54 protein-coding genes (1 of these 54 only partly in view) are annotated in these 57,171 nt (G+C 54.2%); 29 read left to right on the top strand and 25 right to left on the bottom strand.

The genetic code is table 11. The annotated features are described in order from the left end of the window. Positions 1 to 209: 209 nt before the first annotated feature. The 5 genes from KP814_RS25365 to KP814_RS25385 all read left to right on the top strand — a co-directional run bounded on the left by KP814_RS25365 (position 210) and on the right by KP814_RS25385 (position 3,395). Positions 210 to 584 carry a hypothetical protein gene (locus tag KP814_RS25365; protein ID WP_216739402.1) on the top strand — a complete coding sequence of 125 codons (375 nt, stop codon included), beginning with the start codon at positions 210 to 212 and terminating at the stop codon, positions 582 to 584. A gap of 25 nt (positions 585 to 609) precedes the next feature. Continuing rightward, a complete protein-coding gene (locus KP814_RS25370; RefSeq protein WP_216739403.1) occupies positions 610 to 1,488 on the top strand; it encodes a hypothetical protein in 879 nt (292 codons plus the stop codon). A 96-nt stretch (positions 1,489 to 1,584) separates the two neighbouring features. Next, positions 1,585 to 2,562, top strand: a complete 978-nt coding sequence (locus tag KP814_RS25375) for a hypothetical protein (RefSeq protein WP_216739404.1) — start codon at positions 1,585 to 1,587, stop codon at positions 2,560 to 2,562. A gap of 336 nt (positions 2,563 to 2,898) precedes the next feature. Beyond that, positions 2,899 to 3,141 carry a hypothetical protein gene (locus KP814_RS25380; RefSeq protein ID WP_216739405.1) on the top strand — a complete coding sequence of 81 codons (243 nt, stop codon included), beginning with the start codon at positions 2,899 to 2,901 and terminating at the stop codon, positions 3,139 to 3,141. 65 nt (positions 3,142 to 3,206) lie between these two features. After that, the gene (locus tag KP814_RS25385) at positions 3,207 to 3,395 is read left to right on the top strand and encodes a hypothetical protein (protein ID WP_216739406.1); all 189 of its coding nucleotides are present in this window, start codon (positions 3,207 to 3,209) and stop codon (positions 3,393 to 3,395) included. A 140-nt stretch (positions 3,396 to 3,535) separates the two neighbouring features. Here KP814_RS25385 and KP814_RS25390 read toward each other — a convergent pair whose 3' ends face one another. The 3 genes from KP814_RS25390 to KP814_RS25400 all read right to left on the bottom strand — a co-directional run bounded on the left by KP814_RS25390 (position 3,536) and on the right by KP814_RS25400 (position 6,660). Beyond that, on the bottom strand, positions 3,536 to 4,822 hold the full coding sequence (locus KP814_RS25390; RefSeq protein WP_216739407.1) for a cell wall metabolism sensor histidine kinase WalK: 1,287 nt from the start codon (positions 4,820 to 4,822) through the stop codon (positions 3,536 to 3,538). Positions 4,823 to 5,001: 179 nt separating this feature from the next. Continuing rightward, positions 5,002 to 5,436, bottom strand: a complete 435-nt coding sequence (locus KP814_RS25395; RefSeq protein WP_216739408.1) for a group III truncated hemoglobin — start codon at positions 5,434 to 5,436, stop codon at positions 5,002 to 5,004. A 27-nt stretch (positions 5,437 to 5,463) separates the two neighbouring features. Beyond that, complete coding sequence (locus KP814_RS25400; RefSeq protein ID WP_216739409.1) at positions 5,464 to 6,660, bottom strand: multidrug effflux MFS transporter; 1,197 nt, start codon at positions 6,658 to 6,660, stop codon at positions 5,464 to 5,466. A 253-nt stretch (positions 6,661 to 6,913) separates the two neighbouring features. Between KP814_RS25400 and KP814_RS25405 the strand changes: the two genes are divergently transcribed. Both KP814_RS25405 and KP814_RS25410 read left to right on the top strand, forming a co-directional pair. Then, complete coding sequence (locus tag KP814_RS25405; protein WP_216739410.1) at positions 6,914 to 7,384, top strand: hypothetical protein; 471 nt, start codon at positions 6,914 to 6,916, stop codon at positions 7,382 to 7,384. A gap of 63 nt (positions 7,385 to 7,447) precedes the next feature. Next, on the top strand, positions 7,448 to 8,089 hold the full coding sequence (locus tag KP814_RS25410) for a glutaredoxin domain-containing protein (protein WP_216739411.1): 642 nt from the start codon (positions 7,448 to 7,450) through the stop codon (positions 8,087 to 8,089). Between the two features lie 48 nt (positions 8,090 to 8,137). Here KP814_RS25410 and KP814_RS25415 read toward each other — a convergent pair whose 3' ends face one another. After that, entirely contained in the window at positions 8,138 to 8,695 is a 558-nt protein-coding gene (locus KP814_RS25415) for an exonuclease (protein ID WP_216739412.1), read from the bottom strand. 41 nt (positions 8,696 to 8,736) lie between these two features. Next, a complete protein-coding gene (locus KP814_RS25420) occupies positions 8,737 to 11,541 on the bottom strand; it encodes a hypothetical protein (protein WP_216739413.1) in 2,805 nt (934 codons plus the stop codon). A gap of 288 nt (positions 11,542 to 11,829) precedes the next feature. Between KP814_RS25420 and KP814_RS25425 the strand changes: the two genes are divergently transcribed. The 3 genes from KP814_RS25425 (at position 11,830) to KP814_RS25435 (ending at position 15,731) form a co-directional block, all read left to right on the top strand. Then, positions 11,830 to 12,495: a class I SAM-dependent methyltransferase gene (locus KP814_RS25425; RefSeq protein ID WP_216739414.1), complete on the top strand. Its 666-nt coding sequence runs from the start codon at positions 11,830 to 11,832 to the stop codon at positions 12,493 to 12,495. A gap of 46 nt (positions 12,496 to 12,541) precedes the next feature. After that, positions 12,542 to 13,750 carry a hypothetical protein gene (locus KP814_RS25430; RefSeq protein ID WP_216739415.1) on the top strand — a complete coding sequence of 403 codons (1,209 nt, stop codon included), beginning with the start codon at positions 12,542 to 12,544 and terminating at the stop codon, positions 13,748 to 13,750. A gap of 124 nt (positions 13,751 to 13,874) precedes the next feature. Further along, positions 13,875 to 15,731, top strand: a complete 1,857-nt coding sequence (locus tag KP814_RS25435; protein ID WP_216739416.1) for a di-heme-cytochrome C peroxidase — start codon at positions 13,875 to 13,877, stop codon at positions 15,729 to 15,731. A gap of 76 nt (positions 15,732 to 15,807) precedes the next feature. Here the strand turns inward: KP814_RS25435 and KP814_RS25440 are convergent, their stop codons facing one another. Then, positions 15,808 to 16,065, bottom strand: coding sequence for a hypothetical protein (locus KP814_RS25440; protein ID WP_216739417.1), 258 nt, complete (start codon positions 16,063 to 16,065; stop codon positions 15,808 to 15,810). 127 nt (positions 16,066 to 16,192) lie between these two features. On the opposite strand from KP814_RS25440, the gene KP814_RS25445 reads away from it, so the two are divergent. From KP814_RS25445 to KP814_RS25470, 6 genes are all read left to right on the top strand, one after another. Further along, positions 16,193 to 16,960: a helix-turn-helix domain-containing protein gene (locus KP814_RS25445; RefSeq protein WP_216739418.1), complete on the top strand. Its 768-nt coding sequence runs from the start codon at positions 16,193 to 16,195 to the stop codon at positions 16,958 to 16,960. Between the two features lie 143 nt (positions 16,961 to 17,103). After that, a complete protein-coding gene (locus KP814_RS25450) occupies positions 17,104 to 18,195 on the top strand; it encodes a YHYH protein (protein ID WP_216739419.1) in 1,092 nt (363 codons plus the stop codon). Between the two features lie 13 nt (positions 18,196 to 18,208). Then, complete coding sequence (locus KP814_RS25455) at positions 18,209 to 19,309, top strand: HupE/UreJ family protein (protein ID WP_216739420.1); 1,101 nt, start codon at positions 18,209 to 18,211, stop codon at positions 19,307 to 19,309. A gap of 137 nt (positions 19,310 to 19,446) precedes the next feature. After that, positions 19,447 to 20,028, top strand: coding sequence for a hypothetical protein (locus KP814_RS25460; RefSeq protein WP_253938634.1), 582 nt, complete (start codon positions 19,447 to 19,449; stop codon positions 20,026 to 20,028). Between the two features lie 163 nt (positions 20,029 to 20,191). Then, positions 20,192 to 20,806: a LysE family translocator gene (locus tag KP814_RS25465; RefSeq protein ID WP_216739421.1), complete on the top strand. Its 615-nt coding sequence runs from the start codon at positions 20,192 to 20,194 to the stop codon at positions 20,804 to 20,806. 38 nt (positions 20,807 to 20,844) lie between these two features. Beyond that, positions 20,845 to 21,636 carry a suppressor of fused domain protein gene (locus KP814_RS25470; protein WP_216739422.1) on the top strand — a complete coding sequence of 264 codons (792 nt, stop codon included), beginning with the start codon at positions 20,845 to 20,847 and terminating at the stop codon, positions 21,634 to 21,636. Positions 21,637 to 21,644: 8 nt separating this feature from the next. Here KP814_RS25470 and KP814_RS25475 read toward each other — a convergent pair whose 3' ends face one another. Further along, positions 21,645 to 22,148, bottom strand: coding sequence for a GNAT family N-acetyltransferase (locus KP814_RS25475; RefSeq protein ID WP_216739423.1), 504 nt, complete (start codon positions 22,146 to 22,148; stop codon positions 21,645 to 21,647). A 358-nt stretch (positions 22,149 to 22,506) separates the two neighbouring features. Here KP814_RS25475 and KP814_RS25480 point away from each other — a divergent pair, with 358 nt between their 5' ends. Next, positions 22,507 to 24,159, top strand: coding sequence for an ABC transporter substrate-binding protein (locus tag KP814_RS25480; protein ID WP_253938639.1), 1,653 nt, complete (start codon positions 22,507 to 22,509; stop codon positions 24,157 to 24,159). Between the two features lie 22 nt (positions 24,160 to 24,181). Here KP814_RS25480 and KP814_RS25485 read toward each other — a convergent pair whose 3' ends face one another. After that, on the bottom strand, positions 24,182 to 24,610 hold the full coding sequence (locus tag KP814_RS25485; RefSeq protein ID WP_216739424.1) for a hypothetical protein: 429 nt from the start codon (positions 24,608 to 24,610) through the stop codon (positions 24,182 to 24,184). Between the two features lie 174 nt (positions 24,611 to 24,784). Between KP814_RS25485 and KP814_RS25490 the strand changes: the two genes are divergently transcribed. Further along, a complete protein-coding gene (locus tag KP814_RS25490) occupies positions 24,785 to 25,381 on the top strand; it encodes a hypothetical protein (protein WP_216739425.1) in 597 nt (198 codons plus the stop codon). Between the two features lie 23 nt (positions 25,382 to 25,404). Here KP814_RS25490 and KP814_RS25495 read toward each other — a convergent pair whose 3' ends face one another. The 3 genes from KP814_RS25495 to KP814_RS25505 form a co-directional block, all read right to left on the bottom strand. Beyond that, positions 25,405 to 25,731, bottom strand: coding sequence for a beta-lactamase hydrolase domain-containing protein (locus KP814_RS25495; protein WP_216739426.1), 327 nt, complete (start codon positions 25,729 to 25,731; stop codon positions 25,405 to 25,407). Between the two features lie 103 nt (positions 25,732 to 25,834). Next, positions 25,835 to 27,235 carry a DUF5666 domain-containing protein gene (locus KP814_RS25500; protein ID WP_216739427.1) on the bottom strand — a complete coding sequence of 467 codons (1,401 nt, stop codon included), beginning with the start codon at positions 27,233 to 27,235 and terminating at the stop codon, positions 25,835 to 25,837. Further along, positions 27,232 to 28,077, bottom strand: a complete 846-nt coding sequence (locus KP814_RS25505; protein ID WP_216739428.1) for a DUF6502 family protein — start codon at positions 28,075 to 28,077, stop codon at positions 27,232 to 27,234. Before KP814_RS25505 ends, KP814_RS25500 begins: the two co-directional genes overlap by 4 nt. A gap of 116 nt (positions 28,078 to 28,193) precedes the next feature. Here KP814_RS25505 and KP814_RS25510 point away from each other — a divergent pair, with 116 nt between their 5' ends. Then, positions 28,194 to 29,732, top strand: a complete 1,539-nt coding sequence (locus KP814_RS25510) for a DUF4382 domain-containing protein (RefSeq protein ID WP_216739429.1) — start codon at positions 28,194 to 28,196, stop codon at positions 29,730 to 29,732. 94 nt (positions 29,733 to 29,826) lie between these two features. On the opposite strand, the gene KP814_RS25515 is transcribed toward KP814_RS25510, so the two are convergent. The 4 genes from KP814_RS25515 to KP814_RS25530 form a co-directional block, all read right to left on the bottom strand. Further along, complete coding sequence (locus KP814_RS25515; RefSeq protein WP_216739430.1) at positions 29,827 to 30,576, bottom strand: MBL fold metallo-hydrolase; 750 nt, start codon at positions 30,574 to 30,576, stop codon at positions 29,827 to 29,829. Positions 30,577 to 30,817: 241 nt separating this feature from the next. Further along, entirely contained in the window at positions 30,818 to 32,038 is a 1,221-nt protein-coding gene (locus KP814_RS25520) for a 1-acyl-sn-glycerol-3-phosphate acyltransferase (RefSeq protein WP_216739431.1), read from the bottom strand. A 100-nt stretch (positions 32,039 to 32,138) separates the two neighbouring features. Next, entirely contained in the window at positions 32,139 to 33,749 is a 1,611-nt protein-coding gene (locus KP814_RS25525; protein ID WP_216739432.1) for a glycerol-3-phosphate dehydrogenase/oxidase, read from the bottom strand. Positions 33,750 to 33,838: 89 nt separating this feature from the next. Next, a complete protein-coding gene (locus KP814_RS25530) occupies positions 33,839 to 34,741 on the bottom strand; it encodes a LysR family transcriptional regulator (RefSeq protein ID WP_216739433.1) in 903 nt (300 codons plus the stop codon). Between the two features lie 129 nt (positions 34,742 to 34,870). Between KP814_RS25530 and KP814_RS25535 the strand changes: the two genes are divergently transcribed. Then, positions 34,871 to 35,863, top strand: coding sequence for an NADP-dependent oxidoreductase (locus KP814_RS25535; RefSeq protein ID WP_216739434.1), 993 nt, complete (start codon positions 34,871 to 34,873; stop codon positions 35,861 to 35,863). Positions 35,864 to 36,043: 180 nt separating this feature from the next. Next, positions 36,044 to 37,285, top strand: a complete 1,242-nt coding sequence (locus KP814_RS25540; protein WP_216739435.1) for a VWA domain-containing protein — start codon at positions 36,044 to 36,046, stop codon at positions 37,283 to 37,285. Positions 37,286 to 37,360: 75 nt separating this feature from the next. Here the strand turns inward: KP814_RS25540 and KP814_RS25545 are convergent, their stop codons facing one another. After that, positions 37,361 to 39,046: an autotransporter domain-containing protein gene (locus tag KP814_RS25545; RefSeq protein WP_216739436.1), complete on the bottom strand. Its 1,686-nt coding sequence runs from the start codon at positions 39,044 to 39,046 to the stop codon at positions 37,361 to 37,363. Positions 39,047 to 39,140: 94 nt separating this feature from the next. On the opposite strand from KP814_RS25545, the gene KP814_RS25550 reads away from it, so the two are divergent. After that, entirely contained in the window at positions 39,141 to 40,340 is a 1,200-nt protein-coding gene (locus KP814_RS25550; protein WP_216739437.1) for a glycosyltransferase, read from the top strand. Continuing rightward, positions 40,337 to 41,086 carry a hypothetical protein gene (locus tag KP814_RS25555; RefSeq protein WP_216739438.1) on the top strand — a complete coding sequence of 250 codons (750 nt, stop codon included), beginning with the start codon at positions 40,337 to 40,339 and terminating at the stop codon, positions 41,084 to 41,086. Before KP814_RS25550 ends, KP814_RS25555 begins: the two co-directional genes overlap by 4 nt. 49 nt (positions 41,087 to 41,135) lie before the next feature. On the opposite strand, the gene KP814_RS25560 is transcribed toward KP814_RS25555, so the two are convergent. The 3 genes from KP814_RS25560 to KP814_RS25570 form a co-directional block, all read right to left on the bottom strand. Beyond that, the gene (locus KP814_RS25560; protein ID WP_216739439.1) at positions 41,136 to 42,626 is read right to left on the bottom strand and encodes a YdgA family protein; all 1,491 of its coding nucleotides are present in this window, start codon (positions 42,624 to 42,626) and stop codon (positions 41,136 to 41,138) included. A 141-nt stretch (positions 42,627 to 42,767) separates the two neighbouring features. Continuing rightward, positions 42,768 to 43,736: a hypothetical protein gene (locus KP814_RS25565; protein WP_216739440.1), complete on the bottom strand. Its 969-nt coding sequence runs from the start codon at positions 43,734 to 43,736 to the stop codon at positions 42,768 to 42,770. Positions 43,737 to 43,779: 43 nt separating this feature from the next. Next, entirely contained in the window at positions 43,780 to 44,610 is an 831-nt protein-coding gene (locus KP814_RS25570) for a zinc-dependent peptidase (RefSeq protein ID WP_216739441.1), read from the bottom strand. Between the two features lie 345 nt (positions 44,611 to 44,955). Here KP814_RS25570 and KP814_RS25575 point away from each other — a divergent pair, with 345 nt between their 5' ends. Beyond that, positions 44,956 to 46,053: an ADP-ribosylglycohydrolase family protein gene (locus KP814_RS25575; protein WP_216739442.1), complete on the top strand. Its 1,098-nt coding sequence runs from the start codon at positions 44,956 to 44,958 to the stop codon at positions 46,051 to 46,053. Between the two features lie 22 nt (positions 46,054 to 46,075). Here the strand turns inward: KP814_RS25575 and KP814_RS25580 are convergent, their stop codons facing one another. Continuing rightward, the gene (locus KP814_RS25580; protein WP_216739443.1) at positions 46,076 to 47,041 is read right to left on the bottom strand and encodes a GlxA family transcriptional regulator; all 966 of its coding nucleotides are present in this window, start codon (positions 47,039 to 47,041) and stop codon (positions 46,076 to 46,078) included. 208 nt (positions 47,042 to 47,249) lie between these two features. Here KP814_RS25580 and KP814_RS25585 point away from each other — a divergent pair, with 208 nt between their 5' ends. After that, positions 47,250 to 47,867 (top strand): DJ-1/PfpI family protein, encoded by a 618-nt coding sequence (locus KP814_RS25585; protein WP_216739444.1) that lies wholly within the window; start codon positions 47,250 to 47,252, stop codon positions 47,865 to 47,867. Between the two features lie 155 nt (positions 47,868 to 48,022). Further along, positions 48,023 to 50,092 carry a PKD domain-containing protein gene (locus KP814_RS25590; RefSeq protein ID WP_216739445.1) on the top strand — a complete coding sequence of 690 codons (2,070 nt, stop codon included), beginning with the start codon at positions 48,023 to 48,025 and terminating at the stop codon, positions 50,090 to 50,092. 123 nt (positions 50,093 to 50,215) lie between these two features. On the opposite strand, the gene KP814_RS25595 is transcribed toward KP814_RS25590, so the two are convergent. From KP814_RS25595 to KP814_RS25605, 3 genes are read right to left on the bottom strand one after another with little or no spacing between them, the layout of a single operon-like run. Further along, positions 50,216 to 51,046, bottom strand: a complete 831-nt coding sequence (locus KP814_RS25595) for a sulfite exporter TauE/SafE family protein (RefSeq protein WP_216739446.1) — start codon at positions 51,044 to 51,046, stop codon at positions 50,216 to 50,218. Next, a complete protein-coding gene (locus tag KP814_RS25600) occupies positions 51,040 to 51,501 on the bottom strand; it encodes a hypothetical protein (protein ID WP_216739447.1) in 462 nt (153 codons plus the stop codon). Before KP814_RS25600 ends, KP814_RS25595 begins: the two co-directional genes overlap by 7 nt. Continuing rightward, the gene (locus tag KP814_RS25605; RefSeq protein WP_216739448.1) at positions 51,491 to 51,874 is read right to left on the bottom strand and encodes a metalloregulator ArsR/SmtB family transcription factor; all 384 of its coding nucleotides are present in this window, start codon (positions 51,872 to 51,874) and stop codon (positions 51,491 to 51,493) included. Before KP814_RS25605 ends, KP814_RS25600 begins: the two co-directional genes overlap by 11 nt. A gap of 132 nt (positions 51,875 to 52,006) precedes the next feature. Between KP814_RS25605 and KP814_RS25610 the strand changes: the two genes are divergently transcribed. After that, positions 52,007 to 52,870, top strand: a complete 864-nt coding sequence (locus KP814_RS25610) for an MBL fold metallo-hydrolase (RefSeq protein WP_216739449.1) — start codon at positions 52,007 to 52,009, stop codon at positions 52,868 to 52,870. A 45-nt stretch (positions 52,871 to 52,915) separates the two neighbouring features. Here the strand turns inward: KP814_RS25610 and KP814_RS25615 are convergent, their stop codons facing one another. Together KP814_RS25615 and KP814_RS25620 are read right to left on the bottom strand one after the other, a co-directional pair. Further along, positions 52,916 to 54,766, bottom strand: coding sequence for a trypsin-like peptidase domain-containing protein (locus tag KP814_RS25615; RefSeq protein ID WP_216739450.1), 1,851 nt, complete (start codon positions 54,764 to 54,766; stop codon positions 52,916 to 52,918). Positions 54,767 to 54,954: 188 nt separating this feature from the next. Then, a complete protein-coding gene (locus KP814_RS25620) occupies positions 54,955 to 55,746 on the bottom strand; it encodes a transporter substrate-binding domain-containing protein (RefSeq protein WP_216739451.1) in 792 nt (263 codons plus the stop codon). A gap of 219 nt (positions 55,747 to 55,965) precedes the next feature. Here KP814_RS25620 and KP814_RS25625 point away from each other — a divergent pair, with 219 nt between their 5' ends. Together KP814_RS25625 and KP814_RS25630 are read left to right on the top strand one after the other, a co-directional pair. Then, positions 55,966 to 56,328, top strand: coding sequence for a GFA family protein (locus tag KP814_RS25625; protein ID WP_216739452.1), 363 nt, complete (start codon positions 55,966 to 55,968; stop codon positions 56,326 to 56,328). Positions 56,329 to 56,449: 121 nt separating this feature from the next. Continuing rightward, positions 56,450 to 57,171, top strand: partial view of a transporter substrate-binding domain-containing protein gene (locus tag KP814_RS25630; protein WP_216739453.1) — the 5' portion only. Its footprint extends 16 nt past the window's final position; 722 of the gene's 738 nt are visible here — the first part of the coding sequence; it begins with the start codon at positions 56,450 to 56,452; the stop codon falls past the right edge of the window.

A 57,171-nucleotide genomic window follows, 5' to 3' on the forward strand; every position in this document is an offset into this window, starting at 1 on the left:
TTGAACTAGCGCCAGGGCTTCCGCCTTGAACTAGCGCCAGGGCTTCCGCCTTGTACTCGTCGGAATAACGTTGGCGAGATTTGGAGTTTGATGTTTTCTGTTTGGTCATAGTTCACCTCTGTAGCGTAGTGTACTCGCTTAACAGGGTGTCTATCATTGGTGGGTAGGATCATTCCTCTCGTGCTTTGGATTTAGCGCTAGGTCTTGGGATGCAAATTGATGTTAACGAAGAGTTTTCGAAAAGCCGTGCGCTTAATCTGAATGAGCTTGTTGGAGGAAATTTGGTTGGCGCTGCACCTATCTATAACATGGTTAAGCGTTTTAGGTCTCAAGAAGGGTATGGTATCAAGCAAGCAATGTGGGAAGGAATGGCTGGTTATGGGAACGGCAAGGAAGTCTATGGCACTGGTGTTGCCGCCGCCGCCTTGGGGACCGCTATGATGTCTGGCTCTTTGAGTACAGTTTGCGAGACGATTGTCAGTTCTGCTCCAATTGCTATTGCTATTGGTATGAATATCCCCGCTTTAAGTAGATATCCAACTTTCAAGGCTGCCTTTAATAACTTAGATCGTAAACTTTGGTAGAAAAGTACCGAATGGGCAATGGAAAATGAATCTACTCGCTCTAAAACTAAGACATTTACACGAGCCGTGTATTCCTGCTGGACCTGACTTTTCCGAGGCTCAGCGGCTGGAGGTTTCCTTATCAGGCAGTATGCTGAGTATGTTGGCTCCGAAACACCAGCCTGCTAAATCGGTAGATAAGGAAATCATGTTATCATCGAATCTTAACTTGCATGATGAGTCTATTTACAAGACTGACTTGCATGGCGGATGCGATTATTTCCTGGCCATGAAGAGGTTTAGTCGGTTCCGTGGTCCTATTTTTACTGGTTATGTTGCGCAGTTAGGCATCACTCTGCTCCTGGAAAAGATATGGCCTTCTCGGCCTAATTTTTCTTTGTTTCATGCTGGTGACTTAGAGGGCGCCGTAATGTCTCTGTTAACCCAGGAATATGGGAGCGAGTCATCTAATGGGCGAAGCAGTTACGATGCTCCAGTTAATTGGAGCATTAAAGGCGACTTTCCCGTACCGTGCGCTACCTATGAGGTATTAACTGCGCCTAATCGAAGCGGTTTACGGAAGAAGTCTATGGTGTTTCCAGTGGAACATGGAGTCTTAGCGACAATTTCTTTTCACTTCCAACAGTTTGCAATTGGAACCCTTGCTGACCAAGATAAGTTGATTAATCCGCAGCCGTTATATGAATTGGCGCAGAACATAATTGATAGTGTTCAATTGCAACTCTCTCCAAACTTACTGAACGAGTATCAAGAAATTAGTTCGCAGCACCCGGATGTGGCGTTAAGCGAAGAGCTCAAGCCGCTAAAATGGACGTCTCCAGAGCAGGATAAAGAGTGGGATGAGTACTCTGCTGAACTCTCAGAACAGCGTATCGCTTCGGAGTTCTCGAAGCGACGTAGTTAAATCGCTGAGTAACTATGTTCTTTGTTAGCAAAAACGCCCTGTAAACTTACAGGGCGTTTTTATTTAACGGTCTACAAAAATAGAGGGAGGCAAGAAGTGAGCATTTGGGCAATCAAGCTCAGGAAAAAAAGACCATGCGCTCCGATAGGGCCCGACTTCGCTGGTGCAAAGCTTGTCAGTACTTCATTGTCTGGCTCTAAATTAGGGGTGAGGTTGAATCGTCATATGCCGACGGATGGCGCAGAGCACGCAATTTTTCTGGCTGAAAGCTACAACGTCTTCCATGACGAGTTATATACGGATGTTGGAAGAAAAGACGCTAAGCTGCTTAACATATTAACACGTAGCTGGAAGTTTCGAGGGCCTGCTTTTGTTGGGTATGTTGCGCATGTTAGCTTGGTTGTTACAGTCGAAAAGCGAAATCGCTCAGCTGGCGAAATATCGCTTTTTGAGCCTGCGGAGTTTGAGCGTTTTCTGCTAAGCAGGTTGACCAAGCTATATGGTAGTAAAATCTACGATGGAAGAAGTGAGTATGAAGCGCCATATCAATGGAAAGTTCATCGATCACTTTCTGTGCCTGCGGTTAGCTATGAAATTCGACCTGTAATGGGTGGGCATGATCGCTCAATGTGTTTTGCCTTCCCTCTTGATCATCAAATCTGCGTGCTTTTCTATTTCCAGCTGGTTCAATATGAGCCGGGAAATCTCAATGATAAAGACGAAATGGTTTCCCCTGATCCGCTCTATGCGTTGGTTCGGGAGGTCATTAACAGTGTGACTCTTGAACTTTCTCCTTCAGCTTTAGACGAATACAAGAAGATAAAAGCAAGCTATCCTGAATCGACGCTAAGTGAGCGTCTTCAGCCGTTAAAATGGACAACGCCGGAGCAAGACGCTCAATGGAAAGACAAGCTTAGAAAAGAGGCTGAGTATCGCAGACAAATGGAGGTCTCGGAGAGCGAGCTTGCTCTTGAGGAGAAGCTGAAAGACGCGTCAGCGGAGGAACTAACCAAATATATCGAGCAAGCGATAGAAGCGGAGAAGAAGCAAAGCGGCGATCGGGGTAAAGGCTAGTCCGTGATTACATAGAGATAGCTTGCTCTGCATTCGGGTAATTTATCTTTTTGCTTCCCATTGGCATCCATTCTTATTAAAAAGCCCCGCTTATGCGGGGTTTCTCATATCCCGAATTTGTAAACTTTGCACTCATACAGTCGGGTGATTACTTGCCCGCTTATCCGGGTGGCTATTGACCCGCTTTTTTCTTTTTCTGATATATGGGTCTCGTGTCTATCAGAGGCGTAAGCTGTGTTTCTGTGGCTTGTCCTGGCGTTGCAGGAGAGATGATCTCTCTTTGTCTGGCGCGCAACTTGCTGGAAAGGGAAGAGTTGTTGCAAAGGAGTATTGCTTATGGAAATGGAGCATGAGGACGATGTCTTGATAGTGGGCCGGAAAATTCTGGAGTACCTGCAAAGTCACCCCTCTGCGGCGGACTCGTTGCAAGGTGTGGTGCGCTGGTGGCTGGCGGGGGAGGAGGCATGCTCTTGGGACAGTGTGCAACGGGCGCTTGAGGGATTGCTGCGTCAGGGCGTTATTGGGCGGCGCATTCTGAGTGACGGCGGCGTAATCTACTATTCCCTTGAAAAGTCTTGAGATGAACGCATGTAAGAAAGTAAGACGAGCCTTAGCTCATGGTGTAGTTAAAATAGGAGTAGCCAATGAAACCCGATGAATTCATGAAGAAGTACGGTTTTGTAGAAGAGGACGAAAAAGAGCACAGTTTGCAGGAAAACGCCAAAGAACGGGCCAGGCATATACATCGACCTAATGCCGGAACACCCTTTGATTGGGAGGACTGGGAGCGTTATCGCAAAGAGCATGGCGTAGAGGAGGGCGAGGCTGACTAGTTGATTGCACTGCCAGCCCTCCAGTATCAACTGTGGCCAGGTTTAACTTGGGCATGAGGTGGGTCCCCGACGTGTAGCTTGTACTTTATGTCCTGAGCCATATCATCCTCATCTCTAACAGGCGATGCAGGTAAATTAATTCAATTAGCCCGAGGCAGTTCCAAAAAGAAGCGGCAACCTCCCTTCGGCAGGTTCTGGAAGCCGATGCGTCCCTGATGTTGTTCTATGATGGCTTTGCAGATATAGAGGCCGAGTCCTGAGCCGCCGGTGCTGCGGTTGGCGGCGGTGTCGCCTTGAGCGAAGCGGGTAAACAGGCGCTTGGCGAGTTCCGGTGTGATGCCGGGCCCTTGGTCGATGACGTCGATGTATAACCGCTCTGGGGTATCTTTGAGCGCGACTTTGATCTCCCCACCATGAGGGGAGAATTTCAGGGCGTTGGAAAGAAGATTCTGCAACACTTGTAATAAGCGATCATGGTCTCCGTTTATCAAGTCCGTATCCTGGCGTTGATAACGCAGCGTCACATTCTGGAGTGAAGCGGCTGGTGAGATAGTGTCCACGGCCTCCTGGATAAGTTCAGCCGGGTTTAAAGGCGCTATGTCCAGGGTGAGCCGGCCCGATTCGATACGTTCAATGTCCAGCACCTCATTTACCAGCTTAACCAGTCGAATCGTGTTGTTGCATGCCATCTGCAGCATATGGGCTTTTTGCTCCGGGTTGTGATCAAAGCGGCCGCTCTGCAACAGTCCTAATGATCCCTGGATTGCGGTTAAAGGCGTGCGTAATTCGTGGCTGACCACGGCGACCCATTCCCGGCGTATATGGTCGAGCCGGTCTTTTTCCATCTCGGCGCGACGCCGCGCTTCCTCATAGATGTATGCGATGATGGCGACAAAGCTCATCGATGCGACGCTGGCGGATAACCGACCTGCCAGCGAATCTTCCCAGCCTTTGCCCTGAATCAGCCCGGTGTTGTGGGCTCCAAGTATTGCGAGCAGGCCGATGGCTGCAAGCAGTACAATCCCCGGCGCACGATATTTATCGCCGACAAAGCTCGCGATCAGGGGAAGCGCGGGCAACCAGGTCAGTACGCGGGAGGTGAGGCCGCCATCGCTCCAGGCGGTGGCGAGTATGATGAAGAGCGTGGACAGCAAGAGCAGGTCCGCCGCCAAGCCGGGTCGTCCTGTCAGCCAGAGTGCAATCAAGCCGGATAACAACGACGGCGTGGCGAAGGCGACGACCAGCGTGGAGGCGGTCCAGCCGTCAGTGGCGTAGCGCACCAGCGCCATCGTGGCGGCGCTGATGAAGCCATAGAACAGCAGGCCGACGAGCACCCTCTGGCGGCTTAGTTGCGCCTCGGATAGAGACGCGCCGCCAGGAATAAGTCGGTCGAGCAGACTGACGTGCAGCTCTTTGAGTTTTCTCATCGGGCGTCGCGTTTATGGCTGGACTTTCCGGTGTTCCATCCATCGCCGGCGTATGATCGCTGCAGAGTGGGGCGGGTTGAAACCAGAGAAAGGCCAGCCCTTGGAGGCGCTGAAGTCAGTCTATTGTTTAGCTATCAGTTTAGACGAGAAATCAAGGCGGTTTAGACTAAAAATCAACGTTATAGAGCGGAGTAAAAGTTGGCGTCGTCGCCGGGAGTGGAGTTGCGAGCGGTCTCAAACGCTTTGGACATGGAGTCGGCGATGGCGGCTGCGCGGGTTTTCATCAATTCCGCTTTCGGCCCTGCGTGATGGCGATCTATTTCCTGCTGCCACAGGGTGAGCCAACGTTCGAAATGTTCTGGACGCAAAGGGGATTTTGCGTCCAGCGCCGCATGGGCTTCGTAGACTCTGCCTTGGAAACCTGCGCGCACTCCAAACAACAGGGAGTTCCAGAAGGCGACAATGCGCGGCAGGTGTGCAGGAAGGTCGATGGCCGCAACCTCTGTGAAGAAGAAACCTACTTGCTCATCATTTAACAACAGGGCGTAAAAGCGCTCGATGATATCCTGAATATCATCGACGCTGGCGATGTCCTGAGCAGGTTGAACGGTCACAGATAGACTCCCATGGGTTGCGCAGGCTTATGCGTTTGCAATCGCTTTACGCGCAGCGCCGGGAGCTCCCCAGGCGAATGCGGCGTTCAGCAGTGCGCACATAAGCATGACGGCGACGATAGGAACCAGTGTGCCGTCGGAAAGCGCGGATGACAAGGCGCTGATGGCGCCGGAAATAGTGAACTGCAGAGCGCCCATCAACGCAGACGCCGTGCCGCTGTTGCTTTTAAAAAACTGGATGAAGCAGGCGGAGCCGTTTGGCATGGCGGCGCCAAGCGATCCCACGGAAAGCATGAGCGCGGGAGCGAACAGATACAGTGATGGATACAAGAAAACGATGGCTATCAGCAGGATCACCCCGAAAGTCTGCAACCATACAGCCAGTCGCAACAGTTGAGCGGACTCCACCCAGGTCAGCAGCGCGCGGTTGGCCATGCTCATCAGGGCCATGACCGCGATATTGCCGGCGAAGAGCAGGGAAAATGCGAATTCGGATAAGCCGAACCATTCCTGATAAATAAAGGACGCGTGAGTCAGAAACGTCAGCATGACGCTGAAGCCCAGGGACTGAATGAAGATGAAGCGCAAGGCGGCGGTATTTTTCAGAATCTCCAGATAATCCGCGAGTACGTTGCGTTTAGGCGGCGGAGAGTGCGGCGGCGCATCGGCGAATAAAGAAAACCATAAGGTGACGATCACCACGCCGGTATACAGCGCCAGAAACAGGAATATCCAGCGCCAGTCAGCAAAAGCGAGAATAGTGCTGCCCAGCGTCGGAGCGATGGCTGGCGCCGCGATCATGATCAATCCGATCAGAGAAAACAGTTTAGCGGTTTCCTGCCCTTCCGTGCGGTCGCGAATGATAGCGGGCACGCTCACCGCGCACCAGCCGCCGCCAAAGGCCTGGGTAAAGCGCCAGATAAGCAGGGAGGCCAAGCTCTCGCTTTGCGACAGCATAAGGCAGGAGAACAGGAAGAGGCCCAGGCCGGTCAGCATGATCCGGCTGCGGCCTAGACGGTCCGATAACGGGCCGCCGATTAACTGTCCGATGGCCAGTCCCAGAATATACACGCTGATGCTGAGAGAAACGTCGTGAATATCTGCGCCGATTGCTGTGGCGATATCGGGAAAGGCAGGTAGATAGGTATCAATGGCGAAAGGGCCAAGGGCGACCGCCATCGCCAGAATAAAAGCGATACGTGAGTGGCTGCTGGAAGATGTCATGAGAGTCGGCTGCGCTGCGGAGCTTTGTACGAAAAAACAACAAAGCTTGGTTATAACGAAGAAAGCAGGCTAGGATGCCTAATCCTGACCGCCCGGACAAGTGGTAAATTTCGAATTCCTTATGTAATTAATTCGAATTGAAAAATTAACGAATCTACTCACCGCCATTCCGCATATTCCCTTCGGCTGATTTCATTAGTTTGGAATTGCAGTTAGATTGAACTTACCTGAAAACACAATAAAAATTGATTTTATGTTGCACGATAGATCATTTTTACTGAAAGCGAAAGACGCTCTTACTGAAGCGGATCTGCTCAATACGGAAAGCCCGTTTTACGCCAGCGTATTACTGCGTGAGGCGGGGCGCACCATGCTCATGCCGGACCGCATTGGCGCCGCCTGCTGGATTGGAAAAAGCTATTCATTGCGGGATATCCCATCTTCGCAATCGAGATATTACGCCAGATGGTTCAAGGACTTGCTGGATAGATTGCGTCAGGAACGGGTGTTTCTGGTGTATAACGATGAAGCGCCGCCACAGATGCCGATCTTCCAGCGCAGCGCCAGCGGAGAAGGCTTGCAGGCGGCGCCGGATTGCGCTGAACTGGCGGCTCGTTTGCTCAGCGAATTGCATACTGGTACGGCTCAGAATGTGTCAAGTGAACCTGTCTCTCACGCCAACCCAACACGGCGAAAAAAGCAGGCGGCCTTGATGTTTGAGTAATGTTTGCACACGCGAGCAAAAAATGGTCTTATTGCGCGCCTTTTTGTTGTCGTGGTGTTTTACATGAAAAAGTTGTTCGCGCTGGTGGTGGTCGCCGGTCTTATTTATCAGTTCAAGCCGGAGTGGATTCCATTCACTCAGCCCGAAGGCGCCTTTTACGTTGATGGGTCTCCCAGAACGTTGCTGTTTACTTTTAGCGATTGCGGGCAACCCTGCGCCAAGGTCAAAGACGAATTAAAACGCAGAGGCGCCGCCTATGAAGAAGTGGTGGTGGACGCTAGTGCGGAAAATCGCCAGCTGTGGGACGGTTTCTCACCCTATAACTCATTCCCATTATTGATTGCCGGCAATGAGCGGGTGTATGGCGACATGGGCATTGAGGTGGCGACTGCGCTGGCGTTGAATTATGGCGAGGACTCGCTTACATCAGAAGAACGTGAGCTGACATCCTCGCATTTCAATGCGGACGGCTCCCCAAGAGTTGTGATGTATGGCGCGGACTGGTGTCCTCATTGTAAAAAGCTGCGCGGCGAATTTCGGGATGACGGTATGGCGTTTTCCGAGATTGACGTGGAAAAAGCGTATAACAGAGACCAACTCATCCGCACGCTGGGCATCAACGGTTATCCCGTGACTTACGTGGGATATCGTCGTGTGGTGGGGAATGACATCAAAGCTATTAAGAAAGCGCTCGCCAGTTATTAGTCCTCGTAAAATATCCAAGCAGTCCAAAGGCCGCCATTGCGGCCTTTTTCACTTCAGGTTCTCCTGCAGAATATTACAGAACAGCGCGCCCTGTTCGATGGCGTCGTCCAGCGCCACATGGGTATGGGGCAGGGGATCAAACCAATGTTGGGGCATCTTACGTTTGGCGGTCTCCCTGAAGGGTGTTTTCAGCACCGCCATCGCGTAGCTTTTGATGTCCAGCGCAGAGTGAGAAAACGGACTCTCGCCAGTGAATTTCATCAGATACCAGTAGACGAACATAAAGTCGTAGGAAGCGGGATAACCGACGAAAACCGGCTTGCCGGGCAATTGCTTGAGCCACTGCAGATACTGCTGCATTGCCTGTTGCGGCGGCTGCAGGTCCTGGCGACAGGCATCCCAGGCGGCCTGATTTTGCTCCCACCAGGCCTGCGTATCCGGGTGGGCGGAGGCTTCAGGGAGAGTTTCCAGGTTGGCGGAGAAGGTCCCGACCAATTCCTTTTCCGCCGTATAAGCCGCTGAAGCGAAGCTCAGCATGGAATGCGGTCCGGGAATCGGTCCGTCCGCCTCCACATCGGTACTGACATAAATTTCTGGTTTCGCCATAAGTCACCTGTGCTAATTAAGTAAGAAATGTGTCGAAAGACTTAATCATTGGCCGCTAAATAGGGCTCAATGCCAGTGAATACCGGGCGGTAGAACACCGCCTCCGCCTGCGACAATTCCGCCAAGGGGTACTTCTTGCCTTTCCGAAAGCGGGGGTTGTTAGAGTCCGTCACTTTGCCATGGCTCAGTAGCGCCTTGATCAATACCTCTATATATAGGCTGCGTATGGGAATTTCATCGTGGATGAAAACCTCCATGATTGCTTCCAGCAGATAGCGCTGCGCTGCACGCAGTCCTTGATACTTTAATATGTCGTGTATGGATGGGACGCCGTCAGTGAGGATGTCACCGCGAGAGATCTGGGCTCCCTCAAGAGCAGGGGAATAAAGGTGGCTTGATTCCAGTGTGTGTCGTTTTCCATGCATGTCAGTAATGTTTGGGCGACATAGACCCTGACCATAGGGTGAGTTAGGGAGAATCTTTTCGAAAGAAAGGCGTCCGCTTACAGGCGATATTATTTGTTTTTGGGAGCGAAAATATTCGGGGGGACGTCCAGTCAAGAAATACTGCAATTTATCAGGACCGTGATGAAGGTATCTGTCTAGGCTCTGTTTATCCCTTATTCCTATTATATCTCCTTTGTATATGGTCGCTTTGTCAGTTATAGAGACAGAGTCGTTAGGCAAGAGTGGAATCTTGGAGAGTGGTTCACCGGATTCGGAGTGAATAATTATCGCAGGAGACTGGGAGCGGTCCTCTTTTTGACGCTTGCCTATAATATTGAAAGATTTCAGCTCGGTAAGTTCGTCACAGACTACTTCGAATGTTGCTCCTTCAATGAACTGATGAAATACTGCCACGCCATCTTCGAGAGCGATAATTGGCTGGCTGTAAGGATGCGCTTTGAAAAGCGCGTCTCCTGGGGCGACGCGCTCCCCGTCATTTACTAGCAGTATATCGCCATATCCCACACTAACGCTGGACCACAGATTTCCTGCGTCATCCAGGATATTCATTGCGCCTTTATATGAGCAGGCCACAGGCTTGTTTTCCGCTTTATTGATAATCGTGTCAAGCTCTACAAATTGGACTCGCCCAGCGGTCTCCGCCCGAGTGGTAATATATGGTTCGTTGCGGTTTGTACGATACGTTCCACCAAATAAATAGATAACAGCAAACTTGATTGTTTTGGATAAATGCGCGAATGCAAGGTTTGTCAGCCCGGCGATATTTGTGTTGAGCGGCGACCAGCTTTGATGCGTTGGAGACTCTCCACAACAGACTTGGCAGACGCCTGCTTCTGATTGGCAAGTTAGCGGGGAGCGCACAACAATGCCGGGAACCTGATGGGCGAATATCTGGTCAAGATGACGTGATCTGATGACTTTATTGGCGCCCAGGATAACCTGACCAGTTGTTGGCGATATGACAGGTTGAGACGTTACTCTCCCTATAAAAGCCGCATTATTTGCAATCTCTAAATCAAACAGAGGGATGGGGAAGCCATCTTTGGCGTTGCAGTCTTCGATATGCGTGACTAGTGATGGGTTGATTTGAGTCAGGTTGTGAAACTGCTTTGCAGTATCGTGTTCTTTTCGCATATCCGCTGTCATTATCAGGCGATAGTTCCCTGCTTCAAGTAAAGTCTCAATTTGACTGAGTCCACTTGCTTTATTGCGTAGAAAGTTTATTTCGAGGTATGCGGATTGGTGAGTCATGACGCAACCGCCTATCACAGGGAGGTGGTTTGAGGTGCGTTCCTTTCCGAATGCGCCTACTTCACTGTGCCACTGCGTTGGTGAAGTGAGGCTGAATCGTTTTAAATGAAGCGTATCCGCTTGCTTGGTTATCACGGAGAGCGTTCTGAACAGCATATCGACATGCTTGTTATAGCGCTCGCCTTGGGTGAATAGTCCTGCTTCATACTGGTCGTAGTTCTTCCGCAACTCAGAGTCGCTCTCCTTCCGAAGTTGCGGTAGATCCGGCAGTGTCTCCAGTTCTTTGAATGATGGAGAGATTGTGAGATGGGGGCGGTATGTATGCGCCAATGTGGTCAATATCTCCGCAAGCATGGGAAGGTCAAAGCTCGACTCCAGGGCCACACGGGTGAACAGCGTGTCGAGAAACAGTTTGTTGAAACAGCGGTTCAGTTCCTCTAATGAGAACCAGCGTGAGAGACTCCGGTTCGCCAAGATACGACCCACCGTTGAGAGCGTGCGGTTGCGACCGATTCTCACTTGTTGCTGTAGTGACGCCAGACCTCGATCATATCGATGCACCGCTTCGTCAGGGTGTAATAGGTCCAGGGTTGGTTTGGCGTCATCTCTGCAGGTCAGCTCGTATAAGGTGATGATATCCGCATTGTTCAGCCTGTTATGTCCAGAGAACTTGAATTCCGTGTCAGGATCATATTCAAACTGTTGAACTGCACTGACTGTATGCGCGCCGGTTTGCAGATAGACCCTGACTCTGGCGCCGTATTCGATATGTTTTTCGGGATAATCATGCGCCGATAACTGAATGGTCGGATCACCGGTGAGACAGGGGATAAGGCTCAAGTTTTGCGGAGGCGAACCCGGAAAATGTATCGCTACCCGATTCTGCGACATGAGCGTCGTTAGGGTCTCAGGCAGGGTCGATGAGGAGAGGGTGCGGATATCGCCCTGTGCAAGGCGGGGCGTCAGAAGCGGCGCGAAGACTTTGACAGCGACAGACAGGGGCAGCCCCACATGTCCCTGGCGCATAAGCGGCGAATGAACGCTGACTGCGCCTGTTTCGTTTGGATAATTCAATCCTTCGACTATCAGGGCCCGTAAGTCCGGCGCTAAATCTTTTATTGCATGCATATCAAATACCCGCTGTTGACAGATGGCCAATGAGCCGTATAATGGCGCTTATATACCTTCCATAAGTTACATATCTTCTTGTTTTCCCTAACAAAAAACCGTCAACGTTAATACTCTTTCATCTTTCTTGCAAACACTTTCCTATATGATGGCGTCTCCGTCGATGGAGTGGCGTTTATCCTTTGCTGATGCGGGTTGGCGACAGCAATTTCAGGCTTGCGTTCTATACTAGTGGCAGGACTGAAACCAAGTTTGCGAACTTTTGCAATCTGCGTTGAGGACAAAGGGATGAACGGACAAGAAAGAGTGTTGTTGGACGCCAGGCCGGGGCAGGCGGTTTATAACCGCATTACCTTGCCCTTTTACGATTCTATGGTGCTTGGCTTTTCCAATCATTTCGCTTGGCGTTGTCCATCGGCGAATCTGCTCGAACTGTATAACCGGAACCTGTCGGCGTCTCATCTGGAGATGGGCGTGGGCACCGGCTACTTTCTCGACCATTGTACTCCTGCCGTTCGGCTCGAAAAGCTGACGTTATTGGACCTGAATCCAACGTGCCTGCGTTATACCGCCGGTCGCCTCTGGCGCTATCAGCCAAGGTCGTTGAGGCACAATGCGTTAGAGCCATTCCCTTTAGACTCACATCAGTTCGGCTCTGTGGGATTGAATTACTTACTGCACTGCATGCCCGGCTCGCCGGAGCAGAAGGGCGTTGTATTTGATCACGTGAAAGCCGTGTTGGCGGAGGTAGGCGTCTGCTTCGGTTCGACGATCATTAATAACGGTGGGGAATCCCGGTTGGGCGGACTGTTGAAGATGCTCTACAACCGCAAAGGAATTTTCAGCAACCTGAAGGATACCGCCGACGCCTGGATCGAGCAGTTGGAGGCTAGGTTCAGGCGGGTGCAAACGCAAGAGATCGGCGCTGTTCTGTTGTTTTCCGCTAGAGACTGATCTTGTTGCGGTCACTATTTGACTGACGACAAAGAGCTAAGCAAACATGGCAATTACTTCAAAAAGAACCGGAGTCATCGCGACTGTGGCCATTATCTGGCTGATCGCGACGTCCTATTTTGTATACCTCAGCCTCACCTCTGAAGCGGACTCCGACCGCAGACGAGATATGAGAGAGTTTCAGCATGGCGTGGATTTCGTGCGTCGGGCTGACGGTAAATATGTATTGGTCTGGTCCAGCTCAGGATCGCCTTTGGACCCCAAGGAGGCGGATGGCGATGAGTGGATTCATGACGTTTATTACTCCTTCATTGACCCGAAAGATCCCCAGCTTGATCCGGTCACGCTGATCTCCGCGCCCCTGGCGCAGGAGCCCGCCAGTTCCGCCATCAATGACGATGGCCATATCATGGTCACCATGGAGGATGCCTGGAATGTGGAGAATGTTCTGGCGCAGACTTTCGGACTGTATGACAGCGACATGAGTCCGATCAAAGCCTATCAGCAGGTCGTCTATGATGGCGGGCACTCCGGCCATGTGACGGCGGCCGGCAAGCGTTTCATCGTGTTCTATTCTGAAGAGTGGGTGGATGGCGGTGGCGTCGATGACCTTGGCTCCGGCGACGACGTGCTGATGGCGGTCTACGACACCCATGGCGAATTGCTGCATGAACGTGATGTCGCTGTCGGCGACCGCACCCGGGACTGGTGGCCGCTGGCGGCGGGCTCCGATCGCAGGGCGCTGCTGGTGTGGCAGCGCTTTGTGGACGATAAGCCCTACGCCCGTCTGATGTATCGCATGTATGACCCAGTGGGCGATAAATGGGTGAAAGGGGAGACCGAGCTGGTCAAAACCCAGGAATACTATACCTACGATGTGCAATACATCGGCGCGATTGATCGTTTTCTGGTGACAGGCGCCTACAGCAACGGCGGTGGATTCGCCTATTTGATCGCCCCCGACGGCTCCATCACCGCCAGAAACACCAATCTGCCGCCTCTGGTGAGGGAAGCCCAGCCGGCCATTCGAACCGTTAACGGCAAACTGCTGGCGGTGTATCCCGCAGCGCCAGACAGGCTGATGGTGCTGTTCCTCACCAAGACGTCGATCTCTCTTGAGAAGCGGATACCGGTGGACTATCGCTGGTCCTACATCGGAACCGATGGCATTTTCCTTGATGACGGCACCGTGTATTTCGTGTCCCTGTCCGCTAACGGTCCCAAACAGCTGAAAGTCAGCGTCAACCTCGATTAAACCTCTCTCCCGGGCCGACGGACTGAGCGCCGTCGGCCATCCCTGTCTATAGTAAAAGTGGCTGTGAATCATAAACGAACAAAGATTCTCTAAGGGAAGACGCCCAAGGGAAAGGATCAAGGCTATGGCTACAACACGCATGGACAAGGAGAACACGCAGGCGGAGCGGCAAATACGACAGGGGCAAAGTTTGACGAAACGGCGCGCGGGAATGCTCGCTGTGGCGGCTTTGTCGGGATTGACCGGCTCTTGCGCATTGAAACAACAAGGAAACTGGATACAGGAGGGAGAGACTGTGCCCGGCGGCAAGGGTAACGTGGTGGATCTGGATCAGGGCTGGACCGACGACACCCAGGCGGCGTTTTATTTCTCCTCACAAGGCTCGCGCATCATTCCCTACAAATGGTTTCTGGTGCTGGAGCGCAAGGACAGTCAGGCGCTGTTTCGCGCAGATGACCATATGGAGCGCATGCGCTATCTGCCGTCCACGCAGGTGGGCTCCTGGAACCCGGATGGACTCCCGGTCGGTTTCGTTAAGGACACAGGGGAAAACGGCGAGCAATGGATGGGCTTTAGTTGCGCCGCCTGCCATACGGGACAAGTAAGCTACCGGGGGCAGGAGATTCGTATCGACGGCGGCCCGACCCTGGGCGACGTGCAGACTTTCAACGCCGCGCTGGTGGATGCGTTGAGCAGCACCTATCAGGACAACGCCAAGTTTGACCGTTTCGCTATCAATGTATTGGGCGAGCCGGACATGGAGGCGAAATTCAAGTTGCGTCAGGCGCTGTTGGCGCAAACGGAAGAGCTGGCCACCCGCAATCTGATCAATCACTCTGCGCCTCATCAGCCGGATTATGGCTATGGGCGAGTGGACGCCATTGGGCAGATCTTCAATCAGATCATGGTGTATTTCAACGATATGCCCAACAACGGACATCCCGCCAACGCCCCGGTGAGCTATCCGTTTCTGTGGGGAACCCAGCAGTCGAATGTGGTGCAGTGGACGGGCTTCGCGCCCAATGGTCCGTTTGATTTCGGCGCGTTGATTCGCAATGCGGGTGAGGTGCTTGGCGTGTATGGCCAACTCAATATCCCCGACGATAAATCGGTGTATCGCTACAAGTCCTCGTTTGATATCAAGGGGCTGGGGGATCTGGAGGCCTGGGTGGCGGATTTGCGTTCGCCGGCGTGGCCGACGGAGTACCTTCCCGCCGTCAATCCGGAGGTCGCCGCCCAGGGTAAGATGCACTACGACAAATACTGCCTGAGCTGCCATCAAGCGATTCCTCGTAGTCGTGAAGCGGCGGTCTATAACGCGGTGCTGACGCCCATTAACCAAGTGGGTACAGACCCGCTGGAATGGACCAACATGATGAAGTGCTACGAAGCCGGTAAGTATGAAGGCCGTAAGAGCATGGGCATTATCGGCGACCCCATTCCCGCCACGACGTCCGGGCTTGAGCCTTTGGTGAACGCCGCGGTGGGCGGTTTGCTGGAGCACACGGCGGACTCCATTGACGCGGCCTCCGTGGACTATGCGACCGAGCTGCATTCCGAAAAGGCGCGCCAGGAGAAACTCAAGGATGTGATGGAGCAGTTCAAAATCAAGCAATCGCCATCCGTCGCCTGCGGCGATAATCTCCCGATCAGTGAGGGGACATATAAGGCGCGACCATTGAACGGCATATGGGCGACGGCCCCCTATCTGCATAACGGCTCCGTGCCGAACCTGTATGAGCTGCTGTTGCCGGCGTCGCAGCGCTCCAAGAAGTTTTATCTGGGCTCGCGGGAGCTGGACGTGGTTAAAGTTGGATACGTCTCCATGCCGCATATGACGCTGTCCGACGGCACGCTGATCAAGACGTTCGAATACGATACCAGCCTGAAGGGCAACGCCAACAGCGGGCATGAGTATGGCGCCAAAGACATGAAGGAGTCTGAGCGCATGGAGTTGCTGGAGTACTTGAAAACGTTGTGAGGCGATCTCCTCAGAGATAACCGGAGCGCCGTCGGGCGTTCCGGTCTGATCGAGACTTGATCCGGCAGGGGGAGGATTAGCGTCCCGCTTGCTCCACCAACGCGCGGATTTCCGGGTCTCTGACTTCAAAGGTGTCGAAGACGCCTAGTTGCCGCAGGCCCGGAATCAGTCCCAGTAAATCATTTTTCGCCGCAGTCCGCTCGGCATCGGAAAGGCGCTCGTCCTTCATATCCCGGGCGCTCAACATAAACGCGGCGATTGAACCCTTGCGCAGGGTGACGCCTTGGTGGGCGAACATATTTTCGTTTTCGGCAAGCACTTGTTCTGGTTTCATATCAGCAATCTCCTTTGGAGGTTAACGGCGCTGAGGTGTGAGCGCCGAATTGATTTCTATGTTATTTCCTCCTAAATTGACCGGCTAACGCCAATCAGAAAATAAATTGCTTAATCCGGCCAAATGTATGTCTCCCTTTCCTGCTAATGCCGGTTCGCCGGTTTTACCTCAAGATATTTTGGTGCGCCGCCTAAGATCGGAAGGGACGGAAGAAAGGGAAGGGCATTCTCATGAATATGGGCAATTGTTCTGCGTATTGCAGGGACTGACGGTGGCGGATACGGATGCCGGGCGCTGGTTAATGCCGTCCAATCGTCTGGGCTGGATACCCCCAGGCGTATGGCACGGCGCGCAATATTTCGGCGCCATAGCCGGCTGGAGCCTTTACCTGCATCCAGACATTTGCGACCCCTTGCCTGACAAGCCATGCGTTTATGAAGCGAACGCTTTGATGACGCCAATCATCGCGAGAATCGCTGAATGGCCCGGCGGCGAGCCTCTGGACGCTCCCCGTCGCCGCTTGTTGCATGTCCTGCTGGATGAAATTCAAGCGGCGCGGCAAACCGCGCTGCACCTGCCCATGCCCAAAGACAAGCGCCTCCTGCGTCTGAGCCATAAACTGCTCGCCGCTCCAGATAGTAATGATTCCTTGCTGGCGCTGGCCAGTGACATCGGCATGAGCGAACGCACGCTGACTCGCAAATTTCGTGAAGAAACCGGTCTGTCCCTGGGACAATGGCGACAACTGGCCAGACTGGCCCGCGCCCTTGAACTACTGGCCCAGGGCGTCCCCGTCACCCAAACCGCCCTGGACCTGGGATACGACAGCGTCAGCGCCTTTATTACGCTGTTTCGGCGTTATTTTGGCGAGACGCCGGGGCGGTATTTGAAATAGTCAGGCTCAATGACAATTTAGTCTCTGCATTAAGCATTTCCTCATTTCTTACACACTTCTTCCGTAGTTCCTGCGGATTCGCCTTTTAGTATGTTTTTCACGGATCAGGAAGAGCAACGTGAACAACAGAGGTAGGTGGCTGTATGAAAAACTATTTGAAAACAAAGAGCTTAAGTGAGTCGCATGGAGCGTTTGGTAAAGCGGGCGGGGCCGGTCTGGTTGCGCTTTGTTTGAGCGCGGGTCTGGCGTTGTCCGGGTGTGGCGGGTCTGCGGCGGTGTCGGATAGCGCAGCGGAGGATTCTTCTGGAACAGTGGTTGACGATAGTTCATCCAGCGATTCTTCGAGCAGTTCTGGAGATGCCTTCAGCGTTGATATCACCAATGCCATATTCACTGAAACCAGTGGCGACTGCGCCGACTATGACAACTCGCTTGAAGCCTCCGTCACGGATATCCAGCGTGGGCTTGGTTTTGATGCGGCGGTGACTATCAGCAGCGACTCGGACAGTTGCACACTGGTCTCCAACTCGATACCCAACCACGACTTTAACGACGCCACCGCGCATTTCGCCAACAACGTGGCGGAAGTCAGTCAGAGTTTCAATATTCCCAGAAATCCTTCCTCCGCGTCTTCCACCACCTCGCTCAGTCAGCGTTTGGTGAATGGGGTGATGTTGAACGGAGTGATATTGGATCTGTTGTCCGCAGGTTGCTATAACCCCTCCAGCCCCATGGCGGATGCGGACGGCAATACCGCCATTGGCTGTCCGGACACGTCCGATTGGCTGTTGGACCCTCTGGGCACAGATAGCAAATTTGGCGCGGACGCCCATAACGCCCACACCCAACCGGGCGGGCTATACCATTATCATGGCAACCCCAACGCCATGTTCGACAGCAACCCCGGACCAAATGGATCGCCGGTAATTGGTTTCGCGGCGGATGGCTTTCCCATCTACGGCAGCTATTTTCTGGACCCTGACACAGGAACGGTGCGCAAGGCCGTATCCGGCTACACCCTAAAGACCGGTTCCCGGGGGACCAAGAGCACGACTAACCCGGGCGGCTCCTACGATGGAACCTATATTGACGATTGGGAGTTCACCAACGCCGGCGACCTTGACGCCTGTAACGGCATGACGGTTGACGGTCAGTACGGTTACTACGTGACGGATGCTTATCCCTGGGTGCTGAATTGTTTCCGAGGCGCGCCTGACAGCTCGTTCTATAAATAAAGGGAGGTTGGCGATGAGCGCTTTCAGATTCGCATTCGCAGCGTTGTTTGCTCTTCTGACCGCCCCGGCGTGGGCGCACCAGGCTGGCGTCACCGATACCGCCGTGCAGATCGGCGCCAGCAAAGTGAAAGTTGTGTATACCGCGCCTGAGGCGGAGCTCGCCGCCGATTCCGTCATCGCTTCCAGGAGCGAAGCGATGACGACTTTGGTTGGCGCAGGCTTTCAGTTGCGCAACGACGATCGCGCCTGCGCTCTGATCGACGCCCGCTCACAGAACCTTGGGCAAATCGCCTCGCGTCAATTCGCCATGCTTTACGACTGCGGTAGTGATATCGGCGTCTTAACGGTTGGCTATCTTCTGTTGCAAAACAATGCCGGGCACAAGAATTTCGTGCGGATGGTCCTGGCGGACCGCACCGCCACGGTGGTGTTTGACAGTGCGCGCAGAACTCAGGAGATTCCCGTCGCGCAGTCTTTGCGGGCTTGGAACAAAGCGCTGACGGACGATTTTATGGGGGACCTGGGCGGTTCCAGCGGCATGAGCCAGTATTCCGACTACTTTATGCTGGGGCTGGAGCACATCGTCTTCGGCTTTGATCATCTCCTGTTTTTGTTGGGCCTGCTGTTACTGCCTTTGGGATGGAAACAGCTGGCTGCATTGATCACCTCCTTTACGGTTGCGCATTCAATTACGCTGGCGGCCTCCGTGTTGAACTGGGTCAGTCCGCCGATGATGTGGGTGGAGGCGGGCATTGCGTTAAGCATTGTCTACGTGGCCCTGGAGAATCTGTGGGAGCTGCGTGGCGAACCAACCGCGAAAACCCTGGCTACCCGTTGGAAGCGGCGTCTGCTGGTGACGTTCTCTTTTGGATTGATTCATGGCTTCGGCTTTTCGTTCATACTGCGTGAAATCGGGCTCGGCGACCAATTGGCCGGGGCGCTGATGTCGTTCAATCTGGGCGTGGAGGCGGGGCAGATTGCTATCGTAACGGCGGCGTACGCCCTGATCTATTGCGCAATGAAAGATTGGAATCTGTTGCGGATGGCGCGGGTCGGCTCGTTGTTTGTGGCGGCGATGGGCGGTTATTGGCTGGTGGAGCGCTTAGCCGCCTAACGCGGAAAAACTCGGCGTTGATCCTGTTTTAGCAGACGGCTAATCGCGGAAAAAATATTTGCATCAGGCTGTATTGAGCGCCCTGAGAGGCGCGGATAAAATCGCCGGATTTCCAACTATCGTCGGTGAGACAGCATATGTGGCGTTCGGTTTCTTCAAGCGAGCAGGGACAAAAGCAGGAACGGCGTCCAGCCTCTGGCGGCGTCAAGGAATCCAGCTTTTGGTTGAGTCAGATATTCATGTTGGCGGCGACGGTGCTGGGGGTATTTCTCGCCGCCCAGGAAGGCCTCAATCAGGCGATTGCGTTCGATGACCTGACATCCCGTCAGAACAACTATTATTTACGCAGTTCCCTGGCCAGCGAGTTGCAGAGCAATATCGCCCAGGCCAGGGAGTATGCGGAATTTGTGCAACGTTCCAGCGACAACACGATCAAACAGTATCCGCTGCAATTGGATCTGTTTGTGTGGGAGAGCATGCGTTATTCTCCCGCCACTTTGGAGACGCCGTCTGAGTTTATCTCGGAGATTCAACGATTCTATCGCGAGGCCAATGATATTCGTCAGAAGATCGAGCGTAGGGTTTACGGGTCTGAGTTCGGCGGACAGGAGCTGCTGAAAGTGACGGAGCGCATGGAGAAAGACGTCATGCCAAAATTGCGCGCCAACATCGAAGGCTTGAAAAAGTCATTGGCGGACAAGGGCGTAGTGTTGGATTGAAATCGTTGTGTGGGCGATGACGTCGCCCAAAATGTTCAATTATTCCACAGACTTGCTTGCATTCTAGTGGGATGGGCTTGATCAGATTTTCTACGAGTGTTAGAACTTGATCCTGCCCACTAACGGAAAGACTTATCGCCACGCCATAAGCAAGGGATAAACTATGGTTAGCCTCGAATATCTGATGACTTCCCTGATTGTTGTATTACTCCCTGGAACCGGTGTGTTGTACACCGTATCCGCCGGTCTGATGGGCGGTCGGCGCGCCGCCCTGTTCGCCGCAGTGGGATGCACCGCAGGCATTATTCCGCATCTGCTGGCCTGCGCTTTGGGATTGGCGGCGATTCTACACGCCAGCAGTCTGGCCTTTCAGGTCGTCAAATATGTCGGCGTGGCTTATTTAATGTATCTCGCCTGGATGATGTGGAGGGAGTCCGGCGTTATCGCTTTTGACGCTTCGCCGGATGAGAAAAAAGCCACAAGCTTTGCGATCAAAGCCTGCCTGATCAATATTCTTAACCCCAAACTGTCCATCTTTTTTCTGGCGTTTCTACCCCAGTTCGTCCCTCATGACGCCGCCTCGCCAATCTCTCATATGTTGCTGTTAAGCGCTATTTTCATGGGGATGACGCTGGTGGTCTTCACGCTTTACGGCCTGTTCGCCAACGCTGTGCGCGACTACATCGCAGGCTCTCCCAAACTGATGCAATGGACCCAGAAAATCTTCGCCGGCGCTTTCGTCGCATTAGGCGTCAAGCTCGCGACAGTGGAGCGTTAAGAGCCTCAACTCACAGGAAGTCGTCAAAAGGAGTGAGCGTGAAAAGCTTATTTAACAAACTGGCCGGATTATTCTCCAACAGGGCGTCTGAGAGTGGCCAGGGCTCTGCGCCGATCACGCAGAATGAAACCCCGCAAGAGCAGTTCTGGCAAAAAGTCTACGATGAGCGGTCGGAATACTATGAGACCCATTTTGGCGCTCTGCCGTCGGAAATTCTAAAGATCGGCCATATGTTTGGCGTCTGGCCTGGCGGCGGGCTGTATATGATCCCCGCCAACAAGCTGGGGGAAGGCATGTGGGTGTACACCACCTTTGGCTTCACCAATCCCGATATGCCCTCAGGCGTTGCGGCGAATAATGTGGAAGTGGAGAAGGATGAACAGGGTCGCGTGATCAGTAGCGCGGCGACGCTGACCCGAAAAGACGTAGCGGCGCAGACGGATGGCGTCCCCGGCTACGGATACGAGATGCTGATGATCGCCCGGGAAAAGGCGGAATGGCCGCTTTGGTTTCTGCAGTGGACCGCTAATGCGGAAATCCTCAACGATGCGGGCATACTGGAGCGGGTCAGCAAACATGACGGCCTGACGGTGGAGGAGATTCAGGCCGGCGAATCCGAGTTCATCAATGTTTTGATCGCAAAAGCCCAGCCTCCGCTGCTGTCGTCAGGCAAGCTCTCCAATGGCAATATGGAAATCCTGATCGCCACCGTCATCACCGACGAGGAGATGCGCTGGTCCATGGAGCATGGTCGGCCAGCGCTGCTACAAAGATTGATGAAGGCCGGCGTGGGGCAGGTGAGCGATCGCCATCGGGCGAGTGTGGTGTGAACGCTCTTTTACTCTGCTTGTAATTCCGGCTGTTCAATCAGGCGCTCATAGAAAAGCGTGTCGGAATGGCGGGAAGCAAGATAGAAATTATTTCTCTCCAGCATCTTTATTGACGCGGCGTTGTCTCTGGCGACGCCGCAGCTTATTTTTGCGACGCCTGTGTTTTGCCTCGCCCAACCAATAATTCCTTCCATGAGTTCCGTGCCAAGTCCTCGCGACCAATATGCCTCGCCTAAAATGTAGCCCAGGCGCAATTCGGTGAGCCCCGAAGGGAGAGAGATCGGATAGAGAAATACGAACCCGACGACGTCGGTAGACATGATTTCCTTCACGACAAACACCGGCGACTCCGCTAACCGGTGGTCCAGCCATACGATGGCGTCCTGCCGGTTGACGATGGGGCGCCAGTCATCAGGAGCAAAGCGCGTTGTGTTCGGTGTGATAATCCTCTCTATGTCGCGATAAAGGTCCTCGCCATCGCCCGTGGAGGTCACACAGCGAAGGTTGTACACGTAAAGTCTTTGTGTTTTGAATCCACATCGGTACATAGCGGTATAGGGCTCTCTCGGCTGGCGTTAATGGGCGATTCAGGTGGATAGCTATCCTAGAGAGCGGGAGCAGGACGCAGTAGAGCGGATATAGGCATTAAATCGGCGGATTTTGGGATTTGCTGCGTTGGCGGACATCACCGAACCCTCCTTTTCTGACTACACTAAGTCAGTAGACTGGCCAACGCCGCCGCCAGTGCCAGTGATAGTAATAGTGATAGTGGACGAAACGAGCGCTTCTGCGATGTTATCCCAACGACGCCAAGGACAAAGCTTATCGACCCCGTTTAAAGCGCTGTTATCTCTCTTTGCGCTGGTTTGCATGGTGTCTGTGTCCGAAGGCGTTCCGGCCAAAACAGCGCAGGAGTGGGTGGAAACGGAGTTCACCCCCTCAACTCTCAGTCGGGAACAGCAACTGCAGGAAATGCAGTGGTTTCATAAAGCCTCCGAGCCGTTTCGGGGCATGACGATTTATGTGGTGTCGGAGCCAATCGATACCCATTGGTATGAAGCCGATACGCTCGCCAAAGCCTTCGAAGACATTACCGGCATCCGCGTCGTGCATGAAATCACGGGCGAAGATGATGTGGTGCGTAAGCTGCTGGCGCAGATTGAGACGCAACACAACATTTACGATGGATTTATCAGCGATTCAGATCTGATTGGCGGACATTTTCGCAGCGGCGCCGTGGTGGCGTTATCGGATTATATGCAGGGGGAAGGCAAAGAGGTCACCTTACCGACCTTGGATATAGAGGACTTCTTTGGCCTATCTTTCACCACTGGGCCTGATGGAAAAGTCTATCAGCTGCCTGACCAGCAATTCCCCAGCGTGTACTGGTATCGTCATGACTGGTTCAGCCGTAAGGAATTACAGGACCGCTTTCGCAAACTCTATGGTTATGAGCTGGGCGTGCCGATGAACTGGTCCGCCTATGAGGACATTGCGGAATTTTTCACCGTGCATGTGCGGGAACTGGACGGCCATCGGGTTTGGGGACACATGGATTACGGCAAAACTGATCCCTCCCTGGGGTGGCGTATCTCTGACGCCTGGCTGGCGATGGCGGGGATGGGCGACAAAGGACTGCCCAATGGCCTGCCAGTGGACGATTGGGGCATTCGAGTGGAGGACTGTCGGCCGGTTGGCGCCAGTGTTCAGCGCGGCGGCGCTCTGGATAGCCCGGCGGCTATATACGGCATCCGCAAATTTCTCGACTGGTTCCGGCTGGCGCCGCCAGAGGCCCTCAATGTGACGGATAAAGTGATGGGCGAGTGGGTCGGCTCCGGCCTGATTGCCCAGCAAGCGTTCTGGTATACCGCCTATCTGGCGCAAATTACCCAGCCGGGGCTGCCTGTCGTCAACGCCGACGGCACGCCAAAATGGCGCATTGCGCCGTCGCCGTTGGGGGCATACTGGCGGGAGGGGATGAAGTCCGGTTATCAGGACGCTGGTTCCTGGACCTTTCTGAAAAATACGCCGGAGAAGCGCCGCAAAGCCGCCTGGTTATATGCGCAGTTCACGGTATCCAGGACGGTGTCCCTGAAAAAGACAATGGTGGGGCTCACGCCGATTCGACTATCCGATATCAACTCCCAGGCGATGACGAACCGTGCGCCTTATCTCGGAGGATTGGTGGAGTTCTATCGCTCCAACGCCCGTTACTATTGGACCCCGACGGGGACCAACGTGCCCAATTATCCCAAACTTTCTCCCCTGTGGTGGAAGTATATGACTCAGGCGTTCAAAGGAACTCAGCCGGTAGAGGAGGTCATGCATGATCTGGCGCAGGCCATGGATGAAGAACTGGCGGCGATTGGCCGGGAAGAACCCGGCCCCTGCGCGCCCCGCCTTAACCCCCAATCCTCCAGAGAATACTGGCTCAACCAGCCCGGCTCGCCAAAACCCGAGCTTAACGAACGCCCGCCGGGGAAAACCTTGAGTTATGAAGAAGCGTTAAAGGCGTGGCATTGAGAATCTTCAGGTTAGAAACTATTCAGAATGGAAAGAAGGCGCTTAAAACCGGCCCCAAAGGCAGCGTCAGCAACAACAGGGCATAGATCAAGAGCGCGGTAATAAACGCGGCGAAGTTCAGCAGCTTTTGTTTTAGAGGGGCTTTCTGCATCAGGCTTTCCTCGCGCAGAGGAAACACGCTCTTATCCAGGTTGAAGACAGCGTATAAGCCCAGGATGGAGATGGCGACTAATATCGACACCGATAGCCATTGTTGGAACAGGCCGACGATGACTGCGGTGGTGATGCAGGCTTCGAACAGCATGAGTCCGGCGGAGTGGAAAAAGCGATATCTGGCGAAGCCCTTATGGCAGTTGTTGCAGTACAGTGGCGCGCCGATCACGCCGGAATGTTTGTCCCATATTTCCAGACTGTTTTCTCCACAGCCAGGGCAGTCGGCATACTTAGGCATCTGGTCTGACTTCTTCTTTGCGAAATGACTGATGCGTCGCATCATTCAGGATTTGCCCAGGGAATGCAAAAAATCCAGATGCGCGCTAATCATGGCAAGCCGTTCATCTTGAAGCCCTGTTCTTTACGCGGCTAGAATCCTTCCCCTGAATTCACTCATCAAAGGTCTATGGATATGCAGCAGTCCTCGCCCGCCGCGACCCACGACGGTCGTCGCACTCAGGAAACACACGCCAAGAAAGAGGGAAACGGGATCAAGGAGTCCAGTTTCTGGATCAGCCAGATATTCATGATCCTGGCGACGGTGCTCGGCGTCTATCTGGCGGCGCAGGAAGGGCTAAATCAGGCGATTATTTTTGACGACCTGACTTCCCAACAAAACAATTACTACCTGCGCAACTCGCTGGCCAGCGAGTTGCAGAGCAATATCATGCAAGCGGAGAAGTATGCTGAGTTCGTGAAGTCTCCTCCCAGCCGTAGCGCGATCAAAATGTTTCCGCTGCAACTCGATTTATTCGTTTGGGAGAGCATGCGTTACTCTCCCTCGGCGTTGGAGACGCCCAGTCAGTTTATCCTTGAAATCCAGCGCTATTACCGGGAGTTGGAAGACATTCGCGGCAAAATTGAGAGCAGCGCCTATGCGCCTCATTACGGCGCAGAGGAGATGAAAAAGCGTACGGAGCGGATGAAAAACGAGGTGCTGCCCAAGTTGCTCGCTAATGTGGATACGTTGAGACGTTATTTAAAAGAACACAATGCGCCGGTGGATTAATCCTTCGCGGCGCAAAAATGGCGTTATTTGTGCCGGGTCTCTGACATCACCCAGAGAGAGATACCGTTGCTGACGCTTCTGCAAAAAGCCAGCACCGGCTTCTCGCAATGTTCCATGATATCGATAAAAGAACTGATTTGAGTTTGTTCGTCCGCATTTCTATGCGAAGGAACGCTGTGGTAAGACAGTCCGAGGGCGTCAGCCCCGCGGCGTAGAGATTCTGATTCCGCCTCCTGGTCGGGTTCGTTATTGACGATTGAGCGCACGCCCAGTTGGGCGGCGGCCTCCAGCTCGTCGCTTGACAGGCTGGAGGTGACGTAAAAATCAATTGCTAATCTGGTAATCGACACTGTTTACCGCCTTCTAATCGTAATAGACGCCAATCCCTGATGTAGGACTCTTTGTGAAGCCCTGCGCAAAGCAGCTGGTTTGGCCAGTGCTTGCGCGGGCTCCTTAGTTGTTGTTCTTCACCTTAATTCTCTGCGCCTTGACGGACTGTACGCCGGTCAAGTCGCCTACTATTTCCACAAACGCGCCCACCTTGAGTCCGTTCTGCGAACCGGAGGCGTCGCTGATGTCCACGGAGATGCCAAGAATGGTCAGCACTTCGCCGGAGATGGCCGTTACAGGGCCTTCCACTGTTACCGCGTCATCCGCGCGCAGGCGTTCAATGCGGGTGGCGGTCAAGGGCGTGGTTCCACTCGCCGCTCTAACGGACAGTCTGTCGCCGCTGCGAATGTCATCCAGCCCGAAGTAAGGCTGATGGGCTTCGCTGCGGTCATCGAAGGCGGTCAGTTCATTGACGCTGAACGCGACGCCAAGGATGACGACCTGTTTGTCTGTTTCGCTGACTGAATCCGCGGCAGCTTCGACATGAATGTCATTGGTCTTCTTGAAGGTAATCGTTTGCGCCTGCAATACGCCGTCCGCGTCAATCGGCCCTTCTGCTTCAATACGTACGCCGTCAGCCAAATCCTGTTTCTGACCTTTTTTGAATTTGGCGCTGGCGGCGTTGACGGGCTGACCGCTCAGAGAGAAGCTTTGTTGCGACGCAAAGTCAGTGATGATGCCCTCATATTCCAGTCTGACGCCGCTTGCGGACATATCGCCGCGGGCTTTCAGTTTAACTTTCGCAGCAATGACGCCGGTATCTTCAAAGAAGCGCCCGTTGACTCTCACGTATTGGCCAACTTCTGGTTGTCCGCTGGAGAAGCCCTGCAGATCCGCCATACTGTAATCCACGCTCAAATCGCCGATGACGAAAGTGCGGTCAGGCGTGTCCACGCCTTGGATAACGGCGTTCACCGCTACCTGTTCGCCATCGCTGTAGGCGTCCGCAACTTTCTCGATGCGAGTGGCCACAACGCCTGTTGCGTCGGTTAACCCACTGATCGCCACCACCTGGCCGATAGCAAGATCGCTGAAATTGAGATTTTCAAATACAGCGCTGTCAGGAATCAGCGCGGTTTGTCCCAGTACGGTGATCTCGGCGTTATAGTCATCGACGTAATTCACCTCGGTTATCGGGCCGAATAAGGTTTGCTCAAAACTGACGCGACGAGCGTCGCCAGTGGTTGCGTCAGCATCCAGCGCGCCCTCGATAAGCACCACCATGCCCACTTTTAGTGCGCTTTCGGAATAGCCGCTAATGCTGTCGATAACGATGTCCGCTGAATCGGTCTCATACTCCACGCCATTGACAAATACGCTGCCGAAGCTGCTGATTTCGCCGCGGGCGGCCACTGGCGCGCCAGTGCCTTCAATACCGCCGTCAGAGGATGCGCCGCCGGAGCAGGCTGAGAGCAGGCTGGTGGTCAATACCAGCGCCGTTAGGGCGTACAGGAATCTGCTCATGGCTGCTCCTCGCGGGTTAAGGACTGCTCGAAATAGTATACGCCTATTCCCGCGCGGAATTTTCCGCTGCCCTGGAGCTTGGCATTGACGCCTCTGTCGTACCCGGATAACCACCGGTTTATGCGCTGCAAAATTTCTTCCACCTCTTCTTTACTGCGTCCGCGAATCGCTTCCAGACATTCCATGGGGATATCGTTGTAGGCCACGGTGCGCTGGACGCGCGCTTCAGTGCGATCCGCCTCCAGGTTGTGGTCTATGGTGCGAAGCAGATCCGCAACCGCAGTACTCATAATCCTTAGCTTCTCTTTTAAATCAGTTTGCGGCACATAGCCGTCCACCTTTAGTGCAACCCGTTTGCCCGCCGCCTCTCCCTGATCGCTGATTTCCACGGAGTCCAGTCTGATCAGCTCGTCCAGGACCGCGCGAACCGGCACGTCGCCGCCATAGAGACGCACCAGTTCACTGAAGCTGTTGTCTCCCTCATCTAGAGGAAGGGAGAGCGGCGCGCCATGTTCGTCCTGAAAGCGAATGTCTCTGACCCAGCCGTTGACGACCCTGGAGCTTCTGTTGGCGCTTTGCGCCTCACCAGTCTCAATGGGGTTGGGCAGTTTCTCCAGTCTGGCGATTTCTTTGCGGTTAATGCCGGTCAATACGGACACTCTGGAGAGGCTCTGCTTACGGTTAGGGAGAGGAAACTCCTCGGTAGCGGCATCTATATAGGCGCGCTTCGCGATCTCCGCGAACTCGTTGTACGACATGCCGCGCCGCAACAGCAGCGCAGCCAAGGGTCGCAATAATTTGTAAATGGCGGCGTACAGCGCCTGACTTAATGCCTGGTTCATGATTTGGGATATTATCGCCAAACTGTTGGTAAAAATGTGAAATGGTTCACAAAACGATTCCAATGTTTGGGCTTATTATCCCAAAAGAACACAACCAACCCATAGGAGTAGATGTCATGAATCGTTGGATTGCCATAGCGTTCACGTTGCTAATCGCCTCATGCGGCGGCGGAGGCGGCGGCTCCGGCAGTGACGACACTTCCGCTGCGGACGCCAAAGTGGGCTTGATCCTCACGGACGCGCCCAGCGGCGATTATACTAGAGCCATGATTACTTTCACGAAAGTTGAGCTGGTAGGCGATCAGGGCAAAGTGACCCTGTTCAGCGGCGAAGAGACTTTCGACTTATTGAGTCTTCCCGACTTTTACGAATTTCTGGACACTACCGACGTTCCCGCCGGCAAATACAGCTCTTTGCGCATCACTACGTCAGACGTAAATTTGTATGAAGACGACGGTGCGGGCGGTGAAACTGAAGTGCCTTCCAAGCTGCCTTCAAAAGTCATCAAAGTGGTTAACCAGGGCGGATTCACCGTCACACCGGGTTCCGTACTGTTCATTGAAATCGATTTTGATATGAACAAAGCCCTCAAGTTCACAACCACGGGGCAGGGCAAAGTTATCATTCGCCCAGTCGTGTTCGCCAACATTCGTTCCGAGATCCCCAATAACAAATTCGTACGGGTTCACGGCGACATTGAAAGCGTGGGCGACAACGCCTTTAGTTTGTGCCGCACTCAGTTCATCACAGATACCAGCGCTACCCCGGCGTCCAGTTCCGAGGACTGCATGCGCGTACGGATGGATGAGGATACCGGTATCTTCGCCAGCAACGGACTTCCCGCTGAGGCGTCGTCACTGGTTGAGGGCGATGAAGTGACGGTCATTGGTCGTCTGGTTCGGACCGTCGCCACGTCGCCCGACATTGACGATGCGAACTTGCCGGAAGAAGGTTACTGCATTGTCTGGTATCTGGATCGCAGCGTGGAAGAGCAGCCTGCCCCGCAGTTGTGCTCAACAATCACAGCCGTGCCTGAGGGAGCGGTTCTGGTTAACAACCAGGGCGTCGTGGACGCTCATATCTTCGCTATCAATGCGTTGACCATCGAAGAAGGTCTGTTGACTGCATTCAGACGCTACTCCGGTGAAGCGGCGTCCACCGTAGACGTGGATACCCGTCGCTTTGACGTCGCTCTGGATGAAGGGCAGGGCATCGCCACAGATAGCCCCATCGCTGTGCAGTTGTTCCCGAAAACCCGCGTATTTAACGATGCGGGAACCGAGTTGACGCAGGCGGATATCCAAGTGGGCCTGAACGCTCTGATTGATGCGGTGCTGGTGCTGCCGAGCGGAGAGGATAATTACCTGCGCTCGCCTTTCCTGGTGCTGAGTGAGAATGACGAAAAAGCGGGCGTCAGTGGTGAGCTGCTGTCCGTGGACGGCGACAACCTCCGTCTCACAGTCAGCGGCGACGCTGGCGATCGATGTGTTGACGCCGCCGGCGCCAATATCTATCTGGTTGTCACCTCTGGCGATGAGACCACTAAGATGTCCGCTGCGTTCAGTGATCTGGCGGCGGGAGACACGTTGGATATCTTTGGAGAGGAAGATATTGCAGACGGTTGCTTCAATGCAGAGACAATTTTTATCTATTAAAGATAAACAATTGATCACGGGGCGCTGACGATACTGGCGCCCCCTATACAACCGCGCCGGCGAGCAGGCATTTTCTGTTCGCCGGCGCAGTCGTTTACAACAGCTCCCAGTCCCCCCGCACCAGACGGAAACACTGTCCCTGTTCCGGTAGATAGACATCTTCGCGCTGATATATCAGGTCGCCCAAACGGGCCTTTTCCTGTTCCAGAACCTGATACAGGCATATCAGGCTACCGGCTTTGAAAGTGAGACCATGATAGGCCTCCCAACTGCCGTGAAAATCATGTCGGTCTTTTTTAATCGAACGGCATTCGAGAAATATCAAATCCGCCTCGCCAGCCAGACGTAAGGGCGCTTCCAACAGCACGCCTTCTCCGTTGAAGAACAGCGCGCCGTTAGGCCCGGACAGCAACAGGGCGCGATTGGGCGCGGCATGTTGGGTCATGGCGGTGGACAGATTCCAGGGACCAACGGCGAGTCCTTTATCGGACTGCTTCCAGCGCAGTAGAAAGCAGAGCCGTTGCTCAGGCCAGATGGCGTAATTCAGCAGATTTTGCAACAGGGGGCGATGACCGTGAGGCGTAATCAGCACCAAGGGCTTGGTGCGTCCCTTGGCGTGCATCCAATTTACAAGGGTAATAAGGCCGGCGGCGTGGTCCGGGCCGCAATGGCTCAGCAGAATGGCGTCGATATCCTCGATGGCGGTCTCTCGCCGCCACAAGGCCTGAGGTACGCCGGGGCCACAGCCGATCAGCATCTGAAAACGCTCTTCCGTGACGAGCAGGGATGAGTTTACCCGGGCGCGGTCGTAAGCTTCACCGCTCCCCAACACTTCAATGTGCATAGCTTTCCTCATAAATCCTGGGGCCTGGACGGACTGTCTATGTTCCGTTCATTCCAACGAGCGATGACGGCGTCGATTATCCTGGGCTGCCCCGACGCGTCAATGCGGCCGCTCATTGTAACCAAATACAACGGCGTCAGGGCAACTCCCTTTACGTTGCAAATTGGATCAGGCGTTGTAAGTTAATTTATTGAATTTAAAAAGATACAGAACGGCGGCGCGAGGCCGCCGTGGGGGGAGATCAGGTTTGCGGCGCGGAATCTCCCGGAGCGCCGGCGAACTTATTGATCAAAGGATTGGCGTACATTTCCAGAATGTAGCGTTGCAGCAGGTTAGGGTAGCCGCCGACCCGATCGGAGAACTCCGAGGCTTTTTGCCCCATTTCATCCCGATCCAGGTTGTCCCAGGCCTGTCTGGCCTGTCCCGCCAGCTCCTGCAGACGATGCAGCGACTCCTCCTGTAAATGAGCGAAAGACTCGCTCAGCGTTTTCAGCTGCTCAAACGCCAGAATATTGGAGGGGAACAGCTTGTAGTTGCGGGTAATCTGCCGATCGATCGCGGCGGCCACTTCTTCCGCATCCTCAAAATCCTGTTGCAACGGCTCGCCGAAGGCAATGTGCACACGACCTTTGGGGCAGGAGATGCCGCGGATAATGCTGGCGATGTCCTCGCCTTCGCCCTTCACATATTCGGACTGCTCCCGCGCCTGCAGTTCTTTCGCTTTGAGCAGATCGCAGGGATCGTATTCATAGGAAATGGACACCGGCACGATATTCATGCGTTTGATGGTGTCGCCGAAGGCCATGCCTTGCTTGCGGCCATAAATATTAAGCATCTTGATGATGGCCGGATCGGTTTTATCCAGGCCATTCTTCGCTCTGCCTTCCCGCTGTGCGATCCAGATAGAGCGATTTTGCGCCAAGGTATCGTCAATATAGGCGGAAAGCTGGGTTAACGCCTGCAGCTTGGCCTTGTGACCCTCTACCGAGCGCTTGACCGTAAAGCTCCGGTTGAGACGCATGATGTCGGACACCAGCGGGTTCGACAACAGGTTGTCGCCGATGGCGATTTCCACGAGTTCGCGACCGGATTGATACAGCGCGAAGTTGACCAGCGCTGGGTCCATGGCGATGTCGCGATGATTGCTGATGAACAGAAAGGCGCGGTCCTTGGGAAGCTTGTCCAGCCCTTCATATGTGAAGCCGGAGGTGGTTTTCCTGACGGTGTTGGTCATGAAACCCGCCACCATGTCCTGAACATCGTGTATGGTGTTGATTCTGCGCAGATTGTGCTGCAGATTGCGTCTTACCAGGAACGAGGTGAGACTGCGGCAGTATTTGGATAACCTGGGAAACTTATAATGTTCTATGGCCCGGACGAGTTGCTCGTCATGGCGCAGCCGCGAGATCACCTGAGGAACTTCATCATCCCGATAGGGACGAATATCATCAAATGTACTCATGAATTATATTTATGCTCATGCTTGTTGGACGCGCAAGTGTCTCATTAATGTTACAGCCGGTCCATTACAAAATGTACGTGAATCGCTGTGATAATGAGCGCTAAGCGCTTGTTTCTTTAAAATATTCCGCCCACTTTTCATCCGCTTCGTCACCGAACAGAATCCGGCAGGCCTCCAGCAAACCTTGGGCGTTTTTAATTTTATCACGCCGGACCACCAAAGATATTTTCGATCTTCGGCGTAGAAAGTCATCCAGTTTGGTCACCATTTCACGTCGCGCCGCCTGTTCTATCTCGCAACGCAGGTACTCCGCATTCTCGATCAGCAACTCCGCCTGTCTGGGATCGGCGCGAATAGTCTCCAGCAGGTCGAAGGCGTGCGCAGCGTAACGTCGCCACAGTCTAGTCGACAGTTTTTCCGAAGAGGACGGTGGCGTCAGGCTGTCGAGGTCCATGAGTCGGGCCTGATGCATGAACTCCTCTTTCACCCGGTTGGGAGGCTCCCCGTACCAGATTTTATCGGGGTAGGGCGGATACATCCCAAGCGCGGCGGCGGCCTGGCAGATCTCATCGCCCACATTCAGGCAGTCCGTGAGCTTACCGCCGAAGATACTGATGTGGCGGGTTTCGGCATTGACCTCAATCACGTGTTTGCGCGACAACTGCAGCCAGTCCGTCTTGGCTCCATTGTCGCCTTGCACCGCCAACGGCCGAACGCCGCATCGTTCGGCCACCACGTCGCTTTCCGTCAATGGTTGCGGCAGGCGCAAACGCGCATTGATATTGTCCAGCACGAACTTGCGGTCTTCCGGCGTCACGGTCGCATAGGGGGATTCCATGCGCGTATCCGTTGTGCCGATACAGGTTTTCGGCCCCATAGGAATGACAAAAAACAGGCGGCCGTCGTCAGCGAAAAAAGTCAGCACCCGCTTGTTTTCCGTTATGCGGTCGACAATCAGATGGATGCCTTTGGAGAAGGCGTGCCGGCACTTGGTTGTTTGTCCGGTCAGCCGGTTGTGCTCATCGACAAAGGGACCGCAGGCGTTGACCAACAACCCCGCACTGATCTGGAACTCTTCCCCGGAGATATTATCCCGGGCATCGATGGTCCAGATGCGGTCCGCCCAGCGTGCGCTGACGGATTCCACGTAATTAGCGGCGATGCAGCCGTAATCCATGGCGCGGCGGATGAAGTTAAAGACGAAACGGGCGTCGTTGTCATGCAGAAAGGCGTCGGAATATTCGAAGCCGCCTGTGCTGCCCTCCGTATTCACGATAGGCTCTTCACGACCGATCCGCTCTGGCGTCAGGTAATGGGGGAAGCGCGTGAAGCCATTGCCCATAAACCAATACAACACACCGCCCAGGTAGAGAAACCAGGGCGGATAGCGAAATCCTTTTTTGATCGTGGTGAAGAAGCGAATTTCCTGCACCGTGGAGGGGTAGCTGCGCATTAACTTGTTGCGCGACATACAGAGTTTGCGCACCAGGCCGAACTCGTAGGTTTCCATGTACTTGATGCCGCCCCAGGCCAGGTTGGAGGACTCCTGGCTGGTGAAGCCGGCGAAGTCGCCCCGATCTATGAGGGCTACTTTCAGTCCTCGCGCGGACATGGCGGCGGCGGAGACTGCGCCATTAACGCCGCCGCCGATCACCAGGGCGTCGAAACTGAAGCGGCGGAGCTTGCTGAGATTATTGTCTCTGAGCTGCATGAAAACCGGGTTCCTCTGAACAGGAAGTACGACGGTTGTGGTTGTCTTTTATCCAGTATTGCAGGCAAGGACGGATTTCGCGAATTCCGCTAGCCCTGCGCGAGTCTGGAAACCAGGAAGTCAACCGCGGCTTTGACTTTGGGAACGGCATATTTGGGGCGTTGATAGAGCAGGTAGATGCCGAGTTGGGTGGCGCGACTGACATGCAGAGGGTAATCCAGCTCCAGGATGTGGAACCCGGCCGGAAGAGCGCCCGACCTCAACACCCAATTCGGCATCATCGCCAGTCCCTTGCCCTCACTGGCCCACTGCCGCAGCAGACGAGGAGAGCTGGTGATCAGGGCGGGACGGATATCCACCTGTCGCCAGCGACCGTTGATGTTGGCCTGCCAGTAAAGCACTTGATCGGAAGTGCGGAAGAAGATCCCCCGGTGCTGGCTTAAATCTTCTATCCGTAGCGGCATTCCGTAACGTTGCAAGTAGGCGTCGGAGGCGGCCAGTGAGAAGTTATTGTCGTCAATATACTTGGCCACCACCCGTTCATCTGGAATTTGTCCGGCGCGCACGGCGATGTCCACCGTATCCCGCATGATATCGACCACCTTATCCGTCAGATCGATATCAATGATGATTTCGGGATAAAGCGCCTCAAACTCGGGCAGAATTGGCACAATCCGACTTTCGCCATAAGAGGGGCTGCAGCTGATGCGCAATACGCCCGAGGGCTTGCTGCGGTAGTTGACGATGAGTTCATCCGCATTATCGAGGCCGCGCAATATCTGGCTACAATGCTGGAGATAGATCTCGCCGATCTCCGTCAGCTTCACGACCCGGGTAGTGCGGTGCAGCAGGCGTGCGCCCAGTTCTTCTTCCAAAGCCTGAATCTGGCGGGTGACGCTGGATACGGGAATGTCAAAGTGTCGTGCGGTATCGCTGAAACTACCGGTTTTTCCCACGTGGTCGAAAAAACGCAGCGCTCTGAGTTTATCCATGTGTTCTATATTTTTGCTGAAATGACAAAAGTTATTTGAAATTTAGCATGTTTATCTTTTTCAAGGGCAAAAATAAACTGGTTTCAGAATTTCGAGATTGATGAACCTTCTACACATAAGGAGCGCGCCATGAGCTACAAAGCAGTCAAATTAGTGAAAAGACCTGAAACAGACATCACGCCGGCTTGTTTCGAGCTGGTGGAACTGGATGCTCCTGCGCTGGAACCAGGGCAATTCCTGATAAAACAGACGCATATGTCGCTAGATCCGGCGATGCGTGGATGGATGAGCGCCGCGACCGACAGCTATATTCCTCCGGTCGGCCTGGGTGAAGTCATGCGCTCCAGTGGCGTTGGAGAAGTCGTGGAATCCAGGAATGACAAGTTTCCCGTTGGCGTCAAAGTGGCGGGCATGTTCGGGTGGCGGGAATATCTGGTTAGCGGCGGCGAAGGCGTCTCCATCATGCCGCAGGAACTTCCGGCGGAGGCGATACTCTCCGTGCTGGCGTTGCCTGGCGTGACCGCCTACCACGGGTTGATGGAAGTGGCGAAGCCCAAGGCCGGTGAAACATTGCTGGTTTCGGGCGCAGCAGGTTCGGTGGGCTCTCTGGTGGGCCAAATCGCCAAGGCTGAAGGGCTGCGGGTAATTGGCGTCGCTGGCTCGGAGGAAAAACGCCGCTGGCTGGTGGAAGAGCTGGGCTTTGATGCAGCCATCAATTACAAGACGGAGGATCTGGCGCAGGCAGTGAAAGAAGCGGCGCCGAACGGGATCGACATTTATTTTGAAAATACTGGCGGCCCTATTCAGCATGTCGCCATGGCCAATATGAACGCGTTTGGACGTATCGTGGTGTGTGGAGTGATCGCCGACTATAACGCTGCGACCCCGGCGCCGGGGCCGAGCTGGACGCAGATCGTGAAGAAGCGCCTCAGTATCCAGGGCTTCACGATGCCGGACCATATGCATCGCTTCGGCGAGTTGTCGCAAAAAGTCGGCGCATATCTCCTGGCGGGAAAAATCAAATACCGCACTCACGAATTGAATGGTCTGGAAAGCGCAATAGAAGGGATCAATCTGCTGTTTACCGGCGCCAATGAAGGCAAGCTGTTAGTACGTCTGTAATCGCCCTTCTCGTCGTTATATTTCTCCGTGCGCCGCCGCAGAGGTTGCGGCGCTGCGGAGAGATGTAAATTTTATGTAAACACTTCCCGCGCTTTTTTTACAAACTCATGTCTGATGTCTTTGTGTCTGCAACCGTATTCTGACTCCAACGCAAAAACATTGCATTGAAGGAGCCAGAACATGAATACCGCAACTCGTCCTACACAGACCTCATCAACACATTCCACTGGCAAGCCCGGCCATTCTCCATTCCGCAAAGCGTTGCTGGCGACAGCGATGTTGGCGTGTTGCGGGTATACCGGACTGGTATGGAGCGCCGGAACACAGGCGGAAAATGTCGAGCCCGTGACGCAGGCAGCGACTCAGCCATCCGTCATCGCCCCGCGCATACAGTTAGCTATTTTGCTGGATACGAGCAGCAGTATGGACGGCCTGATCAATCAGACTCGCAATCAGCTGTGGAAGATGGTGGACGAATTCTCCAAGGCCAAGAAAAACGGCGTCACGCCAATACTGGAAGTGGCGGTGTATGAATACGGCAATGATGGGCTTTCTTCCCAAAACGGCTACATTCGCCAAGTGACTGGACTTACCAGAGAGCTGGATCGGGTGTCCGAGGCGCTGTTTTCCTTGACGACCAATGGCGGCGATGAGTTCTGTGGCTACGCTATCAACTCCGCGGTAAAAGAGCTGCAATGGAGCCAATCGTCCAATGATATCCGCGCCATCTTTATCGCCGGTAACGAGCCTTTCACGCAAGGCCCGGTATCCTTCCGGGAGGCGATTGCTCTGGCCAAACAGAAAGATATAACCGTCAACACTATTTTCGCCGGAGCCTATAACGAAGGTGGAGAAAGTGGCTGGCGCCAGGGCGCGCAACTGGCTGGCGGCAATTACATGAGCATCGATCAGGACCAGCAGGTCGCGCAAATTGAAGCGCCTCAAGATAAAGAAATCGCCGCCTTGAACGCCAGGCTCAACGAGACCTATGTGCCCTATGGCGCGGGAGGCGCGGCGGCGTCCAAGCGTCAATACGAGCAGGATGCGAACAGTCAGAATGTCTCACTTGGTTTGCTGGCGCAAAGAGCCAAGTCCAAAGCTTCTGTTGCTTACGATAACTCAAGCTGGGATTTAGTGGACGCCTACGAAGCCGGGGACGTGGCGCTGGAGGAAGTAGAGGCGGAAGCATTGCCGGAGCCGATGGTTGGGATGAGCAAAAAGGAAAAAGTAGAGTATATAGAAACGAAGAAAACAGAGCGCAAGGCGTTGCAGGACAAAATTAAAGCCTTGAGCGACGAGAGAGAAGTTTATGTCGCGGAGGAGAATCGTAAGGCGGCGAAGTCGGACGCGAATACAGTCGATGAAGCGCTAATCTCCGCCATCCGTAAGCAAGGCGAACAAAAAGCTTTCGAATTCAAATAGGCCATCTTCAACAGCATCCTGCATACAAAAAAGGCGGCCTAAACAGGCCGCCTTTTGCGTTCAAGATGATAAGGCTTACAGCTCGTAACGCAGACCTGTGTTGATCTGGTAGGCGCTGCTATTGTCATAGCTGACGTTTTGCTGGTAATCGATAAACGCTGAAACGCCATTCTTCATAACAGCGACTGCGCCCAGGTTGAAGATGTAGTACAGGCTGTCTTCGCCATCCGGGCTCAACTCAAACTTGGTCGCGTCAGAGTCGCCGATAAAATGGAACTTGACTGGGCCAAAGTTAGTGCTTGACTCGCTTACCGCGGAAGCCTGGAAGCTAGGCTGCAGCACGCCCCAGTTGTAGCTGACGGGATAGGTGGCTTCAAAGCCGGCGCTGGTTGTCATCTGGTCGAGGTTTTGCTCGCCGACATGTACGGACCAGCCTTCGCCGCCTGTTTCGTCAAAGCTGTCGATTTCCGTGTTTGAGTAGTTCAAACGCAGGAATGGCTGTACGGACAGCGCGCCGCTGTTAAACATAACGCTTGCTTGCAGCGCGAGATTCAACTGCTTGCTGTCGGTTTCGCCTTTAGCTGTGGCGGAGAACTCAGAACCGGATTCGGTATAGTTAATGCGACGTTTGGTGTTGTAGTCGCCAGCGCCATAGCCCACCTGCATATCCAGACCGAAATTGCCGATGTAGTAAGAACCATAACCCGTCAGGTTATAGGCGTCCGCATCCACACCGCCGCCGCTTTCAGAGAAAGACAGGTCGTTCTGTCCCCATCCCAGCGCAGCGCCGACTAACAGGTTTTGGCTGACGCGGTAATCGGAGCCCAGGGTAAAGCCGTCGTTATCATATTCGTATGCAGATTCACGATCGGTCCTGTCATGCTCCACTGACTCGCGGTGCAAGCTCAGGAACACGCCGAAAGGAGAAGTCTGAGCGTCGCCAGCGGCTCCGCCGGTCAGGACCTGCTCACCCCAGGTGCGACCGTTCACGGTCACTTGAATATTTTCGTTATCCTGACGCAAAGAAGACATGCGCTTGAAGATACGATTAGTGTGCGCTTGAGAGGTCTCAGACGCGACGCGTAACAGGGAAAGGGTTTCTTCTGGCGCCAGTTGGTTGATGATAGAGCCGACTTTCGTTGGGTCATCGGTCGCCAATTCGTAAAGAACAGCGCAGCGTTGCGCCAGCTTTTCTGCTTCACCGGTAGCGTCTTCAGGTATTGAACCGCAAATGGCGTCAAGCACCTTGGAAACTTGACGGTCGTTTTCGTTGTCGGTGAGAGGTAGCAGCTCTGATGTCGGCGCTTTGGATACGGTTATCGTAACAGTACCTTGAACTTCTACTGGTTCCTCGCAACGAGCTTGAGGGGGCATCACCTCTAAAGGGGGATTGATGAATTCTCCACCATAATCCCCTCCGTAGTCACCACCATAATCGCCATCATCGTCGTCTGGAGTACATTCAACAATATCCACAATTTTATATGTGAAGGTGTCTTGTCCAACAAAATCTTTGTTAGGTACGTAGCGCAGCCATGGTCCGTCTGTTGTCGTAACTGTGCCGTTTGCGGGCTGCTCAAAACTTACGACCCTGATGTCGTCGCCATCAGGGTCTGAGTCATTCGCTATAACGTCAACATTGGTATAACCATTCTCTTGAATAGTGACGGTGTCACTGTTAGCCACCGGAGCGGCGGCATTCGCCAAGGGCGCCATCGCAGCGCCCGCAAGAAAATACAGGGGCAATTTGTTCCGTTGCATGTTTAACCTTAGCTGAATAATGTAGTTAGAATTTTGGGTCGCACATTGTACGTAAAATGGGCGAGAAATTGAAACTGGGGAACCACTATAAAACATGAGCAAGTTGGTGTTTTGCTGGGAATTAGGCGGCGAACTAGGTCATTTGGCGACACTTTCTGAACTGGCGCGTGAATTTGTCAGCCATAATCACCAGGTGACTGTGATATTGAAAGACCTTTCAAAAGCGCCACTCTTTTTTGCGGATACTCCCGTGACAGTGCTGCAAGCTCCGGTGTGGCCGGCTAAAGGGAAAAAAGAGCGGCCCAGTAGTTGCGTCGCTGATATTCTATTGAAGAGAGGCTATGAATCTGTAGAGGGTCTAGCCACTTTGGTCAGCGCCTGGCAGACGTTATTTCGACTAATACAAGCTGACGCCCTTTTTTTTGATTTTGCTCCAACCGCCATGCTGGCGTCGCGCTCGTTATCCCTGCCCAAATTTACGATAGGCGCTGGATTCAGTGAACTTTCTCCTGGTCAGCCAAACCCCAATATTCGGCCTGAAACCGCCGACTACAGTCAGGTATACGAGGCTGAATCAAAAGTGGTGGCCAATATGAACCCTTTAGTGCAAGCGATGGGGCTGTCGCCATTATCGTATTTGTCGGACTTGCACCAGGTTGACTCTGCGTTTATCGCCGGCTATTCAGAACTCGATTTTCAGGCGGCGCACCGGCAGCATGCTGTGTATTGTGGTCCGGTTGCGGGAGATTTTCCGGGAGAAGTTGCGGTGTGGCCGCATAACGCGGGGAAGAAAGTGATCGCCTATCTGAAGCCTTTTTATCAGCATCTGGAAAACGTATTGGACGGCATAAAACGCCTTGGTGAAACGGCGCTGGTTATCTGTCCAGGAGGCTCTGAGGAGCTTATCTCGCGATATCAGAGTGACGCTTTGCGAATCTATTCGTATCCCGTCGCTCTGGATCAGGCGCTGAGCGAAGCGGACCTGTCGATATGCCATGGCGGCATGGGAATGTTGGCGAAAAGCGTTAAGGCAGGTGTTCCCATAGCTTGCCTGCCCACTCAGCAGGAGCAATTCCTCAACAGTCGGACAGCCAGTGAAAGTGGTGTTGGTGAGATGGTTAACGGTGAAAATGTTGACGCATTGGTCGGCAGCCTGCAGAGATTGCTGACTTCGGACGCTCTTCAGACCCGGGCTCGCGAGTGCGCAAACAAATACAAAAGTCAGCAGCGCGGCGCCGAGCTGATTCGCCAACGGGTTGAGGCGGTGTTGGCGGAAAGGGGGCGAAAGTCTTGAGAACAGTCGTTATTCAATCGTTTCGCACCCATGATGTTCCGCCCTGGGTGGAAAAATGCCGACGCAGCGTAGTTCATTGGGCGCAGCTTCAAGGCTACGAGTATCTCTTTTACGACGATCGTTTCTTTGATTGTTTACCTGATTGGTATCGAGCGCGCACCGGCGGCCAAATTCACCTGATGGCGGATCTGGCGCGCTTGGAGCGTGCGGCGGAGCTGCTGGCGGCGGATTATGAGCGCGTCATCTGGGTAGACATTGACGTATACATCGGAGCCCCTGAACGTTTGGCGGTTGCAGACTCGGAGAGTTTCGCATTTTGCCGGGAAGTCTGGATCAGCGAGAGCGAAGGCGCGCTGCATCGATATCATCGGGTGAATAATGCGATCGCCGTTTTTTGCCGCGATAACCCGTTTCTGGATTTTTACCGATACTCCTGCAAACAGATGGTGCGCCACGACGAAGCGTTGCGTCACGTGACTATTGGCACCTCCTGGTTAACGCATTTGCATGAACGGGTCCGCTTTCCCTTGCTGAACCATGTGGCGTTACTCAGCCCCTGGGTTTTGCAGGACTTGAGTCGGGGGGAGGGCAAGTTTCTGGAGTTGTATCGTCAGGAATTCGCTGCGCCGGTTTATGCGGTGAATCTGTGCCTGACCTTCCGGAACAAGAATCTGACGGGACGAACGGTGACGGATGGAGATTTTGAGCGCGCTATTTTGCATTTTGCGCGTATGGGATCGGAATAGCGCCTGGAGGCGCTATTCYTTTTCAAAGGTATGCCAGGTATCTGCAGCATCAACCGCCGTTAGGGTTGAAAGGCTGGCCGTTAACGGTTAATCCGCCTTTGGCGAAGCCGACTTTGGCGCTGTACTGAGAAGAGGCTTCATCGTAGTTCAGCAGTCCCATTTGGACATACATTTGCGCCATGTTGGAGAACTGCATGAGCAGCATCTCTTTCATTTGCGCTTTGTCTTCGTCGGTCAGCTCCATTGTCTTGCTTTGCGCAGCGACCATGACATCCGCATAGCTGCTTACCAGGGCTTCATCAAGTTTGCCCTCGGCGTTTAGCAGCACGTTCGCCATCAGGACTTGCGGCTGTTCTTTCAGAACGTCGGCGGATAGCTGGTCAACGCCATCCATACGCAGATCTGCGTTGGCGTTGAAGCTGTTTTCGCCCAGCTTCAGTTCCCATTTGTCGATCTTAATATCCGCTTTTTTCGCCAGGGTAATCAGGTCGCCCACAATGATGTCTTTCTGGTTTTCCAGTTCGGTCAGGAACTGGTCAGGATCGGTGGAAGCGGTAGCCTGGGTGTTGATTTGTTTGATGACGCCCACTAAGCGGTTAGTGGCTTCTGTTTCAAAGTTATTGAAGGACAGATTCAGAGCCATGGAGCCCACATCCATTCCGTCATACAGCATATCGTTCACATTGATGAACGCGGCGCTGCTCAGCAGATTTTCTGCGATGGTGTCTTTGCCTTTCAGCGTAATAGTGCTGACGCTGAAGTTTTGGCCATCTTCACTGCCGATTTTGATGTCGCTGATAACCTGCTCGGATGAGCCTGCCCACAGGTGTTCCAGAATTTGGTTCGCTTCCATTTTCAGGGTGTAAGAGCCAACTTTCACGTCGCCGACTTTCTCACCATTGTGAGCGGCTACATTGAGGCCCTGCCAATTAATGTTCGCCACCACGTGATCGCGAGCAGGACTGACGCCGATAACGCCCTGCATCGGCGTGACGTTAATCTTTATCGACTTTCCCTCTTCTTCTTTGTCCACATTGATGGGCTTGGAAGAGAAAGTGATGGTGTTGGAGCCATCGATTTTGAAGGCGGACTCAATTGTGAACGGGCCTTCTTCGCCAAACTGTTGGGTGTAGAAATCCGCCAGCTCTTTTTCAGAAGTGAAGACTTCCGCCAAGCCGCAGTCCGCCTGATTTTGTAAAGGCATGACGCGGGTGGTTGCGGTCAGCAGTCCGCCTTTCAGCAAGGTCATGTAGTCGTGTTTGATTTCTGTCACCAGGTCCAGACAAACAGGCTGGTCGCCGCCAGTCCCCATCATGCTCTGGAATTCGGGGGAAAGTTGCAGACGGTTAATCGCCTTGGAACTCAGAAAACCTTTTTCGTATTTTTGAACGGTCAGTTCAACAGGCAGGCCATTAAAGGCCAGATATGAAGAAACGTCCTGTACGCCAGCGTCGAAATTCTGTTCGGCTTTATGTGCGATGACAAAGGGAGCCGCGGCCACTGCAACGGCGATGGGCGCCGCTAACCATATTTTTTTCATATCGAATTTACTTATGTGAAGGTGTGTGACTGAGTCATTCGGCATAGACTCAAGCTTACAAAGGGCGGAAATTCTAGCCTTTTTGGCGGGGATGTCTATATGGGGGACTATCTATATCCCCCAGGCGGGCGTTATGCGGCGTCAGTCGAACCAGTTATGGGAGCCACCGGAATTATGGTATTTGGGAAAATCGGAAAAGGAACTGCGCAGGGTATCGATAGAATCCACCCGGATAAAATCCTCTTCCTGAAAGAACGACGTTTTGGTCACCGGCTCGCTGACAACCTTAACGACCCGGTAAGTGAACTCATTGATTTTGCTGACCACCTGCGCGGTTTTGACGATGGCTTTCCCGGTTAGCCTTAATGCTTTTTCCAGACGGGGATCAAGACCACTATCTCCATCTTTTTCATCTTCCTTATTGGACTTGTCGACTTGCTTGGGCGCTTTTTCCTGCATCCGCAAAGTCACTTTGAACGGGAAACCGGTGACTTCATCCGGGATTCTCAACTCAGTGTATCGCAGCCAGTCTCTGGGAATGCCCAGATGGTCGCAATGAATCGTCGTGTATAGCTCTGGCGAGATGGAATCCGGTTGTGTGATGTCCAGCTGCTGGCATCGGTATTCGTCATAAGTCACTGGGTCCGGTTGCGCAACAATGAGGGTGTCCTTCTCTTTTTGTGCGCCATTAAAGTAGGTTCCGAAACCGAAGCGATCATAATCCATGACGCTCCATCGCCCCTGACTTTCCATATATTCCAGATATTCTTTGATGTTGACCTGAGTAAAGTATTTTTCTGACCCGTTGCGACGAAACATTAATACGGCATCTTCCAAAGGGTAAATAGTGACGCCGGAATAATCGTTTTTGGAATGAACCACCACTCTTTGAATGGCGTCATGGTCAACGGTGTAGACGATATCGTCCCGCGTGACGTACTTCAGGAAATCATCTTCCTGGATCGCGTAAATGTGTCCAGTGAATGCTGACTGGACCGCATTGGCCGCTGGTGTGGATTCCTCCGCTTGAATAGCGACGCTGGCCATTGACAGCGCGGCGCTAAACAGCGAACCAAGAATAATCGATGAGGAGCGGAGGTGTCTGGGCATAACGCGGGATCATTGCTAAGTGTGAGGGGAAATCGACGGGGAGTTATACCCAATCCCTGGGGTCCACACAATAGTAGTTGCGCAGCTCGCGAAACAGCTCAGGGTGTTTTTCCGCCATCTCCTTGGGCTTTTCGTAGAAAGTTTCCGTGGCGACGGCGAAAAATTCGGCGGGATTGGTGGCTCCGTAATAATCCATGACCGACTTTTCTCCCTTGAAGGCGTTGTCACGCAATATATTGAATTCATCCGACAATACGCGCGCCCAACTTCGGTAACTGGTGGGCGTTCGCAGCAATGGCGCGCCGTTGGTGGAGCCGGACTCGCCGTCCAGTTGATGGGCGAACTCATGCAGCACAACGTTGTGGCCATCCGTAAAATCGCGGGCGCCGGCGATTACATCATCCCAGGACAAAATGACCTTGCCGTTGTTCCAGGACTCTCCCAACAGACCGTGAGAGGACACAGCTGCGGTTCCGTCGTCATTGACGACCTCGCGCTCGGCTCTGAATGCTTCGGGGTACACTAGGATAAAGCGCAGGTCGTTATATTCATTGGTGGGTCTATTCAGCAGAAGCAAACACGCTTCCCCGGCGATAGTGACCCGCATTTCGTCGGTTATTTCCAGACCCGCGCAGCCATAGAAGGTTTTCTGGTGCAGAAAGACGTTGATCAGTCCCTGCAGCTGGTGTTTAAGAGTGTCGGGGAGTCGTTTGTAGACCGGCAGGTTGGCTTCCAGAATGACTTCCCAGGTTTCTGGAAATGGCGTGGCGCGGATTTTCCTGCGACGTTGATTGGGATACCACATCACCATCACTGCAGCGCTGACTGCGAGGATCAAAAACACAATAAAAGGCGCCATCTCTTTCCAACTCATATCAACACTGCCTTGTACCATTAATTAGACAGACAAATAGCTTCCTTCTATTTGTCTGCTGTCTGCAACGACAGGTCCCGCTCATGTCAGGCTCTGTCTCCCGCGGCTAGCCGCCGCGCAGGCGCATCCATCCGCCTGATTATCAACATGCCAATATCATTGCCATGTTGATATCGGATTACACTGAAACCTAGTGTACCCCGATCGCGCGCCTGAGCGTAAATGTGAGGACTCGGCTAAACAACAGGTTACGTGATTGTTATCCGTAGTCGGCGAATGAGGGGGGGGAAAGAAAGGTGAATGAGGGGGAAAGAAAATGGGTGGAAGAATTAGGAGCCAATAAGCATGAGTCAGGACATTGATCGTCAACGTGAGGCCCTGCAAGGGTCTCTGCTGGGGCTGATGGTCGGCGATGCTATCGGCCTGCCGTGCGAGGGGATTGGTCCGAAGCGTGTGGCGCGATTGTTTCCGGGACCGTTGCGGCATCGCCTGTTCTTTGGAAAAGGCATGACTTCCGACGATAGCGAGCATGCGGCCATGACCGCCGCCGCGCTGGCGCGATATGGCTCCGATGTGGAGCAGTTCGCCAGGAATCTGGCGTGGCGTCTGCGTTGGTGGCTGGCGCGTCTTCCGGCTGGAGTTGGACTGGCCACCGGGCGTGCGATTATTAAGTTGTGGCTGGGATTTCCCGCCAGGCGCAGCGGGGTCTGGTCTGCAGGTAACGGGCCGGCCATGCGCGCACCGATTATCGGTGTGGCCTTGGGGGCTGAGCCAGAGACATTGCTGGCGTATTTGCGGGCGTCTACTGAGTTGACCCATCGTGACCCGAAAGCCCTGGTCGGCGCCATCGCCGCCGCCCGCGCGGCCTATTTGGCGGCCCTGGGGCAGGTCGAGATAGCCGCTTACAAGTCAGATCTGCAACGGTTTTTTACGCAACTGGAGCCGTCTACGGCGACCAAGGCGGCGGTCAGCGAATTCAATACGCTGCTGGATAGTCTGGATGTGGCGTTACAGCAAGGTTTGACTCCCGCGCAGTTTGCGCAACAGCTTGGGCTGGAGCGAGGCGTGACAGGGTATATGTATCACACCATGCCGATAGTGCTGTACGTCTGGCTCCAGCATCAAACGGATTATGCCGCGGGGATTGCGCAGATCGTGGCGCTGGGCGGCGATACCGATACCACCGCCGCGATCCTGGGCGGCATTTTGGGCGCGGGCGCAGGGGAGAAAGGCATACCCGCCTCCTGGCTGCAGGGAATATGGGACTGGCCTTTCAATCCTGACTACTTCAGAGGGTTGGCGGAGCGTGTCGATCTCGCCATCCGTAGCGGGGAGACCGTGCGGACGCCGTTTCTGCCTGGTCCCTTGCTGTTACTGCGTAATCTGGCGTTTCTGGTGATCGTCCTGTGGCATGGTTTCAGGCGTTTGGCTCCGCCATATTGAAGTCTTTGTCGGCCAGAATGCGCTACTCTTTTCCTTCATAAGCGGAAGGCGGTGCGCCGAAGCGGTTTTTCCAGGCTTTGCGGAAAGCGTGCGCAGACTGGAAGCCCACTGTCTCCGCGAGACGCTCGATATTGGCGTGACGCCCCTCCCGCATTAATTTCTGAGCGACTTCCAGTCTCAGTATCAATTGATACTGCTTGATGCTGACGCCTGTGGCGAGCCGGAAGCGACGCGTGAGTTGCCGGTATCCCAGGTTGATTTCCCGCTCCAGTTGCCCCGCGGTCCAGGGCAACTCCGGCGCGGCGGAAATGCGGTCCTGCAAGCGATGCACCTTATGATCCAGATGATTGCGGTAGCGCCGGCGCTCGGAGATCTGCGCCTGCTCGCCGTCTCTGCGTGCGTAGATCACCAGCTCCCGGGCGATATGCTGCGCCAGATCGTCATCAAATGTCTCCGCCATCCAGGCGAGAATCATATCCGTCCCTGTGGTGACGCCGGCGGACGTAATGATCGGGCCATCGCAGACATATAGCCGGTTCTCCAGCACGGTCGCACTGGGTTCGGCCAACCTCAAACTGTCCACATGGCCATGATGAGTGGTGCAGTGGCGATTGCGCAGCAGCCCGGCTCGGGCCAAATAGAAGGCGCCGGTGCACACGGAGGCGATAGCGGCCTGAGGATAGCGTTGCGCATAGTTCTGTAACCACCTCAGGCCTTGCTGACTTTCCTTGTCGCTGATCATGTCATCTTTGTACTTGCTGCCGTTGACGATCAGCAGATTGAAGACGACGTCGTCAGCAGGCAATGAGGCCAGTCCGCTCAGGGTGACGCCCTGGTAACTGGCGACTGACGGAGCAGGAGAGAAGAAAACTAGCTCCACATGCCCTGGCCGATGATCGCTGAGACTACGCAGCGCCTGCGCCGGGCCGGATAAGTCGAGCAGATGGGTGTCGGGGAAGAGCAGAAAGCCTATTTTCAGTGGCGTCATAGCGGCGATTACTCGCAGTCAGCGGAGGTGGCGATGAATGCTACTGGATTCGCCGTCACCGCCTGTTGCACATCTTTCAGTAAAATGACCGAAAAGTTACTAATGATGTCCCTGTCGGCGATGTCTAATCGTATTGCATTATCTTAGTCTTAACGACGCAGGTTGTGAACATTAATAAGCTATACGTGCTAACGGAGAGGGGCGGATCATGAGAGAAAAAATCAAGGTGGCGGCAGTTCTATTTGAAGGTTTTGAACTTCTGGATTTTTACGGGCCGCTGGAAATGTTCGGTTTGGCTAATGAGTTTTTCGTTGTTTATCAAGTGGCTGAAAAGGTCGGACCTGTACGCAGTTCCGCTGGCGTATGCGGCTATGCGGAATATGACTGGGCGGACGTGCGAAGCTATGACCTGATTCTGGTTCCTGGTGGAGCGGGAACTCGCCAACAGGCGGCTAATCCGGCGTTGCTTGAGTGGCTGCGACGGCAGGCGCACAGCGTCAGGATTCTGGCTTCGGTGTGCACCGGCGCGGGCGTCCTGGCGGCGGCGGGACTATTGGATGGCTATCGCGCCACCACGAACAAGCAGTCTTTCGCATGGCCGATGTCACAGGGTCCGGAGACAGAATGGGTAAAACAGGCGCGCTGGGTGGAGGATCGCAATCGCTTCACTTCCGCGGGGATTTCCGCAGGCATGGATATGGCGTTGCGACTGATCGAAGTGCTGGTTGACGCGGAAACGGCGGAGCGGGTGGCGGATGAAGCGGAGTATGAATGGAATAGGAATCCTTCCCACGATCCGTTTGCCGGACGCTTCGGATTAATTTAATGATAGTTTGTAATGTCTGTTGATATGATCCAGCGTTCCGTCAGCTAAGTGATTGACGCAGTGGGACTCTCTGCGCCCACAAGTCACCATCGCGTCACATCGGAGTGAGACGATCAAGCACTGTCAGATACATTACACACAGAAGGATGTCAGTTTTGAAACCTGTTGTTGGAACTCTGCTGGTAGGAAGCGTTTCTCTAGGGATGGTTGGATGTTCAGGAGGTGGGGGATCAGGCGGCTCTGAGCCTGTCAAAGTGTACCCTCCCGCCAATAATATCGCCGCAGTCTATTTTCGCGATCAGGATGGCGCAGTCGGCGCCATCGGAGGCGGCGTCGAGGTTCAATTACTTAAAGCGGCGGCGCAGGGAGAGCGTGTGCGTCTGTATTGGATGGACTCCACCCAGGGAGCCCGATTGGGCGGCTTGGTGGCGGAGTCGGATTCAGCCGCTCCCACCCATGTCACTTTACCTAATGGAAGTCAGCCGCCTCAGGAAGACGCCCAACTCTTCGCTTATACCGCTACGGCGGCGGGAGAATCTAAAGACGGCGCGCCCGTCAAATTTTTGGATTATCAGAGCAACGCCGAAGTCCAGGGACATGGCGGCTCAGCCTTGGCGAACTGGCGTTATGGCGTAGATCGACCCACGCTGAAAGTCACTAAGTCGGAGGACGGCCGCTGTACTTTCGATAATGGGCTGGTGCAAGTGATAGACATGGCGAATAGAGTGGACGCAGGGTATGCTGGCGATCATTCGAATACCGTCGATGAGCGAAACTTCCCTCCCTATGATTTCGATTGCAGCGCCTCAATGGAAAACAGCTTCCGCACCATATGGGTGGACGAGGCAGAAACTGAGGTCTGGACCTATTCCTCTCTGAATGACGCCCTGTTCTACGGAACGCTGACTCATGACATGTTCGCCAAATATCTGGGCGAGCCGCCTTTGGAAGACAAATTGCGCCTGCGCGTTCACTATGGCAGCTCGTGGCAAGCCAATGTCTATTGGGATGGCGCATACGCTAATTTCAGCGACGCCCTGGGAGCGGCCTACGGACTGGCGACCCTGGACATTGTCGCTCATGAAATTGGCCATGGCGTCCTGTCGCGCATCAGCCGTCTTAAGCTCGTTGCGGCGATGAGCAACGACGCCAGAACCGTGCATGAAGCATTCGGGGATATATCCGGCGTGATGGCGAAATACGAGCACACCGGCGAACTGAACTGGGAGCACTCTAAAGAGTCGAATTACGGGATGCGTCAGCTTGATCGTATCGTGACTGAAACCGGAGCGATCGCCAGCTATTTTGATTATGACGAGGCAGGTAATAACGTTTATCTGCGTATCGGCATGATGACTTACCCCTTCTATCAACTGGCGAACAAGTGGAGTCCTGAACGGGCGTATCAGCTTTATATCAAGGCCGCCAGAGATTGCTGGGACCCGCAAATGGACATGCGCGGCGCAGCGCAGTGCCTGCGCACGGCGGCGATCGCCATGGGCGAATCCGAACAGGATGTGGTGACGGCGTTCCGGGCGGTCAAGATAAAGTTGCTGGAGCAAGACACGCTGGCCCACTTTAAAGACGAGAACTATATGTTGCGAGTCGAGTTTGTGGACGACAGTCGTAGCGACAGCATCGTCGCTTCCTGGCGGTGGGAGTTTGGCGATGGCCTGGTGTCGACAGAGGCGTCGCCCCAGCATCTATACGACGAGAAAGGAACCTATGAAGTGTCTCTGCAGGTCACGGACGTTGACGGCCGCACTGACCGCTTCAGTAAATCCTTATCCGTGACGGATGAGTATTGCGCGTTTTATCAGGCGGAGAAGGCGACTCGCCGAATCGATCAAGTGACCGTCGCCGGAACTGTCATCGATACGCCAGATCTTTTGCGTACGGATTACACCGAGAACGCTATCCCCATCACTGATGCGAATGCGGTGACCATCACCGTTAAAGGCGATAAGTTAGCCGAGTCGCCGTCCAACACCTGGAAGATCTGGCTGGATGCGGATAATGACGGACGCTTTGAGAATAGTGCGAATGAGATGCTGCGCGAGGTGACGCAATCCGAGACGGACGCATATGAGCTGACGACTACGATTCAGTTGCCGGATAAGTTAAGCGGTGGGCCGCTGTATATGCGCATCGCCGGCGACTACGCCATCAACTCTTCCTGTACTCTGAAGAAAGGTTCTGGCGTGGATATCCGTATCGCGCCGTAATTGCAGATCGCGCTCTGACGCGGAGATAAAGTAGAGATAAACAAGCCCGCGGTGACAATGATCGCCGCGGGCTTTTTAGTGTCTGCAATGGCCAGGGATGCAATGGTACAGAGATGTACTGGTCTACAGCAGAGACTTGAGGATCATCATCACACCGACGCCCGCCATGATGACGGCGAAGCCCTGTTGCAGGTGCGGTCCTGCAAAGCGCGGCGCCAGACGGCGTCCGCCCAGCATGCCCGCCATAGCTCCCGCGACGAAGGGCAGGGCGATCAGCCAGGGAAGCGTTTTGCCGCTTAACATGAACAGACTGACGGTGCCCGCGCTGGTTAGGGCGACCGCCATCAGCGAGGTCGCCACAGCGGAATGAAAAGGTAGCGGCGACACCATGCGCAAAGCGGGAACAATTACGAATCCGCCACCCACCCCCAATAAGCCAGAAAGAAAGCCGGTGAGCGCGCCGCTGCTGACGATCGCCATGGAACAGGGGCGGGTCCAACGCAGACGACCGGTATCAGGGTTGAGCTGGCAGATGGGGCCTTTCAGTTCAGTTCCGTCACTTTGTACGGTCGCCCAGCCCATCTTGGCTTCTTCGGGAGCGCGGCGAGCTTGCCGCCACATACGCAGGGCCACGCCCAGCAACACCACGGCGAATACTAACGCCAGCAAATGCACGGGGGCGCGATGGGCGGCCCAAAGGCCGATCGGGGCCATCAGCATACCGACCAGGGCCATTACCGTCGCAGCGCGATAGCGAACGGACCCTTGCGGCCAGGCGTTCACCACACCTAATGTGGCGGCGGCGCTGACCGCCAGCAACGCCACCGGCGCCGCCTGCGGCAGTGTCCAGCCGAGACTCCACATCAGCAGAGGGATGGCGATAATAGAGCCGCCGGCGCCGGTGAGTCCAAGCAGCACTCCCACGGCGATCCCGAGGAGCGCCGCTGTCAGCATGTTTGCGAAGCAGCGGCGGTCAGCAGGCGACGTACTTCAGGCTCCAGGCCTGTCAGACCGCCTGCGCAGCCGGCATCCAGCGCTTCTTCCACAGATGCGCCATCCACGAAGAAGGCTTTCAAGGCGAGTAGAGCGCCAACGCGATTGCTGCTCATGCAGTGGACCAGGACCGGGCAGTTTTCCGCTTCATTCAGTATGTCCGCCAGCGCCCGGGCGTTGGCTTCCGTCAAATCCTGCGGACCCGCTACCGGAATGTTAAACAACTGCAGTCCTTGATCGTCGACCGGAAACGCATTCAGCAGGGGCGTTTCGTGAGGCTGACATAGGCTGACGACTGTTTTTACCCCCGCCGCCCGGATGCGTGGGAAATCGTCCGGCGCCGGCAGGCCGCAAGTGAAAAGCTCCGGTTGCGGCCGACGCAGGTTGGGCAGCAGCAGAGAGACGTCATCTGTCATGGGGTTCTCCTTGAATAGTTGGGTTTGAGGCAGGATTGCTGCAATAGTGGCGGTGCAGGAGTTTGACGATGGCCATGGCCGGCCCCTCCGCCACGGAATAATAAACGGTTTGCGCCTGTTTGCGCGTATGCACAAGATGTTGATGGCGCAGCACCGCCAGATGTTGCGATAGTGCTGATTGCGACAGCTCCACGAATTCATTCAGTTCGCTGACCCGACGTTCGCCCTCGGACAGCGCGCACAGAATCATCAACCGGTGCGGATTGGAGAGCGCCTGCATCAGCGCGGCCGCAGCTTCCGCATTCAAAGCGTTTCCCATCAAGTCCAAGGGAGCAGGGGATGAAGAATGGGAGGCGGCGACTTTCTTTTTCATTTAGTTAAATCTAAATAAGTGTTTTCTAAATCAGTCTAAGCTAATATATTTAATCTATATCGATTGCGCAATGTCCAAGTGACTAAACTTTGCTGTCATGGACTTAATAGCTTAAGAGCCAAGGGGATGGAAATGAATTTAATCGTGCGGCCCTTTTTCGATCGGGCGACGTACACGCTAAGCTACGTGACGCATGGAGAAGGGGATAGCCGTTGTGCCATTATTGATCCGGTGCTGGATTATGATTCGGCAGCCGGGCGCGTCGGCACTGAATCAGCGCAGGACATTGTCCGTTACGTGAAGGAAAACGGGCTGGAAGTTGAGTGGATTCTGGAAACCCATGCCCATGCTGACCATCTTTCTGCGGCGCAATGGCTGAAGCGCGAGTTAGGCGGCAAAGTCGCCATTGGCGAGCATATCCGCGAGGTGCAGAGCGCGTTCGGGCGTATCTTCGATCTGGGGGCGGAATTTGCGGTGGATGGCTCGCAGTTTGATCATTTGTTTCAAGATGGCGAGACGTTTCACATTGGCGCGATGCCCGCCCAGGTAATGTATACGCCGGGGCATACGCCGGCCTGCGTCAGTTATGTGGTCGCTGATGCGGTGTTTATTGGCGATACGTTGTTTATGCCGGATTACGGCGCGGCGCGGGCGGATTTTCCGGGAGGCGACGCGACGGAGCTGTATCGATCCATTCGACGCATCCTGTCATTGCCGCCGCAAACCCGCTTGTTTGTCTGCCATGATTATCTGCCTAATGGCCGCGAGTTGCGCTTTGAAAGCACAGTGGCCGAGCAGCGCAGAGAGAACGTGCTGTGCCATGAAGGCGTCTCTGAGGAGGGCTTCGTGCAACAGCGCAAAGCCAGAGACGCCAAGCTGGGGGCTCCCGCTCTCATGCTGCCGTCCCTGCAGGTCAACATCCGCGGCGGTCACTTGCCCGAGGCGGCGGATAATGGCGTTCGTTATCTGAAGATCCCGTTAAACCAGATCAGCTGAGCCATTCCGACGCGAGGGGCGTCGCGATGTCCGAGAACCCGGCGCTTAGAGCTTGCCTGCTTTGGCGGCTAATGACGTCTCCGTCGACACATTGCTGTAGCGTTTAACGTAATCGTTGGTCATGGCCGTCGCCTGGGCGAGTTGCTTGCTGTTCATGATGCCTTTCAGGAACTGCTTCATTTCAGAGGCCCGTTGCGGGTCCCAGTCTGAGATGGTTTTGCCTTTCTTGTTGAGTTCGGCGGCGGTCAACCAGGCGTAGGCCTCCACATAGTCTTTGTTGACGCCCAGTTTTTTGTAGTAGCAAAAAGCGACGCTCAACTGCGAGACCGGATTACCCCGTTGGGCGGCCTTGAGAAAGTGTTCAAATCCCTTGCTTTCGTTTTTGGCGAGTCCCTGTCCCTGTATGTACATTACGCCCAGATTATGCAGAGCATTGGTGCTGCCGGCGGCGATGGCTTTCTCGAAATAGCTGGCGGCCTGCTCATAGGAGCGATAGACGATTTTCCCTTCCTTATAAATCAAACCCAGCGAGTTCAGCGCTTCCCTGCTGTTCTGGTTGGCGGCTTCCGTCAGCCACTTCAGCGCTGACGCACTGTTGGGGCTAATGCCCACGCCATATTGATACATTTGCCCCAGCAACATTTGCGCTTCCATGTTCCCGGTTTCCGCCGCCTTCTTCATGTAGTCCGCCGCCAGATAATAGTCCTGCTGTCCCGCCAGTCCATCAAGCAGCATTTTACCCATGTAAAAATGCCCTTGTTGGTGCCCATGAGAGGAGGAGGTCTTACAGGAGGTCATGGCCGCCGCATACTTTGAATTGGCGTAATCCTGCTCACAGGCGTCGCTCAACTGGCTGATGTCCACGGCGACGGGTTGCGCATTGCGCAAGGCATTTTCGCGGTAACTGTCGTAGTCGAACTTGGCGCCGGCGGTCGTCGTCGCGGGTTGCGATGGCGCACCGCTCGCCAATAACAGATTGCGACTGATCTGGTCTTTGACCGTAGCGATAGGAATCGCCATGCCGATGCCTTCCATGCCGCTCAGCCGTAAAGTATTCACGCCAATGACTTTGGCGTTGGCGTCCAGTAGCGGGCCGCCGCTGTTGCCTGGGTTGATGGCGGCGTCCGTTTGCAGCAGAGTGACGCCTTCAAAGTCCCTGATGCCGGAGAGAATGCCGGATGTTACGGTAAACTCCAGTCCAGCGGGCGAGCCGACGGTGTAAGTAGGTTGCCCTACTGCCGGATCGGTTTTCACCGCCGCGTCGAAGTATCGGCACTCTTTAACGGCGCCCACCAGAAAGGCCAGGTCGGTGTCTTCGCTCTTAACGACGGTGTGCGCGGCGAAAGTGCGGCCATCCAGCGTTTTGACCTGGACGCTGGCGTTTCGCTGTTCGGAAGACAGCTTATCGTAAGCTTGCTGCAGCTCCTGGCGATACTTTTCCATGCTGCGCAGTCTGTCCTGATCCGTGCTTTGCTGGGCCGATCCTTTATATCTGGGATATTGCTTTTCCCAGGTTGCGATGCGTTCGCGGGCTTCCTGGGTTTTTCTATCCACTTTGTCGATGGCTGCGGAAACTTCCTGCAGCGCGGGATTATCAAACTCCACCACATGCCGGTTGGTCACAATCAGACAGTCTTTATTGATAAAAAAACCCGAGCCTACGCTTGCCCCCACACTGATGGAGACCGCGGCTTCCCGCGCTTCCTGAATCGAGCGGATGATGTGCGTATCGACGGTTTGCCTGTCTTGGCTTTTGGGCTCCACGATGACGATGTGCGTCCCTTTTTCGGGCTGCGCTGGCGCGTCCTCATTCGAACAGGCGGTGAGCAGCGCCGGTGCGATGAGGCTGGCTGCAAGCAAGCGGAAAGTCGTGGCGAAGACTCGGGTATAGGACATGGATCACCTTATAGGGGGATGATTATCGGCATGCGCCATTGCATGCGCCATTATAGGTCGCGCGGAGCAGTGTATTGGGTCGTGCGCGCATGGATTTGACGTTGTTTTGCATCCGCAAAACTGGAGGAATCGGGGTTTGGTAAGGCGTTTTGTATTCATCGCGACGTCCATGTCTGGCAGGCCCTGAATTATTGAAATTCCGTGGGGCTTGGAGCGAGCTCTTCCATGCCAAAGCGCTTTTTCAGTTCTTCATATGCACTGTCCATGCGATATAAGCGATAGGCTTCGGCGAACTCTTCCGCCATACCGTCCGGCGCCTTGCGCGAGAACGCCGCGTACATGCGCTTGCCGGGAAATAAGGCTCCGTCCAAACGCTGCACTTGTTCATCCAGTCCGGCGATTTCCGCGCGGGCTCTTTCTATGGCGCTGGTGGCGCCGAAAATGGCGTCGAATCGGTTACTGATCAGCATGATGAAAAGCTGTGACTGATTAACGGTCGGCTGTTCTATAGGCGCTTTTCTGCGAATCAGATCTATCACCTGATCGCTCATGTAATAGCCGCTGGCCGCCGCCGTGCGCCAGCGCCAGACAAACTGCTCCAGCGGCGGGTCATAGCGAATCTCGTCACTGCGATCGCGTCTGATGTAAATGGTGGTGCGGGAGACATGCAGCAGGTTGTCCGGCAAAAAGTCGGCGAACTTCTGTCTTTCCGGAGAAATGGCGACGAAGGTCACCGCATGCACGCCGCCTTCCTCCAGTTCTTTCATGGCCCTTTTCCACGGGTGCCGGCGAAACTCGATATCCCAACCCAGTCGCGCCGCCACCGCACGCATGATCTCAACGTGAAAACCGGTAAGATGCGCCGTTTCGTCGATATACTCGAAGGGCGAATTATTGGCTTCCTCCATGCCCACCAACAGAGTCCTGGCCTGACACCATGGCGCAAGCCAGCAGCAAAAAGCGACCAGAAACCATTTCATATAGCCTACCTCGACCTGCGCGGTGAGAGGTTGAAACCTTTACCGCAGTAGTTACCTGTGAGCCTATACAAGTATAGACGTTAGATTGGGCGTTATTTACTTCCAGGCAGCCATCAAGCCGAATTTATTTCGTCTATTTTCGCCCAACCAAATCTGTATGATGATTTGCTTGCGCTTTATTGCGCAGAACGCCAACCGCCAACCGAAAAGGACCTCAATATGCTTAAAGCTTCCTGCCATTGCGGCAATATCAATATAGAAATGCCTCGGGCGCCTGAGGCGTTGGTGAGTTGTAATTGTTCGATTTGTCATCGCCTTGGAGCGTTGTGGGGACGTTTTGCTCCTGAAGAGGTGAATGTGGTGTGGACGGAGGAGGCGCCGAAACCCTATCGCTGGGGGGATGAGTATATCGACTTTCAGCATTGCCCGCGTTGCGGTTGCGTGACGCACCATACTTCCACGGAAAACTGGGAGGAAAAGCGGATAACGATAAATTGCCGTATGTTGGAGCCGAAATGGATTGCGAACACGCCAATCAAAAAGTTTGACGGCGCGGATACGTGGAAATTTATTGAGGAATGACAAATTTTTACTGACGTAGAGACCTGAATACCCCCGATTGTCTGGCAAATCCGGCGCCTTCAACCATAATTTGATTGAACGGACGCATAGATTTTCCGTTAATCAATTGAGGGTTTCTTCGATGAAGTTTAAATCCGCCATTTTGACCTTCCTTGCGTTATTCCTTGCGGTTTCCGTCCGAGCGGAAACCGTCACCGCCGCCGGCGACCCCTGGCCTCCTTTCATTGATCCTAACGATCCGGATGGCGGCGTCGCCGTGTCTCTGGCTCGAGAGGCTTTTTCCCGTTCCGGGTTCACTCTGGAAATGAATATCATGCCCTGGGCGCGAGCCATTGACGGCGTCAAAAACGCCAAATACGACGTGCTTATCGGCACCTGGTGGACGAAAGAGCGAACGGAGTTCCTTGCGTACAGCGAGCCTTACCTGACCAATGAGATTAAATTCATCAAGCGCAAGGGAGATCCATTTGAATACAACGGAATGGACAGCCTGACCGGCAAGTCCGTGGGAATCGTCAGAGGCTATGGATACGGAGATGAGTTCCTCAACGCCACTAACTTCAAGCGGCCGGAAACCGCGGACTTTTTACCAAACGTGAAGAAAGTGGTGTCCGGCAGGGTGGATCTTACCTTGGAAGATGAGCTGGTGGCGCGCTCGCAGATCGCCAAAGAAGAACCGGGGTTAATAGACCAGATTGAATTTACCCAGAATGCGTTGAACGCCAATACGTTGCATGTTACCTGCGGCCTCGCCAACGCCAAGCATGAAGAAATTATTAACGCCTTGAATAAGGGCATGGCGGCGATGAAGGCGGATGGGACTTTCGATCAGATTTTGAAGAA

The sequence above is a fragment of the Hahella sp. HN01 genome, assembly GCF_018986435.1.
GTDB lineage: Bacteria > Pseudomonadota > Gammaproteobacteria > Pseudomonadales > Oleiphilaceae > Hahella.

Bases quoted from the DNA above. Each gene is read 5' to 3' on its own strand.
- KP814_RS25570 (WP_216739441.1), bottom strand. From the start codon at position 44,610: ATGAGTTGGAAAGAGATGGCGCCTTTTATTGTGTTTTTGATCCTCGCA.
- KP814_RS25575 (WP_216739442.1), top strand. From the start codon at position 44,956: ATGAGTCAGGACATTGATCGTCAACGTGAGGCCCTGCAAGGGTCTCTG.
- KP814_RS25430 (WP_216739415.1), top strand. From the start codon at position 12,542: ATGGCAATTACTTCAAAAAGAACCGGAGTCATCGCGACTGTGGCCATT.
- KP814_RS25390 (WP_216739407.1), bottom strand. From the start codon at position 4,822: ATGAGAAAACTCAAAGAGCTGCACGTCAGTCTGCTCGACCGACTTATT.
- KP814_RS25410 (WP_216739411.1), top strand. From the start codon at position 7,448: ATGAAAAAGTTGTTCGCGCTGGTGGTGGTCGCCGGTCTTATTTATCAG.
- KP814_RS25535 (WP_216739434.1), top strand. From the start codon at position 34,871: ATGAGCTACAAAGCAGTCAAATTAGTGAAAAGACCTGAAACAGACATC.
- KP814_RS25365 (WP_216739402.1), top strand. From the start codon at position 210: ATGCAAATTGATGTTAACGAAGAGTTTTCGAAAAGCCGTGCGCTTAAT.
- KP814_RS25625 (WP_216739452.1), top strand. From the start codon at position 55,966: ATGCTTAAAGCTTCCTGCCATTGCGGCAATATCAATATAGAAATGCCT.
- KP814_RS25620 (WP_216739451.1), bottom strand. From the start codon at position 55,746: ATGAAATGGTTTCTGGTCGCTTTTTGCTGCTGGCTTGCGCCATGGTGT.
- KP814_RS25445 (WP_216739418.1), top strand. From the start codon at position 16,193: ATGTCTCCCTTTCCTGCTAATGCCGGTTCGCCGGTTTTACCTCAAGAT.
- KP814_RS25550 (WP_216739437.1), top strand. From the start codon at position 39,141: ATGAGCAAGTTGGTGTTTTGCTGGGAATTAGGCGGCGAACTAGGTCAT.
- KP814_RS25600 (WP_216739447.1), bottom strand. From the start codon at position 51,501: ATGACAGATGACGTCTCTCTGCTGCTGCCCAACCTGCGTCGGCCGCAA.
- KP814_RS25515 (WP_216739430.1), bottom strand. From the start codon at position 30,576: ATGCACATTGAAGTGTTGGGGAGCGGTGAAGCTTACGACCGCGCCCGG.
- KP814_RS25500 (WP_216739427.1), bottom strand. From the start codon at position 27,235: ATGAGCAGATTCCTGTACGCCCTAACGGCGCTGGTATTGACCACCAGC.
- KP814_RS25615 (WP_216739450.1), bottom strand. From the start codon at position 54,766: ATGTCCTATACCCGAGTCTTCGCCACGACTTTCCGCTTGCTTGCAGCC.
- KP814_RS25610 (WP_216739449.1), top strand. From the start codon at position 52,007: ATGAATTTAATCGTGCGGCCCTTTTTCGATCGGGCGACGTACACGCTA.
- KP814_RS25565 (WP_216739440.1), bottom strand. From the start codon at position 43,736: ATGCCCAGACACCTCCGCTCCTCATCGATTATTCTTGGTTCGCTGTTT.
- KP814_RS25370 (WP_216739403.1), top strand. From the start codon at position 610: ATGAATCTACTCGCTCTAAAACTAAGACATTTACACGAGCCGTGTATT.
- KP814_RS25440 (WP_216739417.1), bottom strand. From the start codon at position 16,065: ATGAAACCAGAACAAGTGCTTGCCGAAAACGAAAATATGTTCGCCCAC.
- KP814_RS25380 (WP_216739405.1), top strand. From the start codon at position 2,899: ATGGAAATGGAGCATGAGGACGATGTCTTGATAGTGGGCCGGAAAATT.
- KP814_RS25435 (WP_216739416.1), top strand. From the start codon at position 13,875: ATGGCTACAACACGCATGGACAAGGAGAACACGCAGGCGGAGCGGCAA.
- KP814_RS25520 (WP_216739431.1), bottom strand. From the start codon at position 32,038: ATGAGTACATTTGATGATATTCGTCCCTATCGGGATGATGAAGTTCCT.
- KP814_RS25465 (WP_216739421.1), top strand. From the start codon at position 20,192: ATGGTTAGCCTCGAATATCTGATGACTTCCCTGATTGTTGTATTACTC.
- KP814_RS25480 (WP_253938639.1), top strand. From the start codon at position 22,507: ATGGTGTCTGTGTCCGAAGGCGTTCCGGCCAAAACAGCGCAGGAGTGG.
- KP814_RS25605 (WP_216739448.1), bottom strand. From the start codon at position 51,874: ATGAAAAAGAAAGTCGCCGCCTCCCATTCTTCATCCCCTGCTCCCTTG.
- KP814_RS25460 (WP_253938634.1), top strand. From the start codon at position 19,447: ATGTGGCGTTCGGTTTCTTCAAGCGAGCAGGGACAAAAGCAGGAACGG.
- KP814_RS25525 (WP_216739432.1), bottom strand. From the start codon at position 33,749: ATGCAGCTCAGAGACAATAATCTCAGCAAGCTCCGCCGCTTCAGTTTC.
- KP814_RS25385 (WP_216739406.1), top strand. From the start codon at position 3,207: ATGAAACCCGATGAATTCATGAAGAAGTACGGTTTTGTAGAAGAGGAC.
- KP814_RS25405 (WP_216739410.1), top strand. From the start codon at position 6,914: ATGTTGCACGATAGATCATTTTTACTGAAAGCGAAAGACGCTCTTACT.
- KP814_RS25425 (WP_216739414.1), top strand. From the start codon at position 11,830: ATGAACGGACAAGAAAGAGTGTTGTTGGACGCCAGGCCGGGGCAGGCG.
- KP814_RS25595 (WP_216739446.1), bottom strand. From the start codon at position 51,046: ATGCTGACAGCGGCGCTCCTCGGGATCGCCGTGGGAGTGCTGCTTGGA.
- KP814_RS25540 (WP_216739435.1), top strand. From the start codon at position 36,044: ATGAATACCGCAACTCGTCCTACACAGACCTCATCAACACATTCCACT.
- KP814_RS25415 (WP_216739412.1), bottom strand. From the start codon at position 8,695: ATGGCGAAACCAGAAATTTATGTCAGTACCGATGTGGAGGCGGACGGA.
- KP814_RS25450 (WP_216739419.1), top strand. From the start codon at position 17,104: ATGAAAAACTATTTGAAAACAAAGAGCTTAAGTGAGTCGCATGGAGCG.
- KP814_RS25545 (WP_216739436.1), bottom strand. From the start codon at position 39,046: ATGCAACGGAACAAATTGCCCCTGTATTTTCTTGCGGGCGCTGCGATG.
- KP814_RS25400 (WP_216739409.1), bottom strand. From the start codon at position 6,660: ATGACATCTTCCAGCAGCCACTCACGTATCGCTTTTATTCTGGCGATG.
- KP814_RS25485 (WP_216739424.1), bottom strand. From the start codon at position 24,610: ATGCCTAAGTATGCCGACTGCCCTGGCTGTGGAGAAAACAGTCTGGAA.
- KP814_RS25530 (WP_216739433.1), bottom strand. From the start codon at position 34,741: ATGGATAAACTCAGAGCGCTGCGTTTTTTCGACCACGTGGGAAAAACC.
- KP814_RS25580 (WP_216739443.1), bottom strand. From the start codon at position 47,041: ATGACGCCACTGAAAATAGGCTTTCTGCTCTTCCCCGACACCCATCTG.
- KP814_RS25585 (WP_216739444.1), top strand. From the start codon at position 47,250: ATGAGAGAAAAAATCAAGGTGGCGGCAGTTCTATTTGAAGGTTTTGAA.
- KP814_RS25510 (WP_216739429.1), top strand. From the start codon at position 28,194: ATGAATCGTTGGATTGCCATAGCGTTCACGTTGCTAATCGCCTCATGC.
- KP814_RS25455 (WP_216739420.1), top strand. From the start codon at position 18,209: ATGAGCGCTTTCAGATTCGCATTCGCAGCGTTGTTTGCTCTTCTGACC.
- KP814_RS25505 (WP_216739428.1), bottom strand. From the start codon at position 28,077: ATGAACCAGGCATTAAGTCAGGCGCTGTACGCCGCCATTTACAAATTA.
- KP814_RS25420 (WP_216739413.1), bottom strand. From the start codon at position 11,541: ATGCATGCAATAAAAGATTTAGCGCCGGACTTACGGGCCCTGATAGTC.
- KP814_RS25490 (WP_216739425.1), top strand. From the start codon at position 24,785: ATGCAGCAGTCCTCGCCCGCCGCGACCCACGACGGTCGTCGCACTCAG.
- KP814_RS25560 (WP_216739439.1), bottom strand. From the start codon at position 42,626: ATGAAAAAAATATGGTTAGCGGCGCCCATCGCCGTTGCAGTGGCCGCG.